Raw genomic sequence first — 45317 nt, 5'->3', positions numbered from 1 at the left:
ACAGCGCCACCCCGATCTGGCGCATGATCGACGCATCACCCGCCCTGCGGGAGTACGAGGAGTCGATGAGACTTCGCCACGCGGAGGCGCTGGCAGCGGCCATCGCCGCCGATCCCGACCTGTCACGGACCACAACGGCCTGCCGGACCATTGCCAGGTTCGTGATCGACGCCTACTCACTGGCCCGTGAGACGGCCGACCCGCAGACCGCGCTCGACGAGATCTTTCCGATGATCGAGGCAGCCTGGGCCGTCACCCGCCCATCCGGTAACTCCACTATGGTCACGTGACGTTCCGGGTCGGTTACCGACCAGGGGACCGCGGAGGTTCTGGAGGTCGGGCGAAGCGCACGCGGATCTTCTCGAAGCCCTTGAAGGCCTCCGTGGTCGCGTACGACTGATAGGCGCGGCGGTCCCCCGGGCTCAGGCGCACCCGGTCGGTGAAAGGGGTCAGCAGGCTGCGCGGCCACATCCGTCCTACCCCGACCGCGCTCACCTCCGCCGTGCTCAGGAAGATCAATGCGCCCAGGTAGAGCCAGGCCAGCAGGCCGAGGACGATACCGAACATCCCGTAGGTCGCTGTGGCTCCCCGGAGCACATGGCTGACGTAGTAGGAGCCGGCCCACTGCACGAGCTGCCAGGCGCAGGCGCCGCCGAGGGCCGCCCGGGCCAGTCGGCGCAGCGGCAGCTCGCGCTGGGTCAGGACCCGCTGGCTCAGCACGATCAGTCCGGTGTTCAGCAGGACCGCTCCGGCGACCGCGGCGACCCGCGCCCCGGCCGCCGGGCGGGTGCCGAACACGGTTGCGGCCGCCACCGCCGAGGACAGCAGCGTGGTCACGCACAGCCCGGTCCCCAGGATCACCAGGAACACAAGCCCCTTCAACCGGGAACGGAGTGGGTCCGGCCGGGCGTGGCGGGGCACGGCCCAGATCTTGTTCAGCGCGTACTGGGCGGCCTGCCCCACGTTCAAGGCGCCGTACAGCGTGCCGATGACACCGGCCGCGAGGGCGAGTCCGCTGCCGTGCAGGGGGTGAACACTGTGGCCCAACTGGTCACCGATGACGGGGAACTCGGCCAGCGCCGAGTCGAGGACATGCTTCCGCAGGCCGGGATCGCCACTGAGCAGGGTGCCGAGGACGGCCACCAGGATCAGCAGGAGCGGGAAGAGGGACACGAAGGCGTAGTAAGCGAGCAGGGCCGCGAGATAGCTGCCCTGGTCGTCGAAGAACTTGTAGACCACAGCCAGCGGGAACCCCACCCAGCGGTGCCGACGCTGGTAGGCGTCCACGCGCGCGACGACTTCCATGGGACAACGAGTACCCTGCCCGCATCGCCATATGAGCGGGCCGTCGGCCCGGCCACTCAGCCTGTGCAGGTCAGAACGCCATGTCTCCTGCTGCCGTGCTCTGGGTGACCGGACCTCCACGGTTGCCTCTCTCAGTGAGGAGCGCGAGGGAGTAGCCGTCCTCGGGGTCGCCTCGATGCACCAAGAATGTGCCAGCTCATGCAGACGCCTGACCAGCCGATTCTGCCACCAACTGTGCGGGGAGGTTGTGCAGGACGTCGCCTAGCGCCGCCGAGGACGGTGCCGCACCGCCAAACCGGCCGCGGCCGTGGCCGCCGCGACTCCGGCCAAGGCGAGCGCGTCGTGGTGACGAGAGGCCCATGGCTGCGGTGCGCGCGATGCCGCCCGTTCGCCGAAGCGGCCGTGCGCGCCGAAGTCCCTGCCGTCGATGCCGTCCAGCGGCTGCCAGAGGTTGTCGCGGCTGCCGGGCGGCTTCGGCTCGTCAGTCATCTGCGAGTCGTAGCCGGTCCGGGCCAGATAGCGGTCGAGCAGGCCGGGTGCCACGGCATTGGCGAGCAGTGTGCCCATGGTGCTCGCGCCGACCCAGTACTCACGCCTGCGCGGGCGACCGGCGGCGTACACCACAGCACGGGCGGCGAGTTCGGGTTGGTAGATCGGTGGAACGGGCTGTGGACGGTACGGCATCCGGCTCAACGACCAGTCGAACTGGGGGGTGTTGAGGGCCGGCAGCTGGACCATGGTGACCGACACCCCGCTGCGGCGGTGCAGGAGTTCGCAGCGCACTGCCTCGTTCCAGCCTTGGATCGCGTGCTTGGCGCCGCAGTAGGCGGACTGCAGGGGGATACCGCGGTAGGCGAGCGCCGAGCCGACCTGTACGACGACGCCGTGGTCGCGCGGCAGCATCCGGCGCAGGGCAGCCTGCGTGCCGTACACGTAACCGAGGTAGCACACCTCGGTGACCCGGCGGAACTCGTCCGGCTCGATGTCGGTGAACTCCGCGAACACCGTGGTGAAGGCGTCGTTGACCCAGACGTCGATCGGGCCGAGTTCCCGTTCGGCCCGTGCTGCCACGTCCTCCACGGCACGGGGATCGGCGACGTCCGCTTCCAGTGGCAGCGCCGTTCCGCCGGCGCGGCGTATCTCGTCGGCTGCGGCGTCCAGCCCGTTTCGGCCCCGTGCCACGAGCGCCACACGGTCGCCTCGTGCGGCGAACGCCCGGGCTGAGGCCCGGCCGACGCCCCCGCTGGCTCCGGTGACCACGACGACCCGTGGGCTGTGCGACCCATGACCGGACCGTTGGAACATGGCTGCTGCCTCCGTTTCTCGCCCCTGTCACGGGTCTGACGACCGGTGCCCCTTGGCGGGACCGCCGGTACAGGAACAGTCGTGCACTTGCGGAGTAACCCTCAGGTGCGTCCGAAAACCTCTCGCAGCTGGCCGAGGTCACACCTGCAGGATGGTGCCGACCAGGGCCGACGCACCTGCCGACACAGTTGCATCTGGGCCTGGGGTGCGTGGCGCCTGGACGTCAGGGCCCGGTCCGGGCCGGCGGTCGGGGCGCGCAGCGCGTTCGACGGGTCGCCGAGCCTCCGTGCCGCGGTCCGAAGGCGATTCTCAGCGCAGGTTGCAGTGCGTTTCTCCGCTGTGGGTGTGTCCGGATCCGTTCCATGGTGCACGTCCTGGCCCTGGCGGCGACTCGTCCTGACCCGCACACGTCCTGTCGGATCACGCGAGGTCGGCCAAGTGGCGTCGTGCCCTGTCGAGGGAGCGGCGGCAGCGGCTCAGGTCCTTCCATGGGTTTTCGTGCTTGTCCAGGCGTTCGGGGAGGGTGCGCAGGGTCCAGCGCCGTGGGCCCAGCTCCGGGTCGTCGAGTTCCGTCCACGCCAGCGGGGTGGCGACCGGGGCGTGCGGGCGGGCGCGCACGGCGTAGGGGGCGACCGAAGTCTGGGCGTAGGCGTTGCGCTGGGTGTCCAGGTAGAGACGGCCCCGGCGTTTGTTCTTGCGTGCTTCGGTCGTCAGCCGGTCACTGTGCCGCGCCGCGAGCAGGTCGGCGACGCGCCGGGCGAAGTGCCGAGCGGTGTCGAAGTCCGTGCTCCGGTCGAGCGGCACCAGGAGGTGCAGGCCGCGCGATCCCGTCGTCATCAGCGCGGGGCGCAGCCCCAGCTCGGTGAGCAGGTCGCCCAGCCGGCGCGCGCCCCACCGGACGCTCTCGAAGCCATCGCGTGCGCTGTCAGGCGGGTCGAGGTCGAAGACCAGCCGGTCGGGGCAGTCCAGGCAGTCCGCGGAGCTCAGCCAGGGATGCGGGGTGATACACGCCTGGTTGGCAAGATAGAGGAGGGTGGCCGTGTCGTCACAGACGGCCATGGTGAGACGGCCACCTTCCTTGGGCACGCGCACCGTGCGGATCCAGTCGGGGAAGTAGTCGGGAACGTCCTTGTGGTAGAACGACTTTCCCTCGTAACCGTCCGGGTAGCGCTCCATCACCAGCGGGCGGCCCCTGAGGTGGCTCAGCATCAGGGGCGCGATGCCGCGGTAGTAGTCGATCATCTCGGCTTTGGTGATGCCGTCGTCCGGGAACAGCTCCTTGTCCGGGTTCGACAGCGGCACGGTGCGGCTGCCGACCCGTATCTTCTCCCGGGTCCTCGCCCTGGTATTCATGAGGTCTTCCTCGGGTTGTCTCCAGGCCGCTTCCGCCGGACGCCCGTCGCGGCCTCGTCGGTGAGCAGTCCGGTGCGGAGGCGATGGCGGAGCTTTCCGTCATCAGCCCATTGCGCGCATCCCACAGGACCGACCAGGTCCGTCAGCGATGTGGAGACGGACATCCTCATGCACCCCTTCCGCCGGGTGAACGGATGGTCACGTCTTCCGAGTGCCCGACGGACCCGACGCCATGCGCGCGCAGGACTCGGTCACAGTGCGCTACACGGTCATGACGACGAGCAGCACTGCCGTCCCTACGGCGAGCCAGGCGACGTAGTCACCGAGGTGTCCCGAGTGCAGTCGGCGCAGGGGCACGATCACGCGCCGTCCCACGCCTTCGCAGACGGCCGCGACCCGGCCCCACGCCGGTGACCGCAGCGTGGGCCCCCACACGGCGGCCATGGCGAGGAGCACCGCCAGGACGGTCGAGGCGAGCGCGAGGAGCACACCCTCGGCGCTCCAGCCGACGTCCGGAACCGGCGCGGACGGTGCGACGGTGTGGCCGTGGATCGCCGCCGTCGTATAGGCGGTGCGGTCGGTGAACTGCCGGGCGGCATGGGCGAGGGGGGCGCGGAGGCCGGGGAGCAGCCCGACGGCGAGCGCGGTGGCGAGGAGTACGGCGGGCACGACGAGCATGGGGACGGGGATCCGGCGTTGCGGATCGCGGATCTCCGGTTCCTCACCGCCGCCGGTGGTCTCCGTGCCGGCGTACCGGTCGCGCGGCCGGGGCCCGGCGCCGGCGAAGATCCGGGCGGCGGCCCGCAGCACGGCTCCGCCGGTGAGCGCCGAGACCAGCACGAACACCGCGGGCAGCCAGGGGAATTCGTCCTCCCCGGCCTGCTCGGCGACAGCCTTGCCGAGGGCTGTCCCGAACGGCGGCAGACCGGCGAGCCCGAGGCCGCCCACGGCGAACAGCGCGCCGACGAAAGGCAGATCGCGGCCGCGCCGGTACAGCCCGTGCTCGTCGACGGAGCCGTACCGGTCCAGCAGGACACCGGTCGTGGCGAACAGCGCCGCCTTGACCCCGGCATGGGCGGCGACGTACAGGGCGGTGCCGGCCGTCGCAGCGGGGGTGAGCAGTGCCGTACCGGCGAGGAAGAGGCCGACGTGCCCGACGGTGGAGAAGGCGAGAAGCCGCTTGAGGTGGCGCTGCTGCCAGCACATCACGGCCCCCACCAGTGCCGTCAGCACCCCGGCGGCCACGAACACGGCGCGCAGGTGCGCGTGTGTGATGCCGTCCGGTCCGGAGAAGACGACCCAGTAGACGCGTGCTGTGCCGTAGACGCCGAGTTCCACCATGACGCCGGAGAGCAGCATGCACACCGGGGTCGGAGCGACGGAATGGGCGTCCGGAAGCCAGAAGTGCAGGGGCACCACCGCCGCCTTGACCAGCATCCCGGTGACGATCAGCACGAAGGCCACGGACAGCAGGGCATCGGGGCGGTGCCGGGCGAGTTGCACACCGATCTGCGCGAGACCGAGCTCACCGGTGCGGGCGTAGACTAGCCCGATGCCGAGCAACGAGCAGTATGCGCCGAGGGAGTTGACGACACCGAAGATCAGGGCGCCCTGCACCGGCCGTGGGTCTTCGATGCGATAGCCCGTCAGGGCGTAGGCGACTGCCCCCATCAGCTCGAAGAAGACGAACGCGTCGAACAGGTCGCCGGTCAGCGCGAACCCGACCATCCCCGCCTCGAACAGGAGGATGAGGGCGGGGAAGGTGCCCGCGTGCGCCTCGGGCGGCTCGTCGAAGTAGCGCCAGGAGTAGACGACGACCGCGAGGACGAGCGCGCCGGTGAGCAGCGCGAGACCGACACCGATCCGGTCACCCACGAGCACGATGCCCACGCTCTCACCGTGTACCGGGGACCAGCCGCCCAGCCACGAGACACTGTGCCCGTCGCCGGTACGCAGCCACAGCCGGGCGAGGCAGCCGACCTCCAGCACCGCCCAGACGGTGACCAGCACATCGATGGCCGGGCGCGGCAGCCATCGCCCGACGACCACCAGGACCACGGCGCCCAGCAGAGGTACGGCGATCGCGAGCGGCAGCAGATCGGCGGTACGCACCATGCCCGGCCCGCTAGCCCTTCAGCCCGGTCAGGGCGTCCGGGTCGACCGTGCCGTGACGCTTGCGGATCTGGATGGCGAGCGCGAGCAGCAGCGCCGTCACTGTGGCTCCCACCACGACGTCGGTGAGCGCGAGCGCCTGGACGACCGGGTCGACGGTGCGGGTGCGCAGGGGAGTGTCGGTGAAGTAGGGCGCGATGCCGCCGCGCCGGTATCCGACGGTGAGCAGCAGCACGTACGTCGACGACTGAGCCACCGCGAGACAGCCGACGGCGTGGATGATGTCGCGGCTGGTGACCATGCCGTACACGCCGGCGAGGAAGATCCACCCGGCGGCGAGGAAGGGGAGCATCGTCATGTGCCTCCTCCCGAGCCCGAGTTCCGCGCCGGTCTCACCTCGACGGCCTGGTCGAGGAAGGAGGCGAGCAGGACGATGATGCCCGAGCCGACCTCGACGCCGACCGCCGCGTTCAGCAACGGCACCAGGCCACCGGAGGAGAGCTGCCCGAAGGTGCCGAGCGGCAGCACGTTCTGGAGGTAGGCCCCGCCGGCGATCAGTCCGGCGAACCCCAGAGCCACGAAGGCGCCCGCGCCGAGCGCGTCGGCAAGGTCGAGCACGGCCAGCGGGCGGATGCGTTTCAGTACGCGGTAGTCCGCGGCCACATACGCCATGTGCAGCCCGGTGGCGAGAACGACACCGCCCTGGAAGCCGCCGCCCGGCGACAACTGGCCGTGCGCCACGATGTACACGCCGGTCAGCAGCGTGAGCGGCACCATCACCAGGCCCAGCAGCCGGGTGCTGGGCAGGACCCGCCCGGCCTGCGGCGGGCCGACGCGCTCGTCGCGGGCACGGCGCAGCAGCACGAGCGTCCCGAGTACCGAGGCGAACAGGATCGACTCCTCTCCGAGGGTGTCCAGGGCGCGCTGGTCGAAGTTGACCGAGGAGACCACGTTGGCGGTGCGCTGCCGCAGCGACGCGGCCACCGCGCGGGTGCCGTAAGGGTGCACCGCCGTCCCGAAGTGCGGCAGACCGGTGCAGGCCAGCGTGTACACCGCGGCGAAGACGACGGCCGCGGCCCAGAACAGCCGGATGCGCGCGCTACGACTCATCGCCGCCCTTCCTGGCCGCGGTCGTCCCCGTCGTGACGCGAAGCTGTCGGGCGGCGCACCTTGCGGACCGTCAGCAGGATGAGCAGCGGGGTGACCGCCGTACCGACGGCCAACTGGGAGAGGGCCACGTCGGGTGCCTGGAGAAACGTGAACAGGACGGTGAGACACAGACCGAGGACGGCCAGTAGGACGGCCTGCCGTACCGGGTCGCGGGCCAGCGCCGCGGCTGTGGCACTCGCGGCGACCAGCACCAGCGCGCCGGCGATCAGACACTCCTGGACGACAGCGGTGCTCACTCCGGGGAGTCCCTTCGCAGCAGGTGTTCGTGCTGGGCCGTCGTCCTGCCGATCGCCATCGCCGTGACCGTCCCGCCGACCGCCACGACCACCGCGACGAGGACCAGCTTGACCGCGGCGCGTCCGGGGCCGTTCTCGACCGCCAGGGCGAGCGCGACGAGCGGAGTGCCGACGGTGGAGGCGGGGCTGAGGGCATGCAGTCTCTGGTACGGCCGGGGGAGGGCCACCAGGCCGACGGCGGACAGCACCAGCGCACCGGTACCGGCGATGAGCAGGACGAGTGCACACACATGACGGACAGCCATGTCACGGCTTCCCATGAGTCTGGGTATCGGGGGCCTCGACCGACCGGCCGCCGAGGAAGCGGGAGAAGACCAGCGTTCCGGCGGGTCCCAGGACGGCGAGGACGAGGCCGAGGTCGGCGAAGGAACTACGGCCGAACCCCTGGGCCGTCAGCAGCAGAACGGCGGTGACGACGGAGGTCGCCAGGCTGAGCCCCGCGAGCCTCTCGACCGCCGAGTCCCGGCCGGCGGCCCAGACGCACGGCGGCATACCCAGGGTCAGCAGGACCGCGATCGCGAGCAGCCAGGCGTTCACCGGCGCGTCCCCTCGGTGAGCACATCCTCCAGGCTCGTACGGTCATCGGAGAGAAAGTGCGCGACGGCTGTCTGCGAGTCTCGCCCCGTCCTCCGTGGTTCGCGTACGCGTACGTCGACGACGTATGCGCCGGGAGTGGACGACAGCAGGGCGCAGGCCCACGCGGCACCCGTTCCGGGGGAAAGCGTCATCATCTTCAGGCTCCCTTGCGAGGAATGGCCGCCGAGGGCACGCGCGGTGGCCCGGCACAGTCTGCTCAGGTCGGTGAGAACCGCGCCGGGCCACGCGAGCGCGGCCGCTCCCCATCGCCGGGTGCCGCCCAACCGGGCACCGGACGCCCTGTGGACGGCCCGGGCGGCGACCGCCGCGATCAGCGCTCCGCCCGCGACGACGACGAGTTCGAGGGGCGAGACGGTACTGATGAACAGGACGTTGACGACGACCAGCACCACCCACCAGGCCAGTACCTCGCCGAGTGCCGCCCGTGCCTTGCGCATCACCCCTCCTCACCCACAGCCGTCGTGGACCAGCAACGTGTACCGCGCGCCGCCACCGCCATGCCCTGCGCACGCCGGGGAGAGCGACCCCTCGGGCCGAGCATCACCGCGATGGAGCATCGCGTTCGAGGCGGGTACCCACGCCATCGGGTATCACCCGGATGTCGGCTGTGGCAGACGTGGTCCCGTCGGTGGGCGGCGTGGAGGCGCCCACCGACGGGACTGCTCGTGCCGCCATCGGCCTCGGCGAGCCTTGTGGAACCCGGGTGTGTCTACCAGTAGTGGCGTCGGCCGCCGACGGCGTGGCCGACGGACCCGAGGAGGAACAGGATGGCGCCGACGACGAGCAGGATGATTCCGATCGTCCACAGGATGCCGATGTGCAGGACGAATCCGACGATGAGCAGGATGACGCCGAGTGCGATCATGGCGCTCTTCTTTCTCTCCGGCTGGTGGGTTTCTCAGGTGGTGAGCAGGCGGTTGAAGAAAGAGCGGTAGTGGCGCAGGGCCATACGCAGGGCTTCGGTGTCGGCCTGCCCGCCCCGGCTCCACTGTTCTTCGAGCGTCTTCTTGTGCTCGTCGAACGTCGTGGCGAGCGTCTGCATGAGGTTGGCGACCAGGTTGTCCGCGGCCTGCACCGCGTCACGGGGATCGTCGACGAAGGTGGTCTGGATCTTCTCCCAGCGATTGCGGAAGTCGTCCTCGTCCTCGGCCGTCAACAATTGCGGCATCTCGTCCGCGTCCCCGGTCCGTGCTTTCGCCGCATCGGCGGCCGCGGGGGCTTTCGTCTCGCGGAACGTGGTGTCGTCGGACGCGTCCGCCCCTTTGGCATCCTCGCCCTCGCCCTCGCCCGGGTAGACCGGGGGAGTTGGGGCGGCGCTCGGGGCTGCGTCGGTCTCGCGGGGTTGTGCGAGGTCTTCGGTGGACAGTCCGCTGTCGGTGGTGTGCGGTGTGTCGTCGCGTTGCATAACTGCTCCGTGTCCATCGGTCCCGGCTGCTGGGATGTCACGCCGGGACGTGGCGGCTCTGGCCGCCGTCGGAGAGAAGTTCGTCGAACAGTGCCCGGTAGTGGACCATGGCGCTGCGCAGCTGTTCGGTGGTGGCCTTGTGGCCCTCGCTGAGCGTGTCGATCTCGTGGGCGGCCCTGTAGTGCGCGAGGGTGCGGCTGTGTTCCACGGAAAGGTCCTTGAGCTGCTGGTCGTAGCCTTCGGTGGGGTAGCCGCGTTCCTGCATGACGGAGGTCACCAGTCGGTCCGCGTCGTGCACGGCGTCCTCCGGGCGGTCCACGAACTCGTGCTGCACGTGGTCCCAGTCCCGTGTGTAGCGCTCGCGCAGACGGTCGGGCAGGGGCTTGATGTCGAGTTTGTCGTGTCGCTTCTCGCGCGCGCTGAGCTCGCGCTCGGCGGCGAGCCTGCTGTCGGCGGCCTCGACCGTCCGCTCGTACTCGGGGCCGTAGCGCTCCCGCAGGGCCCGGTGCCGCATGAAGAGAGCCAGGCCCACGGCGAACAGCACGACGACCACCGCGACGGGAATGACGATCGCCAGAAGTGTGCCGGTGGACATCGAGCCACCTCCTTCCGGAAAATTCGATGTTTTCCGTGTTCCCGTTCTCTGCGAATTACTCCTTTTCGTGGAGAGGCGTACGCGTCCCGTCAACCGGTTCGGTAGGGAGCCGCTCGCTCGCCGGCGATGCTCAGACCCAGGCCGGGTGCCTGTGCCTGGCCGACACCGAGGGAGCCGCCCTCAGCGTCCAAGGTGCCGTCGAAGAGCAGCCGCTCGATCCTGACGTGGTCGTGGAACCATTCCAGATGGCGCAGATTGGGCACCGTGGCCGCAGCGTGCACGTGGGCGTGCGGGGCGCAGTGGCCCGAGATCTCCAGGCCGTGGCTCTGGGCCAGAGCGGCGACCCGCAGCCAGACCGTGATGCCGCCGCAGCGCGTGACGTCCGCCTGCAGGCAGTCGACGGCGCGGGCGGCGAGCATGTGCCGGAAGTACGACAGCGTGTAGCCGTACTCTCCGGCCGTGACGTCGGGGGTGACCTGGGTGCGGATGGCGGCCAGGGCATCGGGATGGTCGGAGGAGACAGGTTCCTCGAACCACACGACTCCTTCGTCGGCGAGGCCCGCGGCCACACGGACCGCCTGCTTCGTGCCGTAGCCGCCGTTGGCGTCCACGTACAGCCCGGTCTTCGGCCCGACGGCGGCACGCGCCCGGGTGACGCGGCGCAGGTCCCGGTCCTCGCATCGGCCCCACGACTCCCCGATTTTGATCTTGACGCGCGGTATGCCCTCCGTCTCCACCCAGCCGCGCAACTGCCGCTCCAGACGGCTGTCGTCGTAGGTGGTGAAGCCGCCGCTGCCGTAGACGGGCACTTCGTCGCGGGCCGCTCCGAGGAGCTGGACCAGAGGAAGGCCGAGCACACGTGCCTTGGCGTCCCACAGGGCGATGTCGACGGCGGAGAGGGCCTGGGCCGCGACACCGGGCAGACCCGCGTTGCGTACGGCGCGGGCCATGGCCTCGTTCGCCCGGGGTACGTCGAGAACGGAGACGCCGGTGACGACGTCCGCGAGCAGGCCGTCGATGACACGGGCCGCGGCGGGCGGGGCGTACGTGTAGCCGAGGCCGGTGACCGTCCCGCAGTGGACGGTGGCCAGGACCAGGGTGGTGCTGTCCCAGGCGAGGGTGCCGTCCGCCTCGGGCGTGTCGGTGGGGACGGTGTAGACCTCGCTGGCCAGGCGTTCCACCGGCCGGGCGTCCGTCACCTGTGGCCTCCGGGCAGGAACTCCTGAACCTTGGCCCTGAAGCCCTGCCGGATCATGGCTGCCCGGTCGCTGTCGCCCTTGAGGACGGATGCCGCGGCTGCTTCGATCTGGTCGAGCGTGGCATGCGGCGGGATCGGAGGTACGGCGGGGTCGGTCACGAAGTCGAGCACGCAGGGGCGGTCGGCCGCCAGGGCGGCCTCCCAGGCACCCGTCACACCGTCTGGCTTCTCGATCCGCATGCCGGCCAGGCCGAGCGAGCGGGCGAAGTCGGCGTACCCGACGTCGGGGATCGACTGCGAGGGCAGGAACTGCGGGGCGCCCTCCATCGCGCGCATCTCCCAGGTCACCTGGTTGAGGTCCCGGTTGTTGAAGACGGCGACGATCAGTCGCGGATCGGCCCAGTCCCGCCAGTACTTGGCGACGGTGATCAGCTCGGCCATGCCGTTCATCTGCATCGCCCCGTCACCGACCAGGGCGATCGCCGGCCGGTCGCCGTGCGCGAACTTCGCGCCGATGGCGTACGGCACGCCGGGGCCCATGGTGGCCAGCGTCCCCGACAGCGAACCGCGCATCGCGCCGCGCAGCTTCAGGTGCCGGGCGTACCAGTTGGCGGCCGAGCCCGAGTCGGAGGACAGGATGACGTCGTCCGGGAGCAGTCCGCTGAGCGCGTGGGTGACGTACTCCGGGTTGACCGGGTCGGCCTCGACGGCGGCCCGCCGCTCCATCACCTCCCACCAGCGCGCCACGTTGTCCTCGATCGTCTTCTGCCACGCCCGGTCCTCGGTCTGCTCCAGCAGCGGCAGCAGCCTGCGCAGCGTGCGTGCGGCGTCGCCGACGAGGTTGACCTCGAACGGGTAGCGCAGCCCGACCATGTGCGGGTCGATGTCGATCTGCACGGCCCGTGCCTGGCCGAACTCCGGCAGGAACTGCGTGTAGGGGAAGGACGAACCGATCACGAGCAGCGTGTCGCAGTCGCGCATCATCTCGTACGACGGCCGGGTGCCCAGCAGGCCGATGGCGCCGGTGACGTAGGGCAGGTCGTCGTCCAGGGTGTCCTTGCCCAGCAGGGCCTTGGCGACTCCGGCGCCGAGCCGCTCGGCGACCTCCGTGACCTCCGTTCGCGCGCCGCGCGCGCCCTGGCCGATCAAAACGGCCGTCTTCCCGCCCGAGTTGAGTACATCGGCGGCACGTCGCAGGTCCTCGTCGTCCGGCACCGCCGTCGAGTGCGGCATGCCGAGACTGGAGGGGACCATCTTGAAGGCGTGCTCGGGCGGCGAGTAGTCCAGTTCCTGGACGTCGGCGGGAACGATCAGGGCCGTCACCGAGCGGCGTGCCATCGCCGTGCGCAGCGCGCGGTCGAGGACGTTCGGGAGCTGCTCGGGGACGGTGACCATCTCGCAGAAGTCCGAGGCGACGTCCTTGTACAGGCTGATGAGGTCGACTTCCTGCTGGTACGAGCCGCCCATGGCGCTGCGGTTGGTCTGCCCGACGATCGCGACCACGGGCACGTGGTCGAGCTTGGCGTCGTACAGGCCGTTGAGGAGGTGGATGGCGCCGGGGCCGGAGGTCGCGGCGCAGACACCGACCCGGCCGGAGAACTTGGCGTATCCCACGGCCTCGAAGGCGGACATCTCCTCGTGGCGGGACTGGACGAAGCGGGGGTTGTTCCCGGCTCGCCCCCAGGCGGCGAGGAGACCGTTGATCCCGTCGCCGGGATAGGCGAAGACATGCTTCACGTCCCACTCGCGCAGGCGCTGGAGGATGTAGTCGGAGACCTTCGTCGACATGGTTCGCGATCCTTTCCGGCGGGGGTGCAGTTGCGGTTACCGGCGGCGCAGCGTTCGTACGGCGAGCGGACCGGCCGTCGCGAGGAGTGCGGCGGTGCCGGCCGTCGTCGCCCAACGGGCTCCGGCGGACGGTGGCTCGGGGCGGGCGGCGAGGCGTTCGGGTTGTTCGGCGGGCAGGTTGCCGGCGAGACCGAGAGCCAGCGCCTCGGCCAGGTGCAGGGCCCGGCGTCCGGTGCCGCCCTGCTCGATCTGGGTGCGGCAACTGAAGCCGTCGGCGAGCACGAGGGCGCTGGGCGCCGCCGCGCGGACGGACGGCAGGACCCCCAGCTCGCCTATCGCCAGGGACACGTCGTGATGGCCCCGTTCGAAGCCGAAGTTGCCGGCCAGGCCGCAGCAGCCCTCGTCCAGGACATCGGCGTCCAGGCCGGCGCGGCGCATCAGCTCACGATCGGCGTCGAACTTCATGAGCGCGTGCTGGTGGCAGTGGGTCTGTACGGTCGCCTGCCTGGCCAGCCGGGGCGGACTCCATGCGCCGGGCGCGTGCTCGACCAGTTGCTCGGCGAAGGTGCGCGTCTGCTTCGCCAGCCGCCGCACGTCCTCGTCGCCGGGGAGCAGTTCGGGGGCGTCGGAGCGGAACACGGCCGTGCAGGACGGCTCCAGGCCGATGACGGGGGTTCCCGCGTCGAGATAGGGACGCAGTGCCCGCGTGGTGCGGCGCAACACCCGCTGGGCCGTGGCGAGTTGGCCGGTGGAGATCCACGTCAGCCCGCAGCACAGGGGGGTGTCGGGCACGGCGACCCGGAATCCGGCGTCTTCGAGCAGCCGTGCCGCGGAGATCGCCACCGACGGATGGAAGTGGTTGCTGAAGGTGTCCGGCCACAGGAGTACCGTCGCCGGATCGGCCGGGTCGGGCCGCTGCCTGCCGTTCTCCTGCCACCAGCGTATGAACGACCGCTCGGCGAAGAGCGGAGCCGTTCTGTCCGGTTCGACGCCGGCGAGCCACCGTCCGGCCCGGCCGAGGCCCGGGGCGTCCAGCACAGCGTTCGCCAACCAGGGTGCGTGAGAGGCCAGTTGGGCCCACAGCGGGAGCCAGCCCAGCGAGTAGTGGGCGGCGGGGCGGAGCCGGCCGGCGTAGTGGTGGGAGAGGAACTCCGCCTTGTACGTGGCCATGTCCACGCCCGTCGGGCAGTCGGACTTGCATCCTTTGCAGGCCAGGCACAGGTCCAGGGCGTCGCGCACCTCGGTCGAGCGCCACCCGTCGGTGACCGGGGAGTCCGGATGCCCGTCGAGCATCTCGAACAGCAGCCGCGCCCGGCCCCGGGTGGAGTGCTCCTCCTCCCGTGTCGCCCGGTAGGAGGGACACATCACGCCGCCACGCCGACTGCGGCAGTTGCCGATGCCCACGCAGCGCATTACGGCCCGGGTGAAGGAGTGGCCGTCCTCGGGATACCCGAAGCGGGTCTCCGGGTCGGCGGGGCGCCAGTCCCCACCCAGACGCAACTCGCTGTCGACCGGATTCGGGTCGACGACCTTGCCCGGGTTCATCCGGTTGCCAGGGTCGAACAGGGCCTTCAGTTCACCGAAGGCGGTCACCAGCCGTTCGCCGAACATCCGGCTCAGCAGCTGACCGCGGGCCTGGCCGTCGCCGTGCTCACCCGACAGCGAGCCGCCGTAGGAAGCGACGAGATCGGCGGCCCGCTCCACGAACCGGCGGAAGTCGGCGACGCCCTGGGCGGTCCGCAGCCCGAACGGGATGCGGGTGTGCACACAGCCCTGCCCGAAGTGGCCGTACAGGGAAGGATCGTCGTAGTCGAACTCGTCGAACAGGCGCTTCAGATCCCGCAGATAGTCACCCAGCCGCTGCGGCGGTACGGCGGAGTCCTCCCAGCCCTCCCACGTCTCCCGGTCATCGGGCGGGCGTGCCGTCACTCCGAGCCCGGCCTCTCTGGCCTTGAGCATCCTCTGCTCGCGCTCGGGCTGGTCGGAGAAGGCGACCGAGGGGTCCTGCTCGGTGCGGCCGATCGCCTTCAGCAGGGCGTGGGCCTGCTCGTCCACGTCCTCCTGGCTGTCCCCGGAGAACTGCGTGAGGAGCCAGCTGTCACCCTCGGGGAGGGCGGCGAGGGAGTCGAGATAGGCGTGCTCCTCGCGCATCAGCTGGGCCATCCGGCCGTCCAGGGCCTCCAGTTGGGCGGGGGAGCAGTGCTCCAGCAGATGAGGCACGTCGTCCGCTGCCCGGCAGATGTCGTCGTAGCCGAGTACGAGCAGTGACTGGCAGGCGGGCACCGGGACGAGATCGAGTTCGGCGTGCAGGACGGTCACCAGGGTGCCTTCGCTGCCGACCAGCGCCCGGGCGACGTCGAAGCCGTTCTCGGGGAGCAACGAGTCGAGGTTGTAGCCGGAGACCCGGCGCGGGATCTTCGGGTAGCCGCGCCGGATGTCGGCCAGATAGGTGCCGGCGATCCGGTCCAGGCCGTCGTAGATCTCGGCCCGCCGTCCGCCCTCCGCGGCGATCCGAGCCCGCTCGGCCCGGCCGGTGGGTCCCACCCACATGCGCAGCCCGTCATAGGTCATGACCTCCAGCCGGCGTACGTTGTCCACCGTCTTGCCGTACGCCTGCGCGGAGGCGCCGCACGAGTTGTTGCCGATCATGCCGCCCAGGGCGCAGTGGCTGTGTGTCGAGGGCTTCGGGCCGAACTGCAGCCGGTGATCGCTGAGCCGGCGGTTGAGTTCGTCGAGGACGATGCCCGGCTCGACGACACAGGTGCGGGCCTCGGGATCGACCGCGACGAGGTGGTGGCAGTACTTGGTCCAGTCGATCACGACGGCCGTGTTGGTGCTCTGCCCGGCCAGGCTGGTGCCTCCGCCGCGCGACAGCACGGGCGCGTCGAACCGGGCGCAGATCTCCACCGCGTGGGCTCCCGCCTCGACTGACCGGGGGACGACCACACCGAGGGGTACCTGCCGGTAGTTGGAGCCGTCGGTGGCGTAGGCCCCCCGGCTCCCGGCATCGAACCGGACCTCGGCGTCGGCCTCGGCGCGCAGGGCCGCGGCCAGGGCGTCGAGGCTGGTTCCACGGATGCGTTCAGTCATGATCGTATTCCCCCCGGGGGGCCGTGATGGTCCGGTGCGGGCCGGGTGCTCGCCGTGGCCATCCGGGCGCCCATGCCGGCGTGCGGCCGAGCCGGCGCCCGTTCTGGCAGCTCCCCGTGGTGGGAGCGGCACGGCCCGAAGCCGTCGTTCGCGTAGATCACCAGAACGTCCGCCTTCCGGGCCCGGCCGGGCGGCTCGGCCAGGACGGGCACGGCGCGCTCGGCGGCCGGCACCGGCGGCTCAGTGTGCTCGTGGCCGTGCGTGTTGATCGTGTCGATCACGACGAGTGTGTTGCCGTCGGTCTCCGCGGGTCCGGGCACGGTGTCCACCATCTCGCGCGGTCAGTCCCGAAGCCGGGGCAGGACCTTGGTGCGGTAGAAGTCGAAGAAGCCCTGCTGGTCCGCGCCGATCTGGTTGACATACACACCGTCGAAGCCCGCGTCGACGAACGCGGACAGCGCCTCGACGTGGGCGTCCGGATCGTCGCCGCATCGCACGGCCCGGGCCACCCGCTCCTCGGTGACCAGCTCGGAGGCCTGCTCGAAGTGGGTCGGGGTGGGCAGGACCTGCGGGAGTTCGCCGGGCAGCTGCTCGGTGGCCCACAGGCGGTGCGCGGTGCGGACCGCCTCCCGCTCGTCCGTGCCCCAGCACACCTTCAGCCCGCCGTACACCGGCTTGCTCCCGCCGCCACCTCGCCGGAAACGCTCCACCACGGCCTCATCGGGCGCCATGGTGATCAGCCCGTCACCGACGCGGGCCGCGACCTCGGCGGCCTGTGGGCCGAAGGCCGACACATCGATCGGCACCGGTTCGTCCGGGACCGTGTACAGGCGGGCGTTCTCCACGGTGTAGTGCTTGCCGTGGTGACTGGTCTGCTCCCCGGTCAACAGCCGCCGGATGATCTGGAGTGCCTCCTCCAGCATCTCCAGCCGTACCGGTGCCTCCGGCCAGACGGTGCCGAGGATGTGCTCGTTGAGCGCCTCGCCGGTACCCACGCCCAGCCGGAAGCGCCCGTCCAGCTGAACCGCGCTGGTCGCAGCGGCCTGGGCGATCACCGCTGGGTGGGTGCGCAGCAGCGGACAGGTGACTGCGGTCTCCACGGGCAGTGACACCGCCTGTGACAGAGCGCCGATCACCGACCACACGAACGGGCTCTGGCCCTGTCGGCCGTTCCACGGGTGATAGTGGTCCGATATCCACAGCGACTCGAAGCCGGCCTGCTCGGCCATGCGTGCCTGCTCGACGAGGTCCGCCGGGCCGTGCTCCTCGGACGACAGGAAGTATCCGAAGCCGGGCATCGCGCCTCCCAGAGGGAACATGTCGGTGATCCTGGACGCGCCGGGTACCCGTCGGATCGGCAGGTCTAACTGGGTGCGTCCGTGGTGCCGTCCTGAATGGGCGGTACGGGCACATGTCTTTCGGCCCCGACAGCCCGGACGGCCACTCCCGGGGGGAGGGGGCAGAGCGGCCCCGGAGCGAGGTTGACGTCTTCGGAGCGCAGTCCGTAGTGCTCGCGCAGTTCGATCATGCGGTCGTCGAGCAGCAGGGTGGGGCCGATGCGCTCCTCCTGCTCCTCGCTCGGGTCGCCCAGGTCGAATCTCGCGGCGGGTGGCGGTCCCGCGCCATTGCTTGCATGCGGTTGATGCACCGCTCCACCGCATGCATCAAATGAACCTGGACCTTCCGGGCTGCGGGGGCGGCGCCGATCCCATCAGATCCGATGGGCTATGGGGCCGCAGCTCGGCAGCCGCCGTCATGCCAGCGGGCTCCGTGGTAGCGAGGCGAGCAGGTGGGCCGGGTCCGCGAAGACGGCTTCGGCGCCGGCCTCCTCCAGCTCGTTACGCGGAATGCCGCCACACAGCAGCCCCACGCACCGCACGCCCGCACGGCTGCCCGCCCGCATGTCCCACACGGTGTCGCCGACGAACACAGCACGCTCCGCGGTGATCCCGGCCAGCTCCAAGGCCCTCTCCACGGGCTCGGGGGCCGGTTTGCCTTCGGTGACGTCATCGGCACTCGCCGTCGCCGTGATCGCGTCGTCCGCGTCGATCGCACGCCGCAGCGCAGAGAGCTCGCCGCCACTCGCCGATGTGGCGAGGACGACCGTCCAGCCGTCTGCGGCCAGCCGCCGCAGCAGACGTCCCGCGCCCGGCAGCGGGGCGAGGAGTTCGAAATGCTGGGCATAGAGCGTCTTGTGGGCTGCGCTGAGGTCGGCCCCTTCCTCCTCGGCCCGGTCTGCACCGAGAAGATGGGCGACAAGGTCCTCTGAACCGAGCCCGACCGCCCGATGGATCGCGTGCGTCGGCACTCGGTGGCCTGCCTGACGGAACGCCTCCCACCAGGTCACCACGTGCAGATGGTTGGTGTCGACGAGAGATCCGTCCACGTCGAACACGGCTGCGCGGCCGTTGTCGTTGCCCGAATGGCTCTTGTTTGTGGACATGACGAGACTCCTCTGGATGTCATGACCGGTTACCTCATCCTGGCTCGAGTGGCTGCCGGGTTCCCGCCAAGGCGGTATGGCACGCACGGGCCTGCCATGGGGGAGGACAGCTGTCTTCGCCGCACTCTTCCTGGGTACCCGGTGGTTCACGAGCCGACAAGGAGGACCCCATGAGTTCGGTCAAGGAAACGGTCGACGTGGCGGCCCCGCTCCGCATCGCGTACAACCAGTGGACTCAGTTCGAGGAATTCCCCCTCTTCATGGAAGGCGTCGACGAGGTCAGGCAACTCGACGACCGCCACAACCACTGGACCACCAGTATTGGCGGGGTACGGCGCGAGTTCGACACGGAGATCGTCGATCAGCTTCCGGACGACCGCATCACCTGGCGATCCGTCGCGGGAGACACCCGGCAGCGCGGATCGGTCCGGTTCGAGCGGATCGACGAGACGCACACGCGTGTGGAACTCACGATGGATGTCGAGCCGACAGGCATCGCCGAGAAAGGCGCGGACGCGCTGGGCATGATCGACCGGAGGGTCAAAGGCGACCTGAGCCGCTTCAAGGACTACCTCGAAAGCCGCGGTCGCGAGAGCGGCGGCTGGCGCGGCCGCATCCGCCCCGCAGACCCCGGCTCTCCTCTCTGACGAGGCGCACGGGCATCCTCGACGTGCCCGTGCCCACGATGGCGCACGCTCGGGTCGGCCCCGGGCTCGCTGTCGGCCGGGCCCGGTCGCGGCGCACGGGCGCACGGTGGCGTCGGCAGGCTCGGCGCGGACCGCCGATCAGGTGAGACCGCGCCACCGTGCGACGTGCGATGTGCAAGGGCTGTGCTGGGCGGCACAGACCCAGGCGAACGGACGAAAGACGGGACGCACGGACACGGCGGAAACGTGATCGACGAGGTGATGACCGACCACCGCGAGGTCGAGGAGATGTTCGGCCGCATCCAGGCCATTCCACGAGCTGCCGGCGACTGCGTGACCTCGTGGACGAGCTCACCATCGAGCTGGTGCGGCACTCGGTCGGCGAGGAGCAGTACCTGCACCCGGCGGTGCGCGAACACGCCGAGGGCGGCGCCCGGCTCGCGGACAACGAGATCGCCGACCACGGCCGCGTCGAGGAGATCCTCAAAACAGCTGGAGACGGGGGACGCCAAGAGCGCGCAGATGAGCCCGCTCCTGCAGCAGCGCATGGCAGAAGTCGCCGACCACGTCGAGGACGAGGAGAGCAACCTCTTCCCGATGTTGCGCCACGCCTGCACCCCGGAGCAGCCGAACAACCTCGGTGACGAGGTCCGGCCGGCCAAGGCCACGGCCCCCATTCGCCCGCACCCCTCCGCGCCGAGCAGCCCGACAGCCAGCAAGCTCCTCTCGCCGGGTGCCGGCCTGGTGGACGGGGTCCGCGGCTTCGCCACCGGCCGCGGCAAGTCCTGACCCGGGGTTTCGGTGACGTGCCAGGGGCCGGGCCGCCCGGGAGGGATGCCCGGCCCCTGGCGCCCGAACACGAACAGGGCACAGCGTGACCTCGGTCATGCCCCCGGGACCTGGATGCCGCCTAGACTGGTTGGCCACGAACGGGGCAGCGCCGCCCCCGCGCACCAGCTCGCGCACCCGACCAACCGGAGGGGGCGAGCACGCTCCCAGGAAACCGGTCGCCGTGCCCACCGATCTGACACCCGTGATATCCGCCTGCGCCCGATGGCTCCTTGCTGCCTACCCGCCGCCCGCAGGCGCACTCAGCCGCGCCCTGGCCGAGGCCCAGGCACGCCAGGCCGCCGAGCTTGCCGCCCATCTGCGGTACCCCACCGGCCTTGACGTGCAACTGCTCCACCTGTGCGGCCCGGGCGGAGCCGACCAGCTGGACGCGCGCACGGGACACGGTCCGCACGAGGACGCCAGGGCGTGGCGGACCTGGGTGGACGAGACCGTCGTCAGTTGGGCCGCCTGCCTCCTGTCCGACCGCTCTCTTGCCGTTCAGGCACAACAGGTACTGGCCGCAACCGAGCACAGGACCGATACCGGCGGTCTGCGACGGCTCGTCGACCCGGGCACCCACGACAGCGAAGCCACCGTGCTCTTGCGCCACCCCGACCTGGTCGGACCCGTCGCCGCCCTGCACCGGTCCCAGCTGCTGGAGCTGCTGCACGTCGAGGCCGCCGGGACGGCGTGACGCCTTCCGCGAAGGCACGATGGTCTGCCGGTCACAGGGACCGGTCGGTTGCCGGAGGGTCGGACTTCTCGTCGTTCTCCCCCTCGTCGCCCTCGGCCTTGGCCCGCACGTCCCGGGGGGTCGGAGTCACGATGTTCCGTTCCTCCGCGGACCGCTCTCGTGTCTTTTCGTCGGGCCGGGTGTCGCCCCTGCGGTTGCGGTTGGCATTCATGGCAACGTCCTCTCCCTCTGTTCCAGGCGGCGGTCGGTGTCCATCCCGCGAGTACCCGGGTACTCGGAATCCGTAACCGCCCGCTCAGGGCTCAGGGCCAGGAGGAGAAGGGGCGACAGGCCATGGCCGGAACGACTGCCGGGGTACCCGGCCGGGATCATGACGCGACGCCCTACCTGCCGGGACGCCGCGCGGGGCTGCCCGGGCTGCGGAAGGCGGCCGCGCAGTGCCGGGGCTGTCCGCTGTATCGAGACGCGACCCAGACCGTGTTCGGCGAGGGCGACACGACCGCACGGGTCCTGCTCATCGGCGAGCAGCCCGGGGATCAGGAGGACCGTCAGGGCCGACCGTTCGTCGGCCCCGCGGGCAAGGTGCTGAGACGCGCCCTCGCGGACGCGGGCATCGACCCGGAGCGGGTCTACGTCACCAACGCGGTCAAACACTTCAAGTTCACCCTCCCCGAGGGTCGTAAGCGCCGGATCCACAAAGCCCCGACACTCCGTGAGATGACCGCCTGCCGGCCCTGGCTGAGGGCCGAGCTGAGAGTCGTGGCACCGCAGGTGGTCGTCGCGCTCGGCGGCACGGCAGGCAAGGCCCTGCTCGGCTCGGCCTTCCGGGTGTCCGGGCGACGCGGCGCGCTGCTGCCCTGGCCCGGCCTCGTCGGGAGCGGCGGAGACGGCGACGGGGCAGGCGGAGCCGAGCAGGGGATCACTGGGCTGGTGGCGACGATCCATCCGTCCGCCGTGCTGCGCGCCGGCGACGCCGACCGCACGCGGGTCTACGACGGCCTCGTCGAAGATCTGCGCATCGTGTCCCGCCTCCTGGCCGACGGTGACGGAACCGATCGGCGAGCTGAGGGCCGCAGGAGGTGACCATGCCGGAGTTGCCCGACGTCGAGGGCTTCCGTGACGTGCTGAACGGCTGTGGCCGGGGCAGGTGCGTCCGGCGGGTCGACGTGCACGATACGGATGTACTGCGCGGGGTCGGCGTGCGGCGCCTGCGGCGGGAGGTGGAGGGGCGGCGGCTCGGCCGGCCGTGGCGGCACGGGAAGTTGCTGATCGTCCCCGTCGGGGACGGCCAGGCCCTCGTCTGGCACTTCGGGATGACCGGCGACCTGGTGTGCGCCCGCGCGGACGATCCGTCGGCCGCCCATGACCGGGTCGTTCTGACCTTCGCCGACGATCGGCAGTTGCGCTACCGCGACCAGCGCAAACTCCAGGGCGTACGGCTGGCCCCGAATCAGCGTGCCCTGCAGCGGCTGCTGGACCGGCTCGGCCCCGACGCCCTCGAAATGACCCGCTCCGACTTCCTGGATCTGCTCGCCGCGCGGCGGGGCGCCGTCAAAGGCGTGCTCATGGACCAGTCCCTCATCGCCGGGCTCGGCAACTTGCTCAGCGACGAGATCCTGTGGCGCGCCCGCGTGGCACCCCGGCGCCGAGCGCAGGGGCTCGACGACGCCGAGGCGCGCCGTGTGTTCACGGCGATGCGCGGCGTACTCGCCACCGCCACACGGGCCGGTCGCGTACCACCGCGTCGAACCTGGCTCACCGGCCATCGCGACGACGGTGAACCGGTGTGCCCCCGCTGCGGAGAACGGCTGCGTTCACAGCGTGTCGCCGGCCGGCGCACCGTCTGGTGCACGCACTGCCAGCACTGATCGAGTCCCCGCACTAGCCGGAGGGCTCCTCGGGTACGGGATGGTCCGGATGGACCCCGGTGCGCCGTGGGGCGCCGCGCGGCCCAGCGCCTGCCTCGTCCACGTCGGGGACGTCGCCAGTGTCCTCCCGGTCGTCCGCACCGTTCCGCTCCGGCGTGCGGCGGTCGGTCGTGTGCGGGTCCCACCGGTCGTCTCCGTGCCCGGCCTGCTGGTCGGGAAGATCCCTCGGGACGGGATGCGGGCCGTTCCGCTGCGGGCGTGGTTTCATCGGTGTCTCTCCTCGTCGGATGCTGAGATGCGTCACGAGGCCCGGGCGTGTCCGCGCCTGCCGGTGTGCGACAGCGCCTCGACAAGCTCCTCGCGGTTCATGGAGGAGCGGCCCTTGACGTCGGCTTCGGCCGCCAGGTCGTACAGCTGTGCCTTGGTGAGCGAGTCGAGCGAAGGTTCCGTCCCTGAACGTGCCCGGCGGTCGGCGGTCACCTTCTTCGACGCGCTGCGCGTCCTCCCCGACGTCCGGCCCTTCCGCGACTTCGCGCGGTCGACGCTGGCCTGCAGTGCGTCCATGAGGTCGATGACGTTCGTGGCCTCGGCCGGCTGCTCGGCCTTCTCCACGCTCGCGCCCTTCTTCTTGGCCTCGACCAGTTCCCGCACCTTCTCGTGATACGTGTCGTGGAAGTCGCTCGGGTCCCAGTCCATGCCCAGCGAGTCGATCAGCTGCTTGGCCATCCGCAACTCGCGGTCGGCGGGCCGGACCCGCTGGGGAAGATCGTCGATCTCCGCGTGCGGATCCCTGATCTCGTCCGCCCAGTGCAAGGTGTGCAGGGTCAGGATCCCTCCGTCGGACTTCACCGCGACCAGGTACTCCCGGTTCCGCATGACGAAGGTGGCGATCCCCGCCTTGTCCGCACGCTCCAGAGCCTTCTGCAGAACGGCGTACACCTTCTCGTACTGCTCACCCTTGGGCCCCAGGTAGTACGTCCTGTCGAAGAAGACCGGCTCGACGTCCGTGAGGTCGACGAAACCGGTGATCTCCAGTTCTCGGGAGCGGCCCGGGGCGATGTCGTCCAGTTCCCCGGGCTCCAGGATCACGTACTCGTCTCCGGCGTCCAGGCCCTTGACGATCTCGTCCGGTGGCACTTCCTCGCCGGTGCGCTCGTTGACGCGCTTGTTGCGCACCCGGTCGGACGTGCCCCGCTGAAGCTGACGGAACCGGATGGTGCGGCTGTCGGTGGCCGCGAACAGCTGGACCGGCAGGGACACCAGCCCGAAGGTGAGGACACCGTTCCACATAGCGCGTGCCATGTCGCGGCCACCTCCGCGGGACGGACGGACTTGCTGGGAGTGCGAGTACCCAGCGCGGTGCCGCCTACCCCTCGCCCCACGTCCCACCTGGCCGTACGCACTCCGTGACCACGCCCCGCAGGCTGCCCGTGCGTTCCAGGAGCAGCCGCTGTTCGCAGGCGCCGTTGCCCCGGTCGAGCAGCCGAGCCACGGTGTGCTCGACGCGGGCCGCGTCACCGTTCTCGGCGCGGATGTCGCCGCTGTGGTCCGGCAGCGAGGGCACCACGTCCGCGGCGGGCCGGGGCCGCATGGTCGCCGGGTGGAGTGTGATCCCTCGCTGAGGACCTCCGTCTCCGCGTGCGTCCGCGTGGGCGAGGCGGGCGTCCATGGGCTTCAGCATGCCCGACAGCCGCAGGCCTTCGGCGACTTGCGCGAGGCGGTGCCCATCACGCTCATCGGACGGTCTCCCTGGCGCCCGGCACTCCGGCGAAGCAGCGTCATCGCCGCCCTGACCGACCGACGCCCCGGAGACCTGTTGTGCCGCTCGCCGGCAGGGTCGAGGTGTGCCCGTGCTGGTCAGTCCAACGCCGCTCGCAGCGCGGGGAGTAGCGTCCCTTTCGACCAGTCCAGGAACGGCGGCTGTGAGTCACCGCCGATCTGTACCAGGGCGACCTCGGTGAAACCGGCTTCTGCATAGGGGAGTACGGCTTGGACGAAGTCTTCCGGGTTGTCGCCGCATGGAATGGATTCCGCGACGTCGTCCGCGGTCACAAATGCGCTCGCCGAGGTGAAGGAGTCCGGGTGGGGCAATTCGGCATTCACTTTCCAGCCCAGACCGAACCAGCGGAACTGTTCGTGCGCGCGGCGGGCGGCCGCTTCGTGGTCGGGGTCATAGCTGACCGGAAGCTGCCCCACGCGGGGTTTGCCGGCACCACCGTGCCGGTCGAACGCGTCCAGGAGCCCCTTCTTGGGCTCCGTCGCTATGACCAGGTCGGCGAGGCGGCCCGCGAGAGCGCACGACTGGTTGCCTGACACGGCGATTCCGATCGGCGGAGGTGTCTCGGGAAGATCCCACAGACGTGCCGAGTCCACTCGGAAATGAGCGCCGTGACGTGTCACATGCCCGCCGCGGAACAACGCGCGGATGATCGAGACTGCTTCCTCCAGCATTTCATGCCGCACGTCGACCGAAGGCCAACCGGAGCCCACCACGTGCTCGTTGAGATTCTCGCCGGCCCCCAGACCGAGCCGGAACCTGCCCTCGGACAGCAGTTGAAGGGTGGCAGCCTTCTGCGCCACGACCGCCGGGTGATACCTCATGGTCGGACAGGTCACATACGTCATCAAAGGAATGCGTGAAGTGGCCTGGGCCGCGGCTCCGAGCACGCTCCATGCGTAGGAGGAGTGCCCTTGCGATGGCAACCAGGGAAAATAGTGGTCAGATATGACCGAGAAATCAAAACCCGCCGACTCGGCCTGCACAAGGTGGTCCACAAGGTCACGTGGACCGGCCTGCTCGCTCATCATCGTGTATCCGATTCGCGTCATGATCCGCGAGTACCAGGACCGATGGACACGAAACACCGATCGATTCCCTGCTCGACAAGGCGCAGTCTGCACGTGTGATCCTCCGGCACACGTGCAGAAACGGTGTCCGGGGCCGAGCGCCCTCCTGGCGAGCCGAAGCCCGTGGATCAGTGCGGAAGCGTCGAGGCGTCGTTGAGGCGGACGGCGCATTCCAACAGGAGCGCGTGGACGAACGCCTGGGAAAGGTTGCCGCGTAGCTGGCGTTGACGCACGTCGTACTCCTCCGCGAACAGCCCGGAGGGCCCGCAGGCCGCCCGGGTCCGTTCGAACCCGCGCAGGGCCCCGGTACGGTCGCCCAGTCGGTCGTTGGCCGGCGCCATGTTGAATCCGAACAGCAGGAAGGCACCTTCGGCCTCGCCGAGGTGAGACCCCGGATGAACGAAGCGGTAGAGGTAACCATCCTCGGCCAGTCGTTCGTCGATGAAGCGGTGGGTGGCCGCGCTGCTCCGATCGTCGGCGGACAGACAGCCTCGGGCCAGCGGCGTGAGCAGAGCGGCCTCCGGCCCATCGTCATCGGCGGCCCGGCGCCACCGGCCGTCGGAACGCAGGCAACGCTGCCGGGTATGGGTGAATACGGCCTCGGCGAGGTCGGCACACCGCTGCCCCACGCCGCCCGGCAGCACCTCGGCGACCCGCCGCAGACCACAGACCACACTGAGCCGGGACTGGGTCCACCACCGTTCCTCCAGTTCCCACAGGCCGGCGTCCGGCCGTCGCCAACTGCGCTGCACCGCATCGACCGCGACCGTGACGGCCCGCTCCGCCTCAGGGGTGAGCCGGTCGTGGTACCCGGCGGCGACGAACAACTGGAGCGCCTCGCCGAACGTGTCAAGCTGGAACCGACCGGCCGCCTGGTCTCCGACGCGGCAGTTTCCGCCCGGGTATCCAGGAAGGGGGAGTCTCCTTTCGTCCGGTACGGGTCCGCCGTCGACGGTGTACGCGGGGTGCAGGCCCTCACCGTCGGCGAGGACGCGTTCGGCGGTGAAGCGCACCGCGGTGTCGAGCAGGTCGTGCGGATCGTGCGTGGTGACTGCGAGGCCCGAAGCGCATGCGGGTCACCCTCATGGCACGGGCAGGAGCGGCAAGGAGCGGGCGCGGGCGGGCGAGTCGAAGACCGCGAGCAAGGCCTCGATCCGTGATCCGAAGGCGGCGTCCCAGCGCGGCGGGCAACGATCGCGCAGCGGCGCGGAAGGTCCCACGAAGGAACAGCTCTACGAGGGAAGCCAGGAAGCGCACACTCACGGTCGCTCCTCGATGACCAAGCGGCAGTTGGAGAACGCCTTCAGTCGTTGCGACTGACGATTCGCGTGGTGAACGTGCGTCGCACGCCTGGTCGGGACGCTGATCGGTGGCACGGTGATACGGAAAGCCAAGCCCCCGCCATATCCGCGGCCCGCAAACCTCAGCTTGCTGTGTTTGGCTGCCTCGGCTGGGGGAAGTAGACAATTGGGTGTGTTTCGGACATGAGGCATGTCTGTGGGAGCGGCGTTCCTGTCGCCCGGGCGAGCTGTCCGAAGCGCGTCGTGTGTTCATGGTGAACGTCGTTCGTCTCTCGCGTACGAGAGGTGCGGTGCACCATGCGAACCCCTATGAGCGCGCGTCCGGGCGCGCGACACCATCGTCACGATGATGCCCCGGAAACCGAGCAGGCGTTTCGCCGGCTGGCGTCGCTGCCGCCGGGAGCTGAGCGCGACGCGCTCCGTGAGGAGCTGGTGGAGGCCTGGCTGCCGATGTCCGAGCGGATCGCGGGCCGCTTCCGCGGCCGGGGCGAGAGCGAGGAGGATCTGCGGCAGGTCGCGGCTCTCGGGCTGGTCAAGGCGGTCGACCGCTACGACCCGGGACGCGGCAGTGCCTTCGAGAGTTATGCCGTTCCGACGGTGGCGGGGGAGATCAAGCGGCACTTCCGTGACCATCTGTGGAGCGTGCACGTGCCGCGCCGCATACAGGATCTGCGCAACCGGGTGCGGGGAGCCGTGCGCGACCTGGCACCGGCCGTTTCGAACCACTCGCCGAGCGTGAGGGAGATCGCCGATTACACCGGTCTGAGTGTGGAGGACGTCCGGGCCGGGCTGGAGGCGCTGGAGGGTTACGCCGCGTTGTCCCTGGACGCCGAGGTCCGGGGCAGCGATGACGGCTACTCGATCGGTGACACGCTGGGCGCCTGCGATCCGGCGCTGGACACGGTGGTGGACCGTGAGGCGGTCAAGCCTTGCCTGGCGGCCCTGCCCGAGCGTGAACGGGCCATCTTGTACATGCGCTTCTTCAAGGACATGACCCAGGCCCGCATCGCCGAGCAGCTGGGGATCTCGCAGATGCATGTGTCACGGCTGATCGGTCGTTCCTGCCACCGGCTGCGTGATGAGGTCCTGCAGGACGCCGCCTCCTGATAGTGCCGTTTCGTGCGAGGCAGGGCGCGTAGAAGGGCCGGGATGGGGGACCTGGTGTGCAGGGCGGGTTCAGCGGCCCCGGGGGCTGGCCCGGCCAGGCTCCTCTGGTTCGGACCGTGAGCCGGGGGAGCCGTCGTGCGTCCGGAGTGGTACCCCGGGCGGGACTGTGAACCGGTGGGGCGGAACACGTCACTGTCGGCCGAGGACGGTCGTGCATGTCGTGTCGGGTGAGGACCCGGGGCCAGTCGCCGGCGTTTCCGGGCCTTCAGGAGGATTCGCGCATCCACAGTTCTCGAAATCACCCGGCGAAGGTATGCGCAGGCCCGCCTGCTTGAGGTCGTCCCGGAATGCGGTCAGGCTTCGGTTGGGAGTAGCTGAGCTCATGGTCGAGCGGTCCGCGATCGTGGAGGCGCCTGGCGGGTCTGGCGGCCGTCGCGTGTGTGTCATCGAGTGGCACGGCGGTGGCCCGGAGGTGTGGCCGCGTCAGGGGGGTGGGCCGAACTGCTGGCCGACACCTGCGCCGGCGGGCCCGTCCCCGTTGGTGAGGGACACGAGGCCGTCCTGACAGGACCTGCCGCGACTCCCGCGACGTCGGGCCATGGCGAAAGGGCTGCCGCGCACAGTAGCTCCGGCATCACGGGGGAGGGGGGCACCGCCGGCCACCCAACGGAATCGGGTCACCAGCACGGCCGACCTGGTGAACCGGCGGGTATCAGAAGAGGGAATGAGCAGCGTCACAGGCAGCCGCGCGCCCGGGTTCCTGACCACGAACCCGGGCGTGAGCCGCTCGACCCGAAACGGGCTCCTGTGGGGTCAGGACTTGCCGCGGCCTGTGATGAGATCGCGGGCCCGGTCCACCAGGCCGGCGCCCGGCGCGAGGAGCTTGTTGGCGGGCGGGGTGTTCGGGGCGGAGGGGTGCGGGCGGGTCGGGGCCAAGGACTTGGCCCGGCGGATCTTGTCCCCGAGGTCGTTCAGCGCCTCGGGAGAGCAAGCCTGGCGCAGCATCGGGAAGAGGTGCTCCTCCTCATCCTGGACGTGGGCGGAAACCTCGTCCATGAGCTGCTGCAACAGCGGGCTCATCTTCGGATCGTCGGTGTCCGTCTTCTCCAACTGCTTGAGGAGCTTCTCGACCCGGCCGTGGTCCGCGATCTCCTTGTCCGCGATCCGGTCGCCGCTCTCGATGTGCTCGCGCACCGCTGGATACAAGTACTCCTCCTCGGCGATCGAGTGCCGTACCAGTTCGATCGTGACCTCGTCCACCACGTCACGGAGCGCCTGTCCGCCGCCCGGCATCGCCTGGATCCGGGCGAACATCTCCTCGACCTCCCGGTGGTCCGTCATGAGTTCCGCGATCACGTCTCCGCCATGCCCCATTGTCTGTCCGCCTCTCGCTGGTCATGTCTGGGCCGGGTCGGTCCCGCCCAGCTGACAGGGGTTCCCCATCGCGCACGCAGGTCCGTATGCCTTGCCCGTGTAGGCCACGCACTCCGCCCAGCCAGTCCCGAATGATGACCGGATTACTGGCTTCCGCGGTCACAGCGGTTCGTCTTCCCGCTGTCCGACCTGTTGAGGTCTGGTTCATCCGTCCTGTCCATGTGCTCTTCTCGTCCCGAGTGTCCGACGGGCCCGGCGTGAAACCTGGTTCAGGCCCGGCGGTGCGCGCCGCGGGTCATGGCGTGAGCCGGTCCTGGTGGCCGGCGCGCCATTCCACAAGGAGCACGGTCGCATCGTCGTTGAGATGGCCCGCGTGGTGTTCGACGACCGCGTGCATCAGCCGGCGCAGGGTCTCGTGGAGAGTCTGGCGGCCGGAGTGGTGGCGGAGGATGAAGTCGACGAAGCGGTCCCGGCCGAACTCGCGCCCCTCCGCGTCCCGGGCTTCGACGATGCCGTCGGTGTACAGGAGGAGCCTGTCGCCTGGCTGGAGCTGATGGTGGCGCACGGTGACAGGCAGGTCGAGCCCGGTGCCCATCGGGGCGGCGGGCGGGCAGGAGAGCTCGAAGGCCCAACGGTCGTCGCGGATCACAAGCGGCAGATGGTGCCCGCGGTTGATCCAGGTCAGCGTTCCTGTGCCAAGATCGAGGTCGGCGAGGATGCCGGTGGCGTAGCGGCTGCCGCCGAAGTGCGAGGTCAGCAGGTCCTCGATGGCCTGGCTGGTCTCGACGAGTGAAGCGCCCTGACGGCGGGCGTTGCGCGAGGCCGCGACGGCCAGGGTGGCGGTCATTCCGGCGGTGGTGTCGTGTCCCATGGCGTCGAAGACGGACAGGTGCAGCGCGCTGCCGCCGACCGCGTAGTCGAAGGCGTCACCGCCCACCTCGTAGGCCGGCTCGACCATGGCGCCGAGGGTCACCTCACGCCCTGCGTAGGCGGACGGCGGCATCAGGTTCCACAGCAGTTCCGCGGCCACGTTCATGGGCTCCGTCCGCACCAGCCGGGCGAAGGAGTCGCTGAAGGACCGCTTGCTCAGCAGCAGCAACGCCACCAGCGAGCCAAGGTCGCGAAGATCCCGCTGTACGTCTTCCTGATCGCAGTCGGCTGTGTCCGCCCGCAGGACGCCGACCCGCGCGACGCCGTCGGTCACCGGGACCCACCAGCGTCGGCGCCCCTCGTGAGCGGCTTCGGCAACGATGGTGACGCGTTGGTAGGCGCGGCCGGGCACTGTCGCGTCGATGTTCAGCCGTTCACCGCCCTCGCCCGCGTCGTCGCCACGGCCCGTGAGCTGCCGCAGAGACTTCTCCTGGAGATCCACCGCGAAGACGGCGACGTCCCGCAGGCCGACGCGCGCCGCGTGCGAGGCGATGAGCTCGGGCAGCTCGTCGAGTGTGGCCAGGTGAGCTGCCTGCATCAGCTCACGCAGCATCCGTCCGCTGTTCGTGGAGATCGGCATGGTTGGCTCCGGTGCCGCACCGTATGCGACACCGGCCGGGTACCCCGGTCGGCTCAGCCGTGACCGCGTCCTCAAGGGTTGCCCGTACGTCCGGACGGCATCGGCTCCGGTGATCGGGAGAACGCGGAGCAGCTGGGGCGGCGGCGCGGCCACGCGCTGTGTCGTGGCGCCGTGGACGCCGAGCAGCAGGTTCAGCCGGTCGAGTCCGCGAATGTGATTCTGGGAACGTCGAGAACGACTCGGCGGTGTTCCGGGACGGCGGCCTGGAGCGCGCCGGCAGGGGGCTCAAGGTGTTCGTGTCGTAGGCACCGTTCGCCGCGATCACCCAGGGGCCGCCGTGGGCGAACCGCATCATGGACGCCGGCTCCCGCCCGTGGCCGTCGGACGGGGACGGGTTTTGGCCTTGGCTGTCGACCGGACTGATGCCGGGAAGTAGGTCCGAAGTTCTGGCCGGTCGGACGTGCGTGCGCCACCACCGTCGTCCCGGTCAGGCCTTCGCAGCGAAGCGGGCCGACGTGCTGGGCGGTGTCCGGTTGACGTGGCTGCCGGCCCGTCCGGAGGGCGAGGGTGTGGCAACTGCGGCGTTGGCAAGGCGGTCGGGGCTTTGCCGTTCACGCGCCCGGTAGGGGCACGCGGGCCGCTGCTGCGCAGGAGTCGATCGACCTGATCAGAACCGGGCTCCCTCGGGTGACCCCGGCTCACCTGCCCACCGTCCAGGCTTGCGGCCCACCGCCGCGCCACTCGATCAGGTCCGAGTCGTCGACCGCCGAGTCGGTCTCCGGGAGGCCCTCTCGGCGCAGGAATTCCACCCATCGAGCAGGTGGTACGCGGTGCCGACGACCTTGCCATGGATCGTGACCTGCCGGCCACCGTCGGGGCTCGGCGGCTGGACAGTCACAGGCGCGCCTTCCATACTCACCGGGTCCCCCGCTGCCGAGGCACTCATGCCGGCCCGCGCCCGTAGGACTCCGTCCGTCACCGCATATGAGAAGCGTGAGCGGCCGTCGCACGAGACCGGGAACGGCACGGATGCCGTGGGCGGTCGGGCCGCGCGACATTCCCACCTGAGCGTCCCTGGGGTCTCGCCGCCGGGCAGCACGGAGGCTTGATCCGCCTCCCATCGCCCCGGGCGCGCCTCCGCCTGGCGCTTGGACACCAGCTGAGGGGCGAGGAACGCGTCGAACTGGCCCCCGCCTGCCCCCTCATGCCGCATGCATCCTCACCGAGCAAAAGAGCAGGCCGTCCCGGGTCCGGACGGTACCGGGCCCGAAGAACCGTCACCCGGGGCGCGGTCACACAGCCCGGGCAGCCAAGAGCTTGGACAACGCGGAACTCGGCCGCGCACACAAACTCGGTGAGACACCCTCGGATCGCAGGCGGTGCCGGAAGCCGCAGCGGACACGGGAGTTGCTGACGGCCGTACCGGGGGCTGAGTCGGCTATGGCCGGACAACGACTTGGAGTCGTCGGAGGAGTTCGTCGATTCCCGGTACCAGCCGGGGGCCCAGGACCGCGACGCCCATGGCGATGGCCACTCCGGCCCAGGCCACCGGACCGAGCGGTGTGCAGCCGAAGAACTGGCTGATCAGTGGCGTCTCGACAAGGCCGACCAACACCGCTGCCGAACCGAGGGCTGTCATCAGCACCAGCGGGCTGTGCCGCCGGCCGGTCACGGTCTGGGTGAGCTGGGCTCCGACCACCCCGCACAGCGCCATCGTGCTGGTCCGTCGCGCGGAGCCGGGCGTGATCGTGCCGATCAGCCAGGCGGTGCTCGCACCCAACGTGGTGACGATGCCCCGTTCGCGGATCTGCCGTGTCAGCGGATCGCCGAGAGCCGCGACGCCGACCGGGACGCTGTCCGCCAACGCCGATTCGCCGTCGGGGCTGTCCTCGGCGGCCTCGTCGCGTGGTGTGACCGAGACCGCCATCGCCGGGAACATGTCGGTGAGCAGGTTGACCAGCAGGATCTGCCGCGTGGACAGCGGTGAGGCGCCGGAGAGCAGCGTCCCGAGCACCGAGAAAGTGATCTCACCCGCGTTGCCGCCGATCAGCACGCTGATCGCATCCGCAACGCTGCGCCACAGTGCTCGGCCCTCGGCGACGGCGGCGACGAGCATGGACAGGTCATCGCTGGTGATCACCAGGTCCGCCGCGTTCCGGGCCGCGGCCGAGCCGCGGACCGCGATGCCGATGCCGATGTCGGAGGCGCGGATGGCGGCGGCGTCGTTGGCACCGTCGCCGACCATGGCGACCACTCGCCCGGCCGCCTGCAGCGCCTCGATCACCTGCAGCTTCTGCTCCGGTGCGACGCGGGCCACCACGTCGCAGTCACCCAGCAGGCGTGCCCGTCCGGCGCGGTCCTGTTCGGCGAGTTGGCCGCCCGTGATCACCGATACGTCGTCGGGCCAGCCGAGTTGGACGGCGACCGCACAAGCCGTCTGCGGATGGTCGCCGGTGAGCATGACGGGCCGCACACCGGCGTCGCGGAGATCGGAAACCAGCGGCGCGGAGCTGGGACGAGGGGTGTCGGCCAGAGCGACGTAGCCGAGCAGGTCCAGGTCCGCGAGAGGGCGATCGAGCGCCTCGGCAGGTTCTTCGGTGTCCGTCAGCGGGCGGCCGGCGACCGCCAGTATCCGCAGGCCGTCCGCGGCCAGGGACTTCGCGAGGTCGTCGGTGCTGTATGTGCAGGCAGGCAGTACGACCTCGGGGGCGCCCTTCACCAGCAGCACGCGGGAATCGTCCGCGGTGGCGCCGACTGCGGCGGCGTAGCCCCGGCTGGCCTCGAACGGCTGGATCGCGAGGGGCTTGCGCCGTGAGCCGGCCGGGGCGGCGGCGAGGATGGCCTCGTCCGTGGAGTGCGCGTGGATACCCGCCTCGTGGTCGGGGGTGCGGCAGGTCAGCGCCGCCGACTGCATCAGGGGTGCCGCCTCGGTGGCGTCGGCCGGGTGCTGGTCGCCGTCCGCCGTGGCGACGCGTACCACGTGCAGGCGGTTCTGGGTGAGGGTGCCGGTCTTGTCGAAACAGATGGTGTCCATGCGACCGAGGGCCTCAAGGGCGCGTGGGGTGCGGACCAGTACACCGATCCGGCTGAGCCGACGAGTTGCCGCCAGTTGTGCGACGGTCGCCACGAGCGGCAGCCCCTCGGGAACGGCGGCCACCGCGACGGCCAGTCCACCGCGGACCGCCTCGCGCACCGGTCGGCCGCGCAGCAGCGACAGCCCCGTCACGGCCGTGCCGCCCAGTAGCGTGACCGGCAGCATCCTGCCGGTCAGTTCGTGCAGCCGGGCCTGGACGCCGGGCGCCGGCCGAGCGCGTGAGGCGAGGTGGGCCGCACGCCCGGCCTCGGTCTGGTCGTCGGTGCCCACCACGACGGCACGGCCGTGACCGGCGGCCACGGTGGTGCCCGCGAAGACCATGCAGTGACGGTCGGCCACCGGAGCCTGCGGTGTGGCGTCCACCTGCTTGGCCGTCGGCAACGACTCTCCTGTCAGCGAGGACTCGTCCACCTCCAGGCCCTCGGCCTCGATCAGCCGTCCGTCGGCCGGTACGACGTCTCCGGTGTACAGCTCGATCAGCTCGCCCGGCGCGAGGCGCCGCGCGTCCACGGACCGCGTCTCCCCGCTCTCCACGTCGACGATGCGACGGGCCTCCTGACGCTGCCCCAGCTTGAGGCCGGCCAGCGCGTGCTCGGCGCGCAGCCTTTGGAGCCCTCCCACCAGGGCGTTGACCCCCAGCGCGCCGGCCACCAGCAGCCCGTCCACCATCGCCCCCAGGAGAGCCGACGCGGTCGCGCCGACGAGCAGCACGGGAGTGAGCGGGTCGTGCAGTTCGGCGCGTACGGCGCCGACCAGACGGAACGTCAGGCGAGCGGGGGCGAGCACGGGAAGACGGGCGGCCCTGCCGGCGGACTCCCGGAAACCCGCGAGCGTGCTCGGCTCCACCGTCCGGGCGCCGGCCCGCAGCCGCGCCAGCACCTCCTGGGGCTGGAGCGCGTGCCAGGGCACCCGGGGCGGCGGGTGCGGCGCATGGTGGGCACTCGCCTGGAGCGCTGCGCGCCAGCCCGATACGAGGGAGGCGGCAGCGGCGGCGTTCACCGGACCGATCCGCAAGCCCAGCGGGAGGGTGACGCGTTTCGAGCGGGCGCCCCGGGTCACCACCAGCAGACCGGCCAGCGCGGCGCCCGCCTCGGCGAAGAGCTTGGAGTGCTCGCTGACGGTCCGCGCGGCGGGGATGGCTGCCAGCAGACGCCACGCGCCTTCCAGCCCGTGCAGCAGCAGGACGTCCGCGCCCCACACCACCGCGCCGCGGGCGTCGGTGAGGGAGACGGCGATGTCGCTGCGCAGCAGACCCGCGAGCACGTCACGGCTCTCGGGATCCAGTTCTTCCTCCGTGTTGGCCCCGGCGCAGGGAACATGGGCCACGGTGAGCACGACGCGGCCCTCGTCCTGAAGCTGTTTCACCACGTCGGCCAACGGCACGTCCAGACCGACGAGTTGGTCCGCGAGCGCGTCGAAGTCGCCGAGTGATCCGTCATCCCGCACCACCACGTGGAGACCGGCCCGGCGGGCCGCGTCCAACGCGGCCTCGGCCAGTGGGTCGATCTCCCAGCCGACCAGCACGGTACCGATGTCACGGCCCCGCTCCGAAGCGATCATCAATCCGGTGTCCGACCCTCCCTGGTCGGGCACCGGGCGCAGTGCGAGCCTGTGCTCCTCGTCGGGCCGCAGGGCGGCCGCCGCGGCCTGCCACAGATGGTCGTGGTCCCATTCGGGCACGTTGGGGTGGACGTCCAGGACCGTGCGCCGGGTGCTTCGCAGCGCCTCGGGATGGAGGACCACCGTGTCGACGAGCTCCAGCTGCCTCAGCCGGTCCAGGCTACGGACGAGTACGCCCTCGCAGGCCAGCTCGGTGCACAGGGTCGCGGCGAAAGCGGCTGGTCCGTAGCGCGCGGCTTTGGGATTCCCGGCCAGCAGCGCCTCGGCGCTCTCGTGGACATCGCGGGTGAAGAGGAGGGCTCCGGCCGCGCCGAGCAGGGCTCCGGTGACAGCCTGGTCCCGGTACTCCTCGCCCGGGTACGGGTGAAGCGGCGGGCGGGCGACCTCGCGGCCGGCCAGGCTCAGCCGTTCCGGCGCGCAGACAGTGTCGTGCGCGGCGTCGAACGCCGCGGCCCGGGCCACGGCCTCGGCCAGCTGGCCCGCCCGCAGTGCGGCGTCCAGGGCGAGGGCGGTCGGCGACTGCCCAATCCCGTTGGCGGCCGCGTTGACGGCGGCCAGGACCAGATCCGTGGCCGAACGGCCCAGACGGCGCCGCAGCGCGCTCCGTATCCGTGGGTCCTCACGCAGCAGTGCCACCCCGGCGGTCAGCAGGTGCGGCCCCTGCTTCAGACGGACGGTCCGCGCCGCGACCGCGGTGCCGATCCCGACCGTGTCGCAGAACAGTGCGAGCGCCCCGGAACGTACCCCTCCTGTATGGCCCGGATGCGCCGGCTCCAGCACATCTTCCTCCGGCCGCTCCAGCTTCTGCCGGCCCGCCAGTTCTGTCGCCCTGTCCACCACACGATCGGTGACGGCGTCCTGCGTCGTCTGGATCACCAGCCGCGCCAGCCCGCCGTCCCAGTAGGCGGCCAGCACGTCCGGATGCTTCGCCAGGCCGGATGCCACGCGCCTGGCAGCTGTCTCCATACTGTGTACGGTAGCGCCCGGACGCGGGCGCAAGGGGAGCTGGACCCGGGTTCCGGCACGCCAGTACCCCTGGCCGGGAGCCATGGCGTTCAGCCCGACCCGGCCGACCCGCACAGCGCTCTCCGCCACCGCCACCGCACCGCGTTCGGTGGCGCGTCCCCCTGCTTCTGCTGCCGCGGCCGCCAGTCGGACAGCAGCACGCGCGCTCGGGAGGAATCGGCCGGCAACCTGCGCCGGCACCCTCACCGAGAGGCTCAGGCCTGCAGCAGGAAGCCGGCTCACCGTGCCAAGGACCATCTCTCACCTCGCGGAACCAAATGGACTCACCGGTCGACCGACCGGTGGGTCTTCTTGGGAGGGTGCGTACCGGCTGCGCGGCCGCCGGGCTGCGACCCGCCACTCCCCTCGGCGCGCCCGGGGCGCGACTGCGTCAGCCAGACCACCGCGGCGCCCGCGGCCGCTATCGGCCACTCGACCACACCAACGGCACCCATCAGTCCGACACCCGCGTACGCTGCCATGCGCCGTGATCGCGGGGAGACGACGCCCACCGTGTCAAGGACGGTGTCGAACGCGTCTCTGACCGGGGTCGCGCCCGGGAGATGGCTCACTGTCGCCGTGACTGTTTCGACGGGATGGAGCAGCTTCTCTGTCGCCGCGGACGATGACGCTCGCGCATTCTCGGTCATGTCCGTCTCATCTCCTAGGTGGGCCGTCCGAGGGGATCGGGCCGGTGGCGGCTGTCTGGTGCCGAGTACCTGGTACGCGGCGCCTTACACGGCCCGTCCGGACGGGTGACAGCGTGGCCGAGTCGGTCCAGCGCCTCGCGGTAGCCGGTGTCCCGCACGCGATGATCGGCAACGACGCCTCACCGAACCCTCAAGACGCCTCACCGAACCCTCAAGGAGTGATCAGCCAGATGTTGGAGCGCACCCGGCACAAGAAGCACACCAAGGTCACCTTCATCCTGCCCGCAGGCCATCCGGCCAGAGAGGCCAGTGTGGTCGGTGACTTCAACGACTGGCAGCCCGGCGCCCACCCGCTGACGCCGCGTCCCGACGGCAGCCGCGCGGTCACCGTCACCCTGCCGGTCGACCAGCAGCTGGGCTTCCGCTACCTCGCACACGGCGACCACTGGTTCGACGAGGACGACGCCGACGGCCACGACGGCCGTAACAGCCTTCTGCACACCTGACCCGACCGTTTCCCTCGGCCCGGGCCTGGGGCTGACGCCGGTACCGCTGGACGTCGGGTGTGCGCTTCGAGTCTCCGCGCCGGCGGGTGAGATCTCGGCGGTGGAGATGGCGCAGCGCTTGAGGAGAGCCGGGCCGGTCGGCTCCTCGGGCAGCGGTCCAAGGCCGGCGAGTCGTGGAGCCGTGGTCCGGCCCCCAGCCGGTCGGCCGGGTAAACCGGATGGGTGGGCTGACGGTGGAGCCGGACGGTTCCTGGATGTCAGGGGCGGGGCCGGGGTGGCCGCCGCGGCCGCGGGGGAAGGATGCCTGCCCTTCGAAGGGAAGCTGCGAGCCTAGGAGGGCGGGTCTTCCTCGGGGCCGGGTGCCTCGGTGATGTCCAGGAACACGTGGATGGCCTGCGGCCACTGCGTGGTGATCCGTCGTTTGAGTCGCACACAGACCAGTTCGACCTCCTCACTGTCGAGCCCCGGCACCAGATCGACGCGGGCGGCGACGAGCGCCGAGTCCATCCCCAGTCGCATGGTCAGCAGCGCCGCGACCTTGTCTATCTCGTTCTGGGACCCGAGGAAGTCACCGATCCGGTCGCGCAGTTCCGTGTCGACCGCCTCGCCGATCAGCCGGCCGCGTGCCTCCCGGGCCAGCCGATAGGCCACGCACAGCAGGAGCAGTCCGATCGCCATGGACGCGCCGGCCTCCCAGCCGACCTGCCCGGTCGCCATGTGCAGCGCGATGCCGAGTGCCGCGACGATCGCGCCGGTCACTGCTGTGGTGTCCTCCGCGATCACCGTGCGCAGCGCCGGGTCGGCCGCGCCGTCCCGCTGCCGGCGCGCCTGGTGCAGGGCGCGGAGCAGGGAGGCCCCGTCGGCCAGGAGCGCGATGCCGAGCACGGCGAGCCCCGCCGCATAGCCCGCCGGTGACTCCTGGCGGTCCGACCGCAAGGCCTGAGCGCCCTGGTACACCGAGAAACAGCCGCCCATGACGAAGATCCCCACCGCGGCCAGCAGCGCCCAGAAGTAGCGTTCCTTGCCATAGCCGAACGGATGACGATCGTCGGCGGGCCGCTTGCTGCGGCGTACGGCGATGAGGAGAAACACCTCGTTCAGGCAGTCCGCGACCGAGTGTGCCGCCTCCGAAAGAAGAGCGGGGGACCCGGCGAAGAGCCCAGCGACCGCTTTGGCCGCGGCGATCACGAGATTGGCTGCGATGGCGACGAGAACGGTCATCCGGGTCCGTACGTTCCGGGCCGTGGAGCTCCGATCGCGCCGCCTCTGCGTGTCCGTCACCAACGCAGCCCTCCAGCCTGCCGTGCGGACCCCGCTTGCCGGCTCGCCGCCCGGACACGACGGGGACCGAGCGCGGATCTCGGGCCCGCCCCGCCGTTCCGTGAGCATCCGGCCCGGGCGTGCCGGGGCCCGACGCCCCCTCCACGCCCGAATGCCCCGGTGAGCCGCGTTCATGCGGGGACAAGGGAGAGCGCCCGCGTGTGCGGAGCGCGCTGACGGCGCACCCTCCCGTGGGAGCGCCTAGGGCAGGCGGTAAGGCGGTCGCGGTGGGGTACCCGGCGCGGGGAGCGCGGTGACAGCGCCGGGCCAGAGCCTGAAAGGGGGGCTGCAATGGGATGTGCGGGACATCGTGGCTGACGCCCCGACCGCCGTGGACGCCCGCGTCGGTGACGTGGGTCCCGGGTGATGTGCGACCGGGGCCTCGGCCCGGGGATGGTGGTGGCCGACAGCGAACTGATCGGCCTGGTCGGTATGCGGCCGTGATTGCCCATGTGACCGCGCCACTGCGACCACCGCGGAACGAGGAACATCGGGAAGGAGAGTTGACGGATCATGCGTATCGCGTTTCTGACAGCGCCTGAGGGCGTCGAACAAGTGGAGTTGACCGAGCCCTGGCAGGCGGCCCTGGCGGCCGGGCTTGATCCGGTGCTGGTGTCGACCAGCCCCGGCCAGGTGCAGGCTTTCCACCATCTCGACAAGGCCGACACGTTCACCGTGGACGAGGTCGTCGGGGACACGTCGGCGGAGTCCTTCGGCGGACTGGTGCTGCCCGGCGGGGTCGCCAATCCGGACTTCCTGCGGATGAACGACAAGGCCGTCGCGTTCGTGAAGGACTTCTTCGAACAGGGGCGCCCGGTCGCCGCGATCTGTCACGCGCCGTGGACGCTCGTCGAGGCGGACGTGGTACGGGGCCGCGAGCTGACTTCGTGGCCGAGCCTGCGCACCGACATCCGTAACGCCGGCGGCACCTGGGTCGACGAGCAGGTGAAGATCTGCGGCCACGGGCCCAACAAGCTGGTCACCAGCCGGAAGCCGGACGACCTGAAGGCGTTCTGCGCGGCGTATCTGGACGTGTTCGAGCAGCAGGAGACGGGCCGATGAGTGGGACCCCCGACTGCAAGGGCGAACAGCTTGACGCCTTCCGCGCCCCCGACCCCGCTTCGGGGCCGCTCACCACGGACCAGGCCGTGCGGGTGGACCGCACTGACGACTCACGCAAGGGAGAAACTCACCCGCTTCGACCATGAACGGATCCCGGAGCGGGTCGTCCGCGCACGCGGCTCGGGCGCTTACCGATACTCGAACCGTACGAATCCTGCGCCGAGTTCACCCGTGTGGCTTTCCTTGCAGACCCCTCCGTGCGCACGCCGGTCTTCGTACGGTTCTCGACCGTGCAGGGGCCCCGCGGCTCCGCCGACACGGTGCGCGACGTACGGGGCTTTGCCACCAAGTTCTATACGAGGGAAGGGAATTATGATCTGGTTGGAAACAATTTCCCGGTGTTCTTCATTCAGGACGGCGTCAAGTTCCCGGACTTCGTGCACGCGGTAAAACCGGAACCGCAGAACGAGATCCCGACGGGAAGGCCACGAAGAGAGCACCATGCTCCCGTTCGCTGTTGTCCGACGTGAGCCTGGCGCGGCAGCTGGGCCGCGGACTTCTTGACGGAGAGCTCGCCGGCCGTGCCGGCCCCTTCGCGCCCTGAAGGCGACCCCCGGCGATCCGGTCGAGTGCCTCGTCCACATCGACGGCGAACTCCTCGTCCACCTCGTCGCGCAGGGCCAGCAGCATCCGGGTGGCCTCCTCGGCGTACGCCTCGCCGATGTCATGCAGGTGGTCGGCGCGGGCCAGTTCGTTGTCCCAGCCGTCGTCGGCCAGGTCCTCGCCACGAACCACGGCCGCCGTCTCCTCGCGCAGTGCCGGATCGAGCTGAGCCAGACGGACCGCGGCCATCCAGCGCAGCTGGACCGCGCGAGCCGGGGCCGGCCGGCCGGACTGCGGGTCGGCTGTCGCACCGCGCAGCGCGGCAACCGCCCCGCCCCGGTAATCGGGCCCGCCGAAGTGCCGCTGGGCACACGGCCTTAGGGCATGGCGCCCTGCTGCACCGCGGCGACCTTGACCCCACATCTCCGCCAGAGCGATCGCCTGCTCGGCGCTCAGCCGCTGGTTCTTGAGATGGTCCAGAAGCCACCGCTGCCACTCACTCAGCTCGCCAGGAGTGGAGTTGCTGAGAGACCTCGCAGCCTCCCATTCCGTCCAGGCGCGTTCCGGACTCCCGGCGACACGCGCCCAGTTGTAGGCCTGAAGCGAGGCGTCGGCACGCCGATCCCCGGACTGGTCCATCAATATTCCCCTTGCTCCGGCGGGCGGTGCGGTGTCCAGACCCTACCCATAGCCGAGGCCGCGCCACTGTGTGGTTGGGCGCTGTGAGAGCAGCTGTGGCCACCGCTCGGTCGGCGCTCGCCGGTGACAGCTGGTCCCGCACACGTAACTGCAACCACGGCGTGGCGTTGGACTGATCACAAAGAGGATGACCGTCTCATCGAACAGGAGCATCACAGTGATCATGAAGGTTCTGGCCGGCGCGGCTTTCGCGATTGCCGCAACGACGGCCGTGGCTGTACCCGCATCGGCGACGGACTTCGGAGGACCCAACGGCGGCACCGGTGTTACGGACTTCGGAACCCGCAACGGCAACACCACCATCACGGGCGAAGCAGGCGGCATCGGCAACACCTATGGCGCCCCGTTCGCCAACGCCGACCTCCGCTGTGCGGTGCCGCTACCGGAGGGTGAGGGCATCGGGGGGCACCTGCTCGGCGGGCCCAAGCCCGCGTGCAACCTCGCGCCCGTCGACCAGTACCAGGCACGGCAGAAGCTGCTCTGACAGCAGCACCGAGAGGTAGCGCTCCCGCGCCGGCCTCGCGGATCCCGACCACGAACCCCTACCCCCGACCGCGGGCCCGACCAGGGCAGGTCAGGGGTCGGTGATGTGGTCGAAGCCGCTGACGAGGCAGGCGATCGCCTGTGAGCCGGACTGGCTGAGGGGATCCGGCTCGCATGACTGGACCGGGCCGCTACCACCTGCTGGAGATCGCAGAGGTACGGACGGCCATCTCCGCTTCCGACCTGCTGAGTCCGCATGACCTGTGGCGGGTAGATCCCCGGGATGGCGAAGAAGAAGACGAAGAGGACGACGGCCAAGGGGACGGCAAAGACGGGGTCCTTGGCGGGGCCGGACCGGTTGACGCGTCAGCAGATGCTCGACAGTGTGCCCGGGTCCGGTGGTGTGCGGATCGGCTTCGCGATACCGGGAGAGGCCGACGTGGTGACCACGCTGCTGAAGGCGGCCGCCGACGATCTGGAAGTCGGCCATCTTGAGGCACTCGCGCGCGGAGAGTGCGGAACGTGGCTGCTGGACGCCCTTGCAGGCGCCGACCTCGAGGAACGGCTCGTGCGGGCCGGGGCAGCTGGGGAGTTGCAGCGGGCCGCGGGCGAGCTGTCCCTGCCGCTGGTCGCGCGGGACGGCGACGGCCAGGTCGTCGGCGCATTGTTGGGCGTTCCCTCGGGCACGATCGTCTCCGGGCTCGCCCGGCTGCCGGGCGGGAGACGCTACATCCTGGTGTCGATGCTGACGTACGCGAAGATCAAAGCGGTCGCCGTGTCCGAGCACGCCCGACGACGCGGGATCGGGGCCGCGCTGCTTGCACGGTGCGTGTAGGTGTACCAGCAGCTGGACTACGCGCTGCTGGTCGGCGAGTTCGACACCCAGCGCGCCCTGGGGCCGTACTACAAGCGACAGGGCTTCACCGCGCTGCGGCCCGGGCAGGGCATCGACGTCGGCACCTGGCTCACCGGCATGCCGCTTCATCTTGGTGCCGGACCGGCCTGACCTTGTTCCACCGGTGGTGGCCGCACGACAAGTGACGGCTATCTCGAGACCGGCCCCACCGCTGCGGCTTCTGCTCCGAGCCGTCATCACCCTGTGCCAAGCTGCTGTCCAGCGGCGTGGTGCTGCTGCGTCCTGAAGAGGCGGTTCTGGAGACCGCGTTGGGTTGCTGGATCATGCAGATGGAGTCGCGGAACCTCACCGCGGACTACATCGAGGACTCTCGTGGTCGTCGGAGCTGCTGGCAGGGCGCCGGGCGCGGACGGTGCGCGGTCTGCAGAACCAGATCGGCCGATTCCTGAGCTAACTGCTCGACCCGGCGTACGAGTGGATCGACGTGTGCGAGCACTACTTCGGCACGCACCCGGTGCAGATCTGCAGCGAGTGGAACACCATCCGCCAGCACGAAGTCGGTGACCACCCGGGGCCACGCCCTTTCACCCGCACCGAACTCACTGACTTCTTCGACTTCTGCGACACGCGAATCGACCGCGCGCGGCGCGCCCGCAGGAAGGGGACGCTGACCGCGGCCCGGGACGCGGCCATGTTCAAGGCCCAGTACGCCCGGGGGCTTCGCCGCCGGGAAGTCTGCCGCCTGGACTTGATCGACGTGGTGGAGAACCCGCGGCACCCGGAATTCGGCCGGGCCGGGGTGCTTGACGTGCGCTGGGGCAAGGGCAGCAACGGCAAGGGGCCGAAGCGCCGCCCGGTACTGACGGTCATGCCGTGGTCGGCGAACGCGCTGATCCAGTACATCGACGTGGTCCGCCCCTGCTACAAGCCGGGGCCGGCGCTGTGGGTGTCGGAGCGTGCGAGCCGGGTGTCGTTGTCGTCGTACAACGACCGCTTCAGCGAGTACCGGGAGGAGCTGAAGTTCCCGAAGGAGCTCGCCCCACACGCCTTCCGCCGCAGCTACGTCACCCACCTGCTGGAGGACGGGTGGGACCTTCGCTTCGTCCAGAAGCAGGTCGGCCACGTCCATGCCACGGCGACCACGATCTACTCGCACGTCAGCGACGACTTCATGACCTCTACGCTGAACGACGCGCTGATGGACGGCGCGCCGGAGGACCTGTGGACGATGGGAGCGGCACCGTGACGGAGCCTCGGGCGGAACGCAAGCAGACGGCGAACTACCACTGGCGGCTGGGCCGGCTGATGGAGGAGCGGGGATTGCGTTCGACGGTCGAACTGGGTCCGCTGCTGGCCGAGCGCGGTGTGGTGCTCTCGGACGCCCAGGTCTACCGGCTCGTGCAGTACATCCCGGAACGGCTGAGCCTGAAGACGCTGTCCGCGCTGTGCGACATCTTCGAGTGCACACCGAACGACCTGGTCATCCCCTACATCGAGGGAGCCGTGCAGCCGGTGCGGGCCGTGGCCGGCCCGGCTAAGCGCCCCCACCCGGCGCCTGAGTCCGAACCTGCCGTAGCGGAACTGCCCGAGCAGTTCGCGCCGGTGAAGGCTGACCTCGGGCCGACCCGACGACGCCCGTGAACGCCAAAGGCTACGTCCTGCCGAGCCACCCTTGCCCCTTCTGCGGATGCCTGGCACCCACCCACAGCCACCTTGACGTCAACGGCGCCCGGATACCCGCGTGCAGCAAGTGCTTCTCCAAGCCCATCGGTGTGGGCACCGGGTGCGGGAAGACCGGCGCTCTCTATGGCACCCGGCAGCGCGTCCCGCTCGTGTGCGGCTTTTGCTGGAACGCCCACACCGGAGCATGCGCGACCTGCGGCGCCCAGAGCAGGCTGATCCCCACCGGCGAGGGCCCACCGTCGATCTGCGAGGCCTGCTACCGGCCACGCGCTCGCCGCTGCGGCAGCTGCTTGAAGACCGGCGGCCGCATCAAGGTCGTCGCACGCGACGGCGACCCGGACCTGTGCGAGAACTGCTGGCTCGGCCCCCGCACCACCTGCGTCGTCTGCGGCCGCGAACGCCGCTGCCCGACCGGGCAGAAACCGGGGACCCCCGCGTGCGCTGCTTGCGTGCCCCGCCGACCTCAGCCTTGCCGAGCACGCGGTCGCACCGACATGCCGTTCGCTGTCCACGACGGAACGGTGATCTGCTGGCCCTGCCATCGTGCCGAGTACGACACCCCACCCCCGTACTCCTGCACCAGGGTTCCGCAGCCGTCCGGCACGGGTCGCCGGAGACCTGAAGCGCCCAGCCGGCTGGAAGCGCGACTACGGCTGCCACGACTGCCGTGCCCAGCACCCGCGCTACACCTACGGCCGCTGTGACCGGTGCGCCCTCGCCGCCGTCTTCGACCACCTCACCCCGTCTCCGGAGGCTCGACGCGCACTGGCCCCACTCCGCGACGCACTTCTGACCGGTCCGCGGCCGGCTAGTGCGTTGACCACGAACGTTGCCGGGGTGCTGGGGACGCGCCGGTCGATGCTCGCGGTGCCGGGTGTGTAGGCCTCATCCTCGATGTCG

Annotated in this window: 41 protein-coding genes and 5 pseudogenes; 16 read left to right on the top strand and 30 right to left on the bottom strand. The window is 70.5% G+C overall.

Annotated elements, in window-relative coordinates; translation table 11 throughout:
- Positions 1-290, top strand: a pseudogene (locus ACZ4MF_RS42450) (TetR/AcrR family transcriptional regulator); the annotation flags it as partial.
- A gap of 13 nt (positions 291-303) precedes the next feature.
- Here the strand turns inward: ACZ4MF_RS42450 and ACZ4MF_RS42445 are convergent.
- The 20 genes and pseudogenes from ACZ4MF_RS42445 to ACZ4MF_RS42350 all read right to left on the bottom strand — a co-directional run bounded on the left by ACZ4MF_RS42445 (position 304) and on the right by ACZ4MF_RS42350 (position 18657).
- Entirely contained in the window at positions 304-1305 is a 1002-nt protein-coding gene (locus ACZ4MF_RS42445; protein WP_467498872.1) for a YihY/virulence factor BrkB family protein, read from the bottom strand.
- 261 nt (positions 1306-1566) lie between these two features.
- A complete protein-coding gene (locus ACZ4MF_RS42440; RefSeq protein WP_467498870.1) occupies positions 1567-2610 on the bottom strand; it encodes an SDR family oxidoreductase in 1044 nt (347 codons plus the stop codon).
- Positions 2611-3030: 420 nt separating this feature from the next.
- On the bottom strand, positions 3031-3963 hold the full coding sequence (ligD, locus tag ACZ4MF_RS42435; RefSeq protein WP_467498868.1) for a non-homologous end-joining DNA ligase: 933 nt from the start codon (positions 3961-3963) through the stop codon (positions 3031-3033).
- Between the two features lie 261 nt (positions 3964-4224).
- Entirely contained in the window at positions 4225-6078 is a 1854-nt protein-coding gene (locus ACZ4MF_RS42430) for a complex I subunit 5 family protein (RefSeq protein WP_467498866.1), read from the bottom strand.
- Between the two features lie 10 nt (positions 6079-6088).
- Positions 6089-6433, bottom strand: a complete 345-nt coding sequence (locus ACZ4MF_RS42425) for a sodium:proton antiporter (protein WP_351579001.1) — start codon at positions 6431-6433, stop codon at positions 6089-6091.
- Positions 6430-7185 carry an MnhB domain-containing protein gene (locus ACZ4MF_RS42420; protein ID WP_467498863.1) on the bottom strand — a complete coding sequence of 252 codons (756 nt, stop codon included), beginning with the start codon at positions 7183-7185 and terminating at the stop codon, positions 6430-6432. Before ACZ4MF_RS42420 ends, ACZ4MF_RS42425 begins: the two co-directional genes overlap by 4 nt.
- Positions 7182-7481 carry a Na(+)/H(+) antiporter subunit B gene (locus ACZ4MF_RS42415; RefSeq protein WP_467498861.1) on the bottom strand — a complete coding sequence of 100 codons (300 nt, stop codon included), beginning with the start codon at positions 7479-7481 and terminating at the stop codon, positions 7182-7184. Before ACZ4MF_RS42415 ends, ACZ4MF_RS42420 begins: the two co-directional genes overlap by 4 nt.
- A complete protein-coding gene (locus ACZ4MF_RS42410; protein ID WP_467498859.1) occupies positions 7478-7786 on the bottom strand; it encodes a monovalent cation/H(+) antiporter subunit G in 309 nt (102 codons plus the stop codon). The genes ACZ4MF_RS42415 and ACZ4MF_RS42410 overlap by 4 nt, the downstream gene beginning before the upstream one ends.
- Before the next feature lies 1 nt (position 7787).
- A complete protein-coding gene (locus ACZ4MF_RS42405) occupies positions 7788-8078 on the bottom strand; it encodes an MrpF/PhaF family protein (protein WP_467498857.1) in 291 nt (96 codons plus the stop codon).
- Positions 8075-8575: a hypothetical protein gene (locus tag ACZ4MF_RS42400; protein WP_467498855.1), complete on the bottom strand. Its 501-nt coding sequence runs from the start codon at positions 8573-8575 to the stop codon at positions 8075-8077. Before ACZ4MF_RS42400 ends, ACZ4MF_RS42405 begins: the two co-directional genes overlap by 4 nt.
- Positions 8576-8847: 272 nt before the next feature.
- Positions 8848-9003, bottom strand: a complete 156-nt coding sequence (locus ACZ4MF_RS42395; RefSeq protein WP_351578983.1) for a DUF6131 family protein — start codon at positions 9001-9003, stop codon at positions 8848-8850.
- A gap of 33 nt (positions 9004-9036) precedes the next feature.
- Positions 9037-9543: a hypothetical protein gene (locus tag ACZ4MF_RS42390; RefSeq protein ID WP_467498853.1), complete on the bottom strand. Its 507-nt coding sequence runs from the start codon at positions 9541-9543 to the stop codon at positions 9037-9039.
- Positions 9544-9580: 37 nt separating this feature from the next.
- A complete protein-coding gene (locus tag ACZ4MF_RS42385; RefSeq protein WP_467498851.1) occupies positions 9581-10138 on the bottom strand; it encodes a hypothetical protein in 558 nt (185 codons plus the stop codon).
- 89 nt (positions 10139-10227) lie between these two features.
- Complete coding sequence (locus ACZ4MF_RS42380; RefSeq protein WP_467498849.1) at positions 10228-11337, bottom strand: enolase C-terminal domain-like protein; 1110 nt, start codon at positions 11335-11337, stop codon at positions 10228-10230.
- Positions 11334-13124, bottom strand: a complete 1791-nt coding sequence (locus ACZ4MF_RS42375; protein WP_467498847.1) for a thiamine pyrophosphate-requiring protein — start codon at positions 13122-13124, stop codon at positions 11334-11336. Before ACZ4MF_RS42375 ends, ACZ4MF_RS42380 begins: the two co-directional genes overlap by 4 nt.
- 36 nt (positions 13125-13160) lie before the next feature.
- Positions 13161-16214 carry an FAD-binding and (Fe-S)-binding domain-containing protein gene (locus ACZ4MF_RS42370; RefSeq protein ID WP_467498845.1) on the bottom strand — a complete coding sequence of 1018 codons (3054 nt, stop codon included), beginning with the start codon at positions 16212-16214 and terminating at the stop codon, positions 13161-13163.
- Positions 16211-16534: a hypothetical protein gene (locus tag ACZ4MF_RS42365; RefSeq protein ID WP_467498843.1), complete on the bottom strand. Its 324-nt coding sequence runs from the start codon at positions 16532-16534 to the stop codon at positions 16211-16213. The genes ACZ4MF_RS42370 and ACZ4MF_RS42365 overlap by 4 nt, the downstream gene beginning before the upstream one ends.
- A 21-nt stretch (positions 16535-16555) precedes the next feature.
- Positions 16556-17512, bottom strand: coding sequence for an LLM class F420-dependent oxidoreductase (locus ACZ4MF_RS42360; protein WP_467498875.1), 957 nt, complete (start codon positions 17510-17512; stop codon positions 16556-16558).
- 149 nt (positions 17513-17661) lie between these two features.
- A pseudogene (gvpK, locus tag ACZ4MF_RS42355) lies at positions 17662-17814 on the bottom strand (gas vesicle protein GvpK); the annotation flags it as partial.
- Positions 17815-17967: 153 nt separating this feature from the next.
- A complete protein-coding gene (locus tag ACZ4MF_RS42350; protein ID WP_467498841.1) occupies positions 17968-18657 on the bottom strand; it encodes an HAD family hydrolase in 690 nt (229 codons plus the stop codon).
- A 170-nt stretch (positions 18658-18827) separates the two neighbouring features.
- Between ACZ4MF_RS42350 and ACZ4MF_RS42345 the strand changes: the two genes are divergently transcribed.
- The 5 genes and pseudogenes from ACZ4MF_RS42345 to ACZ4MF_RS42325 all read left to right on the top strand — a co-directional run bounded on the left by ACZ4MF_RS42345 (position 18828) and on the right by ACZ4MF_RS42325 (position 22697).
- Positions 18828-19304: an SRPBCC family protein gene (locus ACZ4MF_RS42345; RefSeq protein WP_351578962.1), complete on the top strand. Its 477-nt coding sequence runs from the start codon at positions 18828-18830 to the stop codon at positions 19302-19304.
- A gap of 261 nt (positions 19305-19565) precedes the next feature.
- Positions 19566-20093 (top strand): annotated as a pseudogene (locus ACZ4MF_RS42340) (hemerythrin domain-containing protein).
- 223 nt (positions 20094-20316) lie between these two features.
- Positions 20317-20829 carry a hypothetical protein gene (locus ACZ4MF_RS42335; protein ID WP_467498839.1) on the top strand — a complete coding sequence of 171 codons (513 nt, stop codon included), beginning with the start codon at positions 20317-20319 and terminating at the stop codon, positions 20827-20829.
- 333 nt (positions 20830-21162) lie between these two features.
- Positions 21163-21912 carry a UdgX family uracil-DNA binding protein gene (locus tag ACZ4MF_RS42330; RefSeq protein ID WP_467498837.1) on the top strand — a complete coding sequence of 250 codons (750 nt, stop codon included), beginning with the start codon at positions 21163-21165 and terminating at the stop codon, positions 21910-21912.
- 2 nt (positions 21913-21914) lie between these two features.
- Positions 21915-22697 carry an Fpg/Nei family DNA glycosylase gene (locus ACZ4MF_RS42325; RefSeq protein WP_467498835.1) on the top strand — a complete coding sequence of 261 codons (783 nt, stop codon included), beginning with the start codon at positions 21915-21917 and terminating at the stop codon, positions 22695-22697.
- Positions 22698-22710: 13 nt separating this feature from the next.
- On the opposite strand, the gene ACZ4MF_RS42320 is transcribed toward ACZ4MF_RS42325, so the two are convergent.
- The 5 genes from ACZ4MF_RS42320 to ACZ4MF_RS42300 form a co-directional block, all read right to left on the bottom strand.
- Entirely contained in the window at positions 22711-22965 is a 255-nt protein-coding gene (locus ACZ4MF_RS42320; RefSeq protein ID WP_467498833.1) for a hypothetical protein, read from the bottom strand.
- A gap of 32 nt (positions 22966-22997) precedes the next feature.
- A complete protein-coding gene (gene ku, locus ACZ4MF_RS42315; RefSeq protein ID WP_467498831.1) occupies positions 22998-23999 on the bottom strand; it encodes a non-homologous end joining protein Ku in 1002 nt (333 codons plus the stop codon).
- 64 nt (positions 24000-24063) lie between these two features.
- Entirely contained in the window at positions 24064-24288 is a 225-nt protein-coding gene (locus ACZ4MF_RS42310) for a hypothetical protein (RefSeq protein ID WP_467498829.1), read from the bottom strand.
- A gap of 266 nt (positions 24289-24554) precedes the next feature.
- The gene (locus ACZ4MF_RS42305; protein ID WP_467498827.1) at positions 24555-25526 is read right to left on the bottom strand and encodes an LLM class F420-dependent oxidoreductase; all 972 of its coding nucleotides are present in this window, start codon (positions 25524-25526) and stop codon (positions 24555-24557) included.
- A gap of 146 nt (positions 25527-25672) precedes the next feature.
- Positions 25673-26557 (bottom strand): glycoside hydrolase family 15 protein, encoded by an 885-nt coding sequence (locus tag ACZ4MF_RS42300; protein WP_467498825.1) that lies wholly within the window; start codon positions 26555-26557, stop codon positions 25673-25675.
- Positions 26558-26648: 91 nt separating this feature from the next.
- Here ACZ4MF_RS42300 and ACZ4MF_RS42295 point away from each other — a divergent pair.
- Both ACZ4MF_RS42295 and ACZ4MF_RS42290 read left to right on the top strand, forming a co-directional pair.
- A pseudogene (locus tag ACZ4MF_RS42295) lies at positions 26649-26864 on the top strand (plasmid stabilization protein); the annotation flags it as partial.
- A 290-nt stretch (positions 26865-27154) separates the two neighbouring features.
- On the top strand, positions 27155-27952 hold the full coding sequence (locus tag ACZ4MF_RS42290; protein WP_467498823.1) for an RNA polymerase sigma factor SigF: 798 nt from the start codon (positions 27155-27157) through the stop codon (positions 27950-27952).
- A gap of 813 nt (positions 27953-28765) precedes the next feature.
- On the opposite strand, the gene ACZ4MF_RS42285 is transcribed toward ACZ4MF_RS42290, so the two are convergent.
- The 3 genes from ACZ4MF_RS42285 to ACZ4MF_RS42275 all read right to left on the bottom strand — a co-directional run bounded on the left by ACZ4MF_RS42285 (position 28766) and on the right by ACZ4MF_RS42275 (position 36813).
- Positions 28766-29326, bottom strand: coding sequence for a hemerythrin domain-containing protein (locus ACZ4MF_RS42285; RefSeq protein WP_467498821.1), 561 nt, complete (start codon positions 29324-29326; stop codon positions 28766-28768).
- Between the two features lie 295 nt (positions 29327-29621).
- Positions 29622-30836 carry a PP2C family protein-serine/threonine phosphatase gene (locus tag ACZ4MF_RS42280; protein ID WP_467498819.1) on the bottom strand — a complete coding sequence of 405 codons (1215 nt, stop codon included), beginning with the start codon at positions 30834-30836 and terminating at the stop codon, positions 29622-29624.
- Between the two features lie 1438 nt (positions 30837-32274).
- Positions 32275-36813 carry an HAD-IC family P-type ATPase gene (locus tag ACZ4MF_RS42275; protein WP_467498817.1) on the bottom strand — a complete coding sequence of 1513 codons (4539 nt, stop codon included), beginning with the start codon at positions 36811-36813 and terminating at the stop codon, positions 32275-32277.
- Positions 36814-37435: 622 nt separating this feature from the next.
- Here ACZ4MF_RS42275 and ACZ4MF_RS42270 point away from each other — a divergent pair.
- The gene (locus ACZ4MF_RS42270; RefSeq protein ID WP_467498815.1) at positions 37436-37711 is read left to right on the top strand and encodes an isoamylase early set domain-containing protein; all 276 of its coding nucleotides are present in this window, start codon (positions 37436-37438) and stop codon (positions 37709-37711) included.
- A 330-nt stretch (positions 37712-38041) separates the two neighbouring features.
- Here ACZ4MF_RS42270 and ACZ4MF_RS42265 read toward each other — a convergent pair whose 3' ends face one another.
- Positions 38042-38932: a cation diffusion facilitator family transporter gene (locus ACZ4MF_RS42265; protein ID WP_467498813.1), complete on the bottom strand. Its 891-nt coding sequence runs from the start codon at positions 38930-38932 to the stop codon at positions 38042-38044.
- A 612-nt stretch (positions 38933-39544) separates the two neighbouring features.
- On the opposite strand from ACZ4MF_RS42265, the gene ACZ4MF_RS42260 reads away from it, so the two are divergent.
- Both ACZ4MF_RS42260 and ACZ4MF_RS42255 read left to right on the top strand, forming a co-directional pair.
- Positions 39545-40093, top strand: coding sequence for a type 1 glutamine amidotransferase domain-containing protein (locus ACZ4MF_RS42260; protein WP_467498811.1), 549 nt, complete (start codon positions 39545-39547; stop codon positions 40091-40093).
- Positions 40090-40575: pseudogene (locus tag ACZ4MF_RS42255) on the top strand (catalase); the annotation flags it as partial. The gene ACZ4MF_RS42260 and the pseudogene ACZ4MF_RS42255, both read left to right, overlap by 4 nt.
- On the opposite strand, the gene ACZ4MF_RS42250 reads toward ACZ4MF_RS42255, so the two are convergent.
- Positions 40514-41335: a hypothetical protein gene (locus ACZ4MF_RS42250; RefSeq protein ID WP_467498810.1), complete on the bottom strand. Its 822-nt coding sequence runs from the start codon at positions 41333-41335 to the stop codon at positions 40514-40516. The pseudogene ACZ4MF_RS42255 and the gene ACZ4MF_RS42250 sit on opposite strands and share 62 nt — an antisense overlap.
- A gap of 223 nt (positions 41336-41558) precedes the next feature.
- Between ACZ4MF_RS42250 and ACZ4MF_RS42245 the strand changes: the two genes are divergently transcribed.
- The 5 genes from ACZ4MF_RS42245 (at position 41559) to ACZ4MF_RS42225 (ending at position 44375) form a co-directional block, all read left to right on the top strand.
- Positions 41559-41879: a hypothetical protein gene (locus ACZ4MF_RS42245; protein ID WP_467498873.1), complete on the top strand. Its 321-nt coding sequence runs from the start codon at positions 41559-41561 to the stop codon at positions 41877-41879.
- Between the two features lie 282 nt (positions 41880-42161).
- Entirely contained in the window at positions 42162-42713 is a 552-nt protein-coding gene (locus ACZ4MF_RS42240) for a GNAT family N-acetyltransferase (protein WP_467498808.1), read from the top strand.
- The gene (locus tag ACZ4MF_RS42235) at positions 42714-42884 is read left to right on the top strand and encodes a hypothetical protein (protein ID WP_467498806.1); all 171 of its coding nucleotides are present in this window, start codon (positions 42714-42716) and stop codon (positions 42882-42884) included.
- Positions 42885-43218: 334 nt separating this feature from the next.
- The gene (locus ACZ4MF_RS42230) at positions 43219-43980 is read left to right on the top strand and encodes a tyrosine-type recombinase/integrase (RefSeq protein WP_467498804.1); all 762 of its coding nucleotides are present in this window, start codon (positions 43219-43221) and stop codon (positions 43978-43980) included.
- Entirely contained in the window at positions 43977-44375 is a 399-nt protein-coding gene (locus tag ACZ4MF_RS42225) for a helix-turn-helix domain-containing protein (protein WP_467498802.1), read from the top strand. The genes ACZ4MF_RS42230 and ACZ4MF_RS42225 overlap by 4 nt, the downstream gene beginning before the upstream one ends.
- Positions 44376-45317 lie beyond the last annotated feature (942 nt).

It is taken from the genome of Streptomyces sp. NPDC025793, assembly GCF_055558375.1.
This window is presented reverse-complemented; position numbering and strand designations above follow the sequence as displayed.

Bases quoted from the DNA above. Each gene is read 5' to 3' on its own strand.
- ACZ4MF_RS42445 (WP_467498872.1), bottom strand. From the start codon at position 1,305: ATGGAAGTCGTCGCGCGCGTGGACGCCTACCAGCGTCGGCACCGCTGG.
- ACZ4MF_RS42440 (WP_467498870.1), bottom strand. From the start codon at position 2,610: ATGTTCCAACGGTCCGGTCATGGGTCGCACAGCCCACGGGTCGTCGTG.
- ligD (WP_467498868.1), bottom strand. From the start codon at position 3,963: ATGAATACCAGGGCGAGGACCCGGGAGAAGATACGGGTCGGCAGCCGC.
- ACZ4MF_RS42430 (WP_467498866.1), bottom strand. From the start codon at position 6,078: ATGGTGCGTACCGCCGATCTGCTGCCGCTCGCGATCGCCGTACCTCTG.
- ACZ4MF_RS42425 (WP_351579001.1), bottom strand. From the start codon at position 6,433: ATGACGATGCTCCCCTTCCTCGCCGCCGGGTGGATCTTCCTCGCCGGC.
- ACZ4MF_RS42420 (WP_467498863.1), bottom strand. From the start codon at position 7,185: ATGAGTCGTAGCGCGCGCATCCGGCTGTTCTGGGCCGCGGCCGTCGTC.
- ACZ4MF_RS42410 (WP_467498859.1), bottom strand. From the start codon at position 7,786: ATGGCTGTCCGTCATGTGTGTGCACTCGTCCTGCTCATCGCCGGTACC.
- ACZ4MF_RS42400 (WP_467498855.1), bottom strand. From the start codon at position 8,575: ATGCGCAAGGCACGGGCGGCACTCGGCGAGGTACTGGCCTGGTGGGTG.
- ACZ4MF_RS42395 (WP_351578983.1), bottom strand. From the start codon at position 9,003: ATGATCGCACTCGGCGTCATCCTGCTCATCGTCGGATTCGTCCTGCAC.
- ACZ4MF_RS42390 (WP_467498853.1), bottom strand. From the start codon at position 9,543: ATGCAACGCGACGACACACCGCACACCACCGACAGCGGACTGTCCACC.
- ACZ4MF_RS42385 (WP_467498851.1), bottom strand. From the start codon at position 10,138: ATGTCCACCGGCACACTTCTGGCGATCGTCATTCCCGTCGCGGTGGTC.
- ACZ4MF_RS42375 (WP_467498847.1), bottom strand. From the start codon at position 13,124: ATGTCGACGAAGGTCTCCGACTACATCCTCCAGCGCCTGCGCGAGTGG.
- ACZ4MF_RS42370 (WP_467498845.1), bottom strand. From the start codon at position 16,214: ATGACTGAACGCATCCGTGGAACCAGCCTCGACGCCCTGGCCGCGGCC.
- ACZ4MF_RS42360 (WP_467498875.1), bottom strand. From the start codon at position 17,512: ATGCCCGGCTTCGGATACTTCCTGTCGTCCGAGGAGCACGGCCCGGCG.
- ACZ4MF_RS42350 (WP_467498841.1), bottom strand. From the start codon at position 18,657: ATGTCCACAAACAAGAGCCATTCGGGCAACGACAACGGCCGCGCAGCC.
- ACZ4MF_RS42345 (WP_351578962.1), top strand. From the start codon at position 18,828: ATGAGTTCGGTCAAGGAAACGGTCGACGTGGCGGCCCCGCTCCGCATC.
- ACZ4MF_RS42330 (WP_467498837.1), top strand. From the start codon at position 21,163: ATGGCCGGAACGACTGCCGGGGTACCCGGCCGGGATCATGACGCGACG.
- ACZ4MF_RS42325 (WP_467498835.1), top strand. From the start codon at position 21,915: ATGCCGGAGTTGCCCGACGTCGAGGGCTTCCGTGACGTGCTGAACGGC.
- ACZ4MF_RS42320 (WP_467498833.1), bottom strand. From the start codon at position 22,965: ATGAAACCACGCCCGCAGCGGAACGGCCCGCATCCCGTCCCGAGGGAT.
- ku (WP_467498831.1), bottom strand. From the start codon at position 23,999: ATGGCACGCGCTATGTGGAACGGTGTCCTCACCTTCGGGCTGGTGTCC.
- ACZ4MF_RS42310 (WP_467498829.1), bottom strand. From the start codon at position 24,288: ATGCGGCCCCGGCCCGCCGCGGACGTGGTGCCCTCGCTGCCGGACCAC.
- ACZ4MF_RS42305 (WP_467498827.1), bottom strand. From the start codon at position 25,526: ATGACGCGAATCGGATACACGATGATGAGCGAGCAGGCCGGTCCACGT.
- ACZ4MF_RS42290 (WP_467498823.1), top strand. From the start codon at position 27,155: ATGAGCGCGCGTCCGGGCGCGCGACACCATCGTCACGATGATGCCCCG.
- ACZ4MF_RS42285 (WP_467498821.1), bottom strand. From the start codon at position 29,326: ATGGGGCATGGCGGAGACGTGATCGCGGAACTCATGACGGACCACCGG.
- ACZ4MF_RS42280 (WP_467498819.1), bottom strand. From the start codon at position 30,836: ATGCCGATCTCCACGAACAGCGGACGGATGCTGCGTGAGCTGATGCAG.
- ACZ4MF_RS42275 (WP_467498817.1), bottom strand. From the start codon at position 36,813: ATGGTCCTTGGCACGGTGAGCCGGCTTCCTGCTGCAGGCCTGAGCCTC.
- ACZ4MF_RS42270 (WP_467498815.1), top strand. From the start codon at position 37,436: ATGTTGGAGCGCACCCGGCACAAGAAGCACACCAAGGTCACCTTCATC.
- ACZ4MF_RS42265 (WP_467498813.1), bottom strand. From the start codon at position 38,932: ATGACCGTTCTCGTCGCCATCGCAGCCAATCTCGTGATCGCCGCGGCC.
- ACZ4MF_RS42260 (WP_467498811.1), top strand. From the start codon at position 39,545: ATGCGTATCGCGTTTCTGACAGCGCCTGAGGGCGTCGAACAAGTGGAG.
- ACZ4MF_RS42250 (WP_467498810.1), bottom strand. From the start codon at position 41,335: ATGGACCAGTCCGGGGATCGGCGTGCCGACGCCTCGCTTCAGGCCTAC.
- ACZ4MF_RS42245 (WP_467498873.1), top strand. From the start codon at position 41,559: ATGAAGGTTCTGGCCGGCGCGGCTTTCGCGATTGCCGCAACGACGGCC.
- ACZ4MF_RS42240 (WP_467498808.1), top strand. From the start codon at position 42,162: ATGGCGAAGAAGAAGACGAAGAGGACGACGGCCAAGGGGACGGCAAAG.